We start from the raw sequence: 57671 nt of genomic DNA on the forward strand, positions 1-57671 counted from the left end.
AACCGTTTTTTTTTTTTTTGTGGTGGGCTGTTTTTTTTTTATATGAGACCGGCTCGGGCGGTTTCCCCCCCCCGGCGGGGGGGGCCCCCGCACGGGGGGGCACCCTCACCACCCGGCGCGCTGCCCTCCCCAGGCCCGCGCCGTTCCCCCCACCAGCACCCCAGCGCCGCTCCGGGCGCGTGAGCCGTCGGCAGGCTCACGGCCGGCGGTCCGGAAAGGAACATCCCATGGCCCTCATGCCCAGCCAGGAGGTCATCAACGTCCTCAACGCGTTGGGCATGCAATGGCCGCAGGCCAACGAGGACCAGCTGCGCGAGGCCGCGGACTACTACCGCCGGACGGGCGGGGACTTCGACCAGATCCAGGAAGAGTTCGTCAAGGTCTCCCAGGACATCAACGAGGGCTTCAGCGGCGCGACCGCCGAGTCGTTCCTGAACCTGGTCAACCGGATGTGCGCCGGGGAGAACCCGTACCTCGCCATGGTCGCGGCGCAGGCCGGACAGCTCGCGGAGAATGCTGACAAGACGGCCACCGACGTCGAGCACACCAAGTGGTCGGTCATCGGGCAGATCATCGCCATGATCGCGCAGATGGCGATCACGGCTTTCCTGAGCTGGTTCTTCGGCCCCGCCGTGATGCTCGGCATGAGCTTCGAGTACGCGATGGTCCGGGAGTTCGTCCTCCAGCTCCTGACCGCACTGGCGAAGTCCGTCCTGCTCCAGACGGCCATCGGCGCCGGCGTCGGCTTCCTCACCGACTTCACCATTCAGGAAGTCCAGATCGGCCAGCACCACCGCGACAGCCTGGACACGGATCTGCTCAAGCAGAGCGTCGTCGCCGGGGCGATAGGCGGCGCCATCGCCGCCCCCTTCGACCTGATCGGCCTCGGCATCGGCAAGGCGATCGGCAACGCCATCGGCAAGGGCACGAAGGGCGCGCTCACCTCCGAGCTGACCCATCTGGTCGGCGGCGAGGCGGCCAACAAGTTCGGCAAGGGCCTGCTGGGGGCGGGCTCCAAGGTGGCGCCCGGCATCGAGAAGGGCGCGGCGACGGCCGGCAAGGGCGCGGCGGCCACGGAGCACGGCCTGACCGGCCCGATGCTCGACAAGCTCACCAGCGGAGAGCGGGGCGCGCTCGCCAAGGACCTCGGCTCCCTGCTGAGCAACACCCAGGCGCAGTTCAGCCACGGGTTCGGTAAGGGCTTCAAGCCCGGTGAGGGCTTCGTCGGTGGGAAGGGCACCGTCGCCCAGGCGTTCACCGACAAGACCGAGGCGCTCTTCGAGAAGCACCTGGGCGGCAAGCTGTTCCCCGAGGGCGCGGCCGGGCACGTCGGCCAGGCCGGGAAGCTCGGCCGGGACTGGGGCGAAGCGCTCGTCACCCACTGGGAGAAGGGCGTCGGCAGCGAAGCCTTCCAGAACGGCCTCCAGGACGCCGTCAAGCCGTACGCCAAGGAGCTGGGCGCAGGCGGCGCGCAGCTCTTCGCCAAGGACGTCCCCGAGGCGCTGAACAACGCGCTCCGCGACCACCTGCACGGCAACTTCCTCTACAAGGCCGCGGGGTTCGGTACGGGCGTGACGCTGGACGGCGTCAACAACATGCTCTCCGACGGCGTCGTCACGTACATCTACGAGGGCAAGTTCGAGCTGAAGCCGCAGGCGTTCGTGGGCGGCGCGGTCCTCGGCGCGGCGGGACGCGGGCTGGGCGAGTACGTCATGCCGGCCGCGCAGCACGCCATCGGCGCCGGGTGGGACAAGCTGACGGGCGGCGGGGGAGGGCTGCCCTCGGGGACCACACCCAACGACACCTCGGGCGCCTGGAGCGGGTCGGACGACACCAAGCCGCTGCCGGCGGATGGTGTCTCGACGATCAGCACCACCGACACGGCCTCGACGTCGGGCAGCGGTGGCTCGGAGGAGGGCCAGGGCGGCTCCGGCTCCGCGGCGGTCCCCCCGTCGGCCGGTGCGTACCAGGTGCCCACCGAGAGCACCGAGCACCTGTCGGGGGCCGGCGGGCAGCAGACCGGCACCGGTCCGGCGAACGTATCCGTCGCCCCCGCCCAGGCGCCGCAGCCCCAGCTCCACACCGGCGACGCGCCCCGCAACCCCCGGGTCATGGACCTGGGCAATCAGCGGTCCGCGCCGCCCGCAGGCTCGGGTGGGCAGCCTCCCTCGGGCACACCGGGGACCACCCCGCAGCAGACCGGTGCCAAGGAGTCCGGGGCCGGTGGCTCGCGCGCGGGGCAGCCGGACGTCAAGCCGCCGGTCGCCTCCGCCACGGAGTCCACGTCGAAGACGTCGGTCACGTCGGCCACGTCCGACACCGCGGCCACGTCCGACACCTCCACCACCTCCACCACCTCCACCACGTCGACCACGTCCGACACCTCGACGACGACACCGGCCTCGGCCACGGAGCCGACGACGGTCACGGGGGCGACGGAGTCCGTCACCACCGCGTCCACGGAGCACACGCCCACCGGTGGGCAGGCCACGGAGCAGCACACCGGAGCCACGCACAGCACGCCGCCGCCCGGCGCCCCGCCGGCCGGCTTCCGGACCGAGAGCGGTACGGGAGGCAGCGAGGAGACGCCGCAGGCCACCGCGGAGCACCCCGGCACCTCCCCGCAGACGCCGCCGGTCACGGACACCCACGGGGCCCACTCCACCACGGGCCCGCACACCGCCACGGACGGCACGCACTCCGCCGCGGGCACCCCCGATCACCGCTCCGGGCCGTCGGCCGGCGACCTGGTCGACGCGCTGGAGCGGGCGCGCGACGGCTCCGGCGGCACGGGCGACGACGGGCAACTGCGTCCGATGACCCGCAGCGAACGTCAGGAGTGGGCCGAACTCCAGGTGCTGGAGGCCGCCCGGAACCTCAGGCCGCCGTACCGCCTCGACGAGGCGGCGATCCATGCCGAGTCCGAGGCGTACCTGACGGAGCTGCACGAGGCACTCGCCGGGCGGTTCCAGGTGTCGGCGGACGGGGGCGGCCACCTGGCGCCGCCGCCCTCCCACGTGCACGACGGGCCCGTCGAGGACGCGTCGGGACACAGTGGACAGGACGACGAGGGGACGCCCGTCACCCCGTCGGCCGGAGGCGGGCACGCCCCGTCGTCGCCCCCCGCCTGGGCCGCCCCCAAGGACTTCGACGCCCGCACGCAGCGGGCCGAGAAGACGTACAACCTCATGACGGCGCAGCGCCAGGCCGAACTCGCCCAGGCGCAGCGGGAAGCCGCCCGTGAGCAGCGCTTCGAGGACGGCTTCGACGCGTGGGCCGGGCAGCTGCTCGGCGAGGACGCCTCCCGCCCGCCCGGCGAGCAGCAGGTCCACGATCTCCTCGACTGGCACGAGCGGTCGCAGTACGGCGGCGCCGGGGAGCAGAAGGCGCTCGGCGACTGGGCCCGGCACCGGCTGGTGGACTCCGAGGAGCTCAACAGCCGGATCCTGTCGCGCGTGTACGAGGCGGAACAGCGCCGCGTCCGGCACCGCATCGCCGACGGCGGCCCCGACCACCTCGACACCCCGGAGGGACTGCGCGCCCATCTCGACCGGCAGTGGGTGACCGAGCACGCCCTGGAGCAGGCCGGCCGCTGGGCCGACGACGCCTTCGAGAAGTGGCGCGGCAGCCTCTCGCCGGAGCGGCGGGCGCAGCTGGACCTGCTCGAACCCGAGACCGTACGCCCGAAGGGTGCGGAGAGCGGCCAGGACGAGCCGCCGCAGCGCCGTACGCGGGGGGAACGCGCCCGTGACGAGGCCAAGCTGGCGTTCGAGCACCGGGCCCGCACCCTCGTCGCGGAGCAGTTCGGCCGGGAGCGGCTGACGGCGTCCCCGCAGCGCCTCGTCGACGCCGTCACGCTGGCGATGGACACCGAACTCTTCGGCCTGCACGACGTGTTCGGGCAGGCCCGGGCCGACCGGGCGCTCGCCCTCGACGCGGTCGACCGGCAGGCCCGCGCCGCTCTCGCCGACCTCAACGCCACCCGCCCGGAGCTGGAGAAGCTCTTCGGCGAGACGCTCCGGGACGCCACGCACCACGACGAGGCGCAGCACCGCTTCACCACGACGGTGAACGCGAGCGCCGTACGCGGCTACGGCACGACGGACGGCCGCGACGCGACGGCAGGAACGGTCGCCCCGTCGGAGAATCCGGACTCGCGGATCTCCGAGGGAGGCCGGGAGCGGCTGCGGCAGCAGTGGCTGGAGACCTACCGGCAAGACCGGCTCGACATCTTCGGCGACCCCGGCAGCGCCCGGCGCCACGGCGATCAGAACGAGCGGGAACAGCAGTGGCGGGACCGCCGCGCCGCCCGGGAGCAGGAGCTGCCGGACCTGGTCAAGCTCCAGATGGCCAAGGAGACGGCGGCGAAGGACGTCGTCGAGGCCGTGAAGGAGGCGGCGACCGGCACCTGGAAGCGGGCCCTGGAGGCGCTGAGCCCGGAGTTCCGGGAGCAGTTCCAGCTCGACCTGCGGGAGGCCGACGGGGCGGCGCAGCGCACCGCGATCCTCGCCCTCGGCAGCGAACTGCACCAGCGGCTGAACGCCTGGGCGCACGACCCGCACCGCGACCCCGACGGCGCGGACCAGCTGATCAGCGAGATGACCCGCCCCGAGGCGGTAGACCACCGGCTGGCGCTCTCCCTCGCGCGGAACGTGGCGGAGAACGCCGCCCGCCAGGAAGCCGCCCACCTGGCCCAGGTCCGGATGCCGGCCGCGCCGCGCGACGCCGTGGACCGCTTCGTCAACGAGCACGCCGACCGCGTCACGGCACAGTTCGACGCGCTGTTCCCCACCAAGAGCGAGCCGGTCGGCCAGGGCGGGGACGGGAGCGGCGACGTGTCCGTCCCGGACGGGAACGCACGGACGGAGGAGGCGGCGTCCCAGTCCGAGCAGTCTGCCCAGACCGAGCAGACTGCCCAGACCGAGCAGTCTGCACAGACCGAGCAGACTGCGCCTGGAGAGCAGTCCGAGCAGTCCGAGCAGTCCGAGCAGTCCGAGCAGTCCGGGCAGGCCGCGACGTCCGCGACCTCGTCCGAAACGCTGGCCACTTGGGAGGACGGCCTGGAGAGCCTGCGGGGCGAACTCCCGTACCGCTTCGGCTTCGAGCTGGGCGCCACCGCCGGGATGGACGGCTGGCTGAAGGACCTCCACGACTCCGCCGCCGGTCATGGCATCGGCAAGGACGACCTGGAGCGCCTCGAAGCCCGCGAGGAGTGGTTCACCACATACCAGGGGCTGTGGGGCCCCGACGATCTCAACGCCGAACACTGGCTCCGGCACCAGCGGGAGCACGGTACGGACCACGCCCCGGCGGCGGGCGACCGGACGGCCACTGGGCTCGGCGAGGGGGCCCTCGTCCGGCAGGGTGCTCACCACACCGACGAGCCGGCGGCGCCCGGCGACCGCACCTCCGTCCAGACCGAGTACGACGTCATGAAGCAGCGGCTCGACGCACTGCGGCAGACCGGCGGGCCGAAGGACGACGAGACGACCACCGCCGCCTCCGAGAACGTGCCCGCGCGCACCCTCTCCGAGGAACTGGACGCACGGCTGACGCAGTTCGCGGAGACCTCCGGCGCGAAGCAGGAGGACCAGCTGGGGGCGGTCAAGGGGGTGGGGGAGAAGTCTGTCCCGAAGCAGGTGGTGGGGGAGGAAGATGACACGAACCTGATTCCCTCCCACAGGGAGTCCGTGGCCGGATTGGCGACGGAGTCGCCGCTGAGCCGGCTCATCAGCCATCTCCACGACATTCAGACGAGGTTGTCCTCCGCCGAGGCACCGGTCGGGAAGTCCGACGCGAGTCTGCACTCCGAACTGTCCGAGGTGAGCACGGAGCTGCGGCAGGCGCTGACGACGGAGGAGAAGAGCCTGCTGGCGGGCTCGGCTTCGGTACTCCTGAGGAAGTCCGAGTTCTCGTATGCCCAGGAAAGCAAGCAAGGGGCCGAGGGCAAGTGGAGTCGGGTGCCGGAGCGGGGAAGGGCTGGTTCCTCGCGGGAGAATTCCTGGGAGAAGTTCCTGCGGGGGACCACTCCAGGTGAGGGGGTCACGGAGCGCCGGACAGTGCCGGAGGAAGCGGCTGCGGAGTCTTTCAAGGTGCATTTCAGCGCGGAGGAAGGTATCCGCGGACCGGCTGCCAGCAACATGGTTTACCAGGCCGGCTTCCGCTTGGCGCATCTGGCCATGGAAGCAAGGCAACGGGGAAAGGGCGCGAAGCTCCCCGTTGCCGAGATCTCCATCTTCGGCGACGGACCCCTGGCAAAGGCCGGTTCCGAAGGCGAGATGCACAGCGATAAGACGCTCGCCCAGACAATTGCTGGTGGCCTGGAGAAGGCCATCGATGAGGTGCTCGGGAGCAACGGCCAGGAAGGTGCCGCTTCATCTGTCAAGCGTGGCCTCACCATCGTTCAGATGGAAACGCCGCCATCCAAGGGAGAGTTCCGCGCCGAGATCTCCTTGCGTGCGTTCCGCGAGAACGATGGCTTCCTTAATTCGAATCATGAGCTGTGGTTGAAGACGGAGCGGACGGGCGAGTACGAGCAGGTAAAGTATCACCAAATTGATCACCGGAAGGTGACGTTCAGCGGTGAACTCCCTCACTACAGGGGCCGGATCTTTGCTCCCCCGGAGGAGGTCAGCGGGCTGAGCTGGACTTACTCGGGTCTCGATCTCAGCGGTCGCCGCTTCGTGCATCTCGCGGCGGATTCCGAGGGGGATGTAAAGGGGTCGAAGGATGTTCTGATGTGGGGCACGGTGCCGTGGAAGCCGTCGCGCCCCCTCTGGGTGGGTATTGCGCATGGACGTCCCGGCTGGAACTACCTGTCGACGACGCAGAACGGCGTAACTGTCGAATATCTGGGCACCGGTGATGATTATGCTCAGCTAGTCGGGCGCCGGAATAGTCTTGCGGACCTGGAGCAGATGGCATCCCTGCCGCCGCAGTTGCTTCTGATCATGTGCGGGGTAGGGGCTGACGTCCTGCACGGGACTGTCTTTGCGCAGGAAACTGCGGACGAGATCGGTCTGGAAGTGGTGGCGCCCACCACATTCATCAAGCAGATTCCGGAGCCCCAAGACTTCGAGGGGGCTTCCCTCGCGCTGGACGCAGAAGAGAGTACGGGAAAACCCGGCGAGCTCAAGGTGTTCCGGCCGCAGTTCTGGGAGAAGGCCGCACACCCGAAATTCCCGCGGCTCAGGAAGGACTTCGCCCAGCTGTCGAAATTGCTGGGCGGCGGCGTTCGGGAAGGCTCTGGCGGGTATGCGCCGGTGTGGCCGCAGGCGGGGCGTGATGCCCGGAGGGCCGCATCCTCCGACTGGTGGGGGCAGGTCGAGGAAACCGGGAGGGAGCTGCGCCGCCGACTGAAAAAGTATCTCCTCGCCGAACAGCTGGAGTACACGAAGATTAAGTGGGACGATAACCTCCCGGCCGCCAGGCGCGCCTCCACGAAGCCTGCCATGCGGCGTACCCGTGATCTGGCGGAGTGGGCCAGCGGGCAGCTTCATGACCTCGACGGGATGCTCGAATCCCTTCCCCGGGATCTCAGGGATGAAATCGGTTCTTCGCGGGTCGACTATCTCGCGAAGAAAATGCGGGCGGCGGCTAAGCGGATTGACAAGAGGATCCAGGACGAGTGGGACAAAACACTGGGAGATTCTCTTACGGACGCTCGTTCCTCTGCGGATCTGCGGAAATCCCTCGGCGAGGTGGGCGCTGACCTGAGCGCCCACCTGGAGGTGTTGGAGCTCGCTCAGTCGTCCGAGGGAGACTCTCTCCACGACGGCAGCGAGGCGCCCTTGGACGACTCCGGCAGCATCGTGGACCCCACCCTGGGCACCGAAAGCGACTTGGATTTCTACCTGAATTCCCTCCTGGGTACGGGCGGGCAGCCGTCGGGGCCCGCGCGGTGGGGCGCCGGCACCGGAGAGCCGCCGAATGATCTGCCCAGTACCCACCGGACCGAGCCTCCGTCCACGGACGCACCCCCCTCCGCAGCGAGTGGTTCCGGCGCGGTGGAGCACGTGCCCCGCTCCGCCGTCCGGGAGACCGAGCGCTTCCAGCTGGCCGCCGGCCCGCACTTCGACAACGCTCTGGTGGCGGTCGCGGTGACCGAGGAAAGCCTGCGGCTCGCATCTCTCCACGGTGCCGACACGCACCTCCACGGTGCCAACGCGTACCTGGTGGCAAAGGTCCCGGGCAGCGATTCCCCCGTGGAACTGCACGCCGTCAACCTCGACGGTACGGTCGTCTGGTTCGACCCCCTGGACGCCCACTTCAGCGCCGTCGAACCGCTCCCGCTCCTTCAGGCCAAGGGCGTCGAAGACATCGCCGTCGTCACCCTCGACGTCAACGGCGACGTGCTTGCGCCGTCGACAGAGCTGAGGAATCTCGGACCGGTCGGTTTCCCGGAGCTGTTGCCGCGGCTCTCTCCGGAAGAACTGAAGAGCCGTGCCGGTCTTCTGCCGGGCTCGCCATCCGACCTCCCCACGGGCCAACTGCACGGTACCCAGGCAAAGCTGCCCTCCTCGGGTGGACCGGCGCCAGAGCCCGACGCGAGTCCGCAGTCCATCCTCCGCGAGCCGGGCGCCCTCACCGAGGAGGACCGGCGGCGGAAGGTCAGCTTCGCGTCCGTGGAGGAGCAGTCGGCGGGTTCCGCACCGCAGAACCCGCAGCCGTCGCCGGACGCCGTACAGCAGCAGGCCGCTTCCTCGTCGGACGCCGTACAGCGGCAGACCCGGCCCCCGTCGGAGGCCGCGGGCTACACCGTGACCTTCGGCGGCAAGCACCTGGCGGGCCCCGGCGCGGAGTCCTACCTGCTCGACGAAGCCGCACCCGGCGGCCCCGGCTTCGCCAAGGCGCTGGCCTACGCGCTGGCACCGGTGCCCCCGGCCCGCTACCGGGCCCCGGGCGGCATCGGGCGGGTGGACGCGCTGGCCGAGATGCTGTCCGTAGCCCTCTCGGGTCCGCTGATCGACAAGGTGGAACTGCCCCGTCGACTCCTCACCGACGAAGAGTTGACCGCGGCGGGGATCGTCCTCGACGACACGGCCCGCGCCGCCTTCGACGCCGCGGGCCGCACACCCGACGCCCTCAAGAGCCTCCACCCCGACCAGTACCGGGCCCTGGCCCGGCAGGCGGTACTGAGCGACCACTGGGACGCCGAGCTGGCGAAGGTGGCCGCCGAGGCCGCCGCCCAGGAGCTGGACCTGCGCGTCACCGTCGTCTCCGAGGACGGCACCCCCCAGAGCGTGGGTGACACCTGGGCCACCGAAGTGGTCATCCGCTACGCGGACGGGAAGTTCCAGGGGGCGTCGCTGCCCTCGGACCGCCGCATCGAGCAGGTGATCCGGCGGCTGGAGGACGAGCGCGCCCGGCTCTTCAAGGAGCACGGCCGCACCGTCCCGGACACCGGCGACCGCATGTGGTACCCCGTCCCGGAGAGCGCCGGGACCGCCGCCCAGGCGGCCGGGACGCCCGAGCCCACCGGCACCACCAAGACGACCGGGACCACTGAGCAGAGCGACAGCACCGGCACCACCAAGACGACCGGGACCCCTGAGCAGAGCGACCGCACCGGCACCACCGACCCCGCCAAGACCTCCCCTTCCGAGAAGCCGCGCGCGCTGACCGCCGACGAGACCAGGGAGTGGCTGGAGCACCAGACCTCGGCGGAGAAGTACAGCGAGTACTCCCTCCTCCTGGAGGAGACCGACCGGCCGAAGCAGAGCCTGACCTACGACGACTGGCGGCGTGAGATCGTCGGGCGCCGCATGAACTACCTGCGCACCCTGCAGCGCGAGGTGGTGTTCGCGCCGAGGGACGAGGACGGCGCTCCGCCGAAGTCGGTACAGGACAGCGAGCTGGCCCCGCTGGAGATCGCGGTTCTCGACCACGACCGGCCCGTCCTCATCGAACATCCGCGCCCCGGTCCCTGGCCGGTCCGTCAGGGCGGCAAGGGCGGCGAGGACAACAAGGATGTCTTCGAGGGCGGCACCAGCCTGGAGCGGCACGTCTCGTCCGCCGGCGGCACGGCGATCACCTTGCGCGAGGCCGACAAGGTCGCCCGGCAGCTGGTCAACGGCCTGACGGACATCGGCTCCAAGGAGCGTGACCGTCTGCAGAAGGAACTGCTCAGCGTCATGCAGACCCGGCCGCACGCCCTGCTCGGGCACCCGGGCGGGGCGGACGCGAACAGCCTGACCTCGCTCGGTGGTGGTGTGCTCCTGCCGTACCGGAGCGCGGACGGCACCACCAAGGTCTTCGCGGTCAGCGCCGCCAACCACGGCTCGTACACCCGCTACGCGGACCTGGACACCGTCAAGGTCAAGAGCGGCACCGCCACCAGCAACAAGGGCGCCACCGTCGCCGTTCAGCCGTCCGCCCCGCAGTTCGGTGTGAACTCCGGTATGGCGCCGGGCACCGGGGTCGGTGCCATGGCCAACGTCGCGCTCTCCTTCGGCATCAACCAGACCACCCTCAGCACCACCCACTCCGTCACCACGTCCGGCAAGCACGGCACCGGCAACAGCGGCGGCTCGCACACCTACGTCAACGACGTGGACTTCGAGGCCCGGTCGTACGAGCTGGAAAACGGCGAGCTGAAGCCCATCGGCCGCGACCCGGTGAAGCTCTCCGTCGGGAGCGGCTTCGCATGGCGGGTGCCGGACGCCCAGACGGCGAAGGCACCTCGATCCGCGCCCGGGTTCCCGGACAGCTTCCCGCTGGGCGAAAAGGACTTCCCGGCCCTGGCGGCAGCCGACCACCTCGTCCTGCCGAAGGGCCTGCTCGACTGGGCCCTGAAGACCGCGCACGTGCACGCCCAGCTGACCGGGGAGATGCCGGCGCTGCGGGAGATCCTCCATCACTTCTCCACCCAGACGCTGCAGGAGAAGCTGATGTCCAGCCTCGGCGGCGGACGGCAGGAAGTGCTGGTCCACAACGCCGAGAACCGGGTCATCGGCCGCTTCGAGTACCACATCAAGGTCGCGGAGGAGACGCCTCTGGAGCTGGAGAAGACGGTCTCGGACAGTGAGCTGAAGGTCCAGAAGAGCACGGCGTTCGGCTCCGACCTGACCCACTCGTCCACCACGCAGGTCACGGCGGCCCTCACCGTCGGCCCGTCCGAGAACTCCGTGGTGCGGGGGCAGGCCGCCGGCACCGCCCAGGTGGGCACCGGGAAGACGTCCGCACTGACCCGGTCGGACAAGGCGCAGAACCAGTACGGGCTGACGGACAAGTCCGTGCACGGCCTCTACAAGGCCACGCTGTCGATGTCCGTCGACTTCACACCGGGCTACGTGCTGGCCGGCGCTTCGACCCCGAAGGAGCTCCGTCACCGGGGAGACCTGCTCCACCACGCTCTCGACGGTCAGGCGCTGTTGCGCCTGTCCCGGCAGGACGCCCGGATGATGGCCGGCTGGGACCCCGGACTGCGGATCGTTCCCCGTGACTCGTCCGCACTGGGCAACGGCGGGACGGGGAACCATCCGAACCTGGCCGGAACCGACGTCCACACCGCTCCGCAGCTGCCCCGTGGTTTCTCGATGGACACCACGCCCCGCCTGTCGGCGCTGGACACCACCGTCTACCGCAACGCCAGGGTCCGGACCCTGCCGCCCCCCCTCCGCCGCGCGCATAACAGCGTCCCTCTCCTGGACGCCCACCAGATCCGGAAAGTCAAGCAACGGTTGAGGGGGGAGCGGCGGGCGACCTACAGCGGCGATTCCCCCACGCCCCCGCGGACGGAGGCCGGGAGCGGCAGCTCCACGGACCGGCGGGCGCTGTCGGACCGCGTTCTGCAGAGCACCACCGAGGCGCTGCTGCACCACAAGGACCCGGAGGTCCGGGCGCTGGTCCACAAGAAGCGGACCACCGTCAGGAAGATGCGGCAGACCGCCTCGTCCGGTTTCCAGCTGGTGGCCTTCCGCATGAAGAAGGCCCTGGTACCGGACGCCACCGAGCCGAGCTACCCGACCCCCGGCTTCAACGTGCGCAAGCTGATGCGCAACCAGGAGCGGATTCTCTGGAACTCCTCCCCGACGCGGTTGGAGAGCATCCCCGACCGGCTCTTCACCGGCGGTCCCTACCAGCTCGACGGCAAGGTGGTCGACGGAGCGGGCGGCGACACCTTCGTCCTCAGCCGCACGCTGCACGGGCGCCGTTTCGAACTCCGGGTGACGAGGAAGGTGGAGCTGTCCGAGGGCCGCTACGTCGGCTATCTGCCGACCGTCTCCACCGGCGGCAGCCTGTCGGGCTCCCGCGGCTACTCCACGAGCACCGAATCCCAGCAGAGCTTCCAGGTGGGGTTCGGCGCCGATGTCGGCGTCAAGCCCGTCACGGGCACCAACCTGGTCATGACGGGTGGCACCGCCACCTACGCCCACTCCCAGCTCCGCAAGAGCGAGAGCGGCTGGGAGATGGGCACGGAGCTGGGTCTGTCGCCGGCCCAGGGGTCCGAGGTCTACACCTACAAGGCCACGATGACCGTCAAGGCCGAGCATCACGCCACGTCACGCTGGGCGCTGGCGATGCTCGTGGGGTCCCTCCTCGACATTCCTCCGCACCAGGTGGACCTGAGTAACCGGCAGGACGGCAACCTCATCGTCGAGGCGGAGGTGGACGTCTACCATCCGCGCGCGCTGACGCCCGCCCACACGCGCTCCGTGGAGCGGGTGCCCGAGCCGCCGCAGTCCCCGCCGGCCGCCGAGAACGTGCTGACGGGCCACAGCGCCCCCACGCCGCCCCCGCCGACGGGGCGGACGGTCACCACACTGCCGCCGGACCGGGTGAAGGACCGGCTCACCGCGCCCCGGCAGCACCACCCGCTGGAGTCCGTCGCCACGATGGCCGCCCGGCCACTCGTGCACTCCGAGGACCTCCTGACCGTCCTGCGCGGCGTGCTCGGCGAACTGTCCCCCCAGCTGAAGCGGAAGCTGGCGATCCCCGGCAGCCAGGAATCCCAGCAACTGGTCAAGCAGTTCGCGCACAGCATCCAGGTCGTCGAGGACAACGGGATGTACTTCCGCGGCCGGTTCTTCCGGCAGCGGGCACAGACCGAACTGCGGGTGGTGCCCCGCGACGCGTACGTCATCGACGTCCTCGACTCCGGGCTGGACTTCAAGCACGGCGTCCCCACCGCGCTGAGCGTCGGCAGCGGCACCTCGGTCACCAAGACGGTCAACGTCCAGGCGCAGCTGACCGGCGGCACCGCCTTCCAGGCCGGCGTGCCGGGCAGCACCCAGGTCTCCCAGAACTGGGGCGCCGTGTGGACGCTGTTCAACAGGGGCACCACCGCCGGCGTTTCCGTGTCGTTCAGCATCGGCAGCGGGTTCGGCGCGACGTATTCGGGCGCCAAGGCGCTCATCGGCTTCGGTGCCGTCGACGTCCTCGTGGCCGGGCAGAAGAAGTCGCTCCAGCCGTTCGCGTCGACCGACGCCGGGTACGGCGGTGTCACCGTGCAGGGCGACGCGGAGACCTTCGTCGTGCTGGACGACGCGAAGCGGCTGGGGCTGGTCACCAACGGCCTCGACGGCCTGCCGCAGCCCGATCTCTGGCTGCCGCCGTCGCCCACCTCCCCCTTCGTCTCCCTCCGCGGCGTGCTCGACGCCGGGCCCGCGCTCCAGGCGTTCGCCGAGGCCCTGGGCTCCCGAGCCGGCAAGGTGCTGCCGCAGACGTCCCTGGAGGGCGACGGCGGGCTCCACAGCCAGGTCGTCACCCTGATGACGCCGGACGCGCTCAACAGCGGTCTGCACTACCAGCTCGTCCGCGAGGGCCTCGCGTACGCCACCCACTCCGGTGAGCTGCGCGTCCAGCTGGTGCCCGGGAAGCTGACGTACCGCGGCACCCGGCACGACGTCACCGTCGACGAGGATCGCTCGGTCAGCCTCACCCAGGCCCGTACGGTCTCCCGGTCCGTCACCCAGAACGTCGGCTTCACCGGTACGCACACGGCCATGACGCAGCACAACGACGCGTCCGGCAAAATGCCCGCCGGGGCGGTGGGCATCGGCGCCCCCGTCACCGTCAACGTCGTCGCGACCACCACCCGCGCCCGCGTCACCTCACAGGCGATCAGCATCACCAACTCCCTGTCCGTGGACGGGATGTTCGCGGAGTACCAGGCCGCGTACGACATCCAGCTGACCTACACGGACGGCGACGGCAACGTCGTGCGGGTCCGCAGGCCCGCCGGATCGCTGACCCAGATGCACCCGGAATCGCTCCTGGTCCCGGCCCGCATCCCGGGCGGCGGGAACACGCCCACCACGCAGCCGGACACCTCCGCCGCACAGCCGGATCCGGTCACCTTGCAGCCGGTCACGGCCCCGGACAGCTCCACGCCCACGGACCACGCCGTCGTCACCGGGAGCGTCACGTCGCCGGCGGATTCCGTGAGCCGTACGAGCTCCTCCGCGCTGGGCACGCAGCTCGGCGCTCCCGTGGTGCCGGAGGTCTGGCAGGCGAAGAACAGCCCGCTGACCCAGGCGCTCGCCCACCGGGACGTGATCATCCTTGAGGGCGGCAGCGGCAAGGATCTGTACCAGCACGTCCTGGCAGCCCTGGACGTCGCCGCCGGCCAGGAGAGCCGCTTCACCCGGCCGCCGAAGAGCACCGGTGCCCAGGAGCAGAACCTCACCCACGTTCCCTCCCTCATGGGCGGCGGCAGCCTGACCAAGCTGACCACCGCCGCCACCCGGCAGCTGCACGAGCAGAACTCCTCCCGCGCCCTGCGCGAGATGCTCTCCCAGATGCTGGGCATCGACGGCTGGCAGCAGCCGCCGGTCCACGACGCCCATGCCGTGGGCGCCGCCCGCGGCATGATCACCCTGCACGCCCGCGCGGCCTCGGCGCGCCCGCAGATCCTCGGCGTCGTCGACGGTGTCACGCTCTCCACCGACAAGCGTGTCACCGACACGGTGCAGCAGAACGAGGGCTCCACGGTCAGCAGCAACGTCACCCCCGGCATCGTGCCGTCGTACAGCGCGCAGCCCGTCCCCCTCAACTCCCGTGCCACGGGCGTGGTCTCCGCCCAGGGCGACACCTCCACCGCGCAGCACGCCACCACCAACGCCTTCAACGCGTCGCTGGCCCCCAAGGCGGAACGCCGGGTCCTCATCGAGGTGCCGCTGGAGTTCCTGATCGACGCGGGCGTCACCAAGCAGGTGCTCAGGGAGGGCTTCGACCAGGTCGGCGACGCCCTCACCGCGAGCGCCCAGACGGTCGGCGACGCGTTCGCCAAGGCCGTCGAGAGTATCCGGACGAACGCCAAGGGCGACGAGACCGGCGACGCCGGCCGGGAACTGCTCGACCACATCGTCGAGAACACCAAGGGCTCGGCCACCGCCCTCTTCGCCGCCGAGGAGAGCGTCACCGCCCTCGTCCCCGAACGGGTCCTGCGCGAACTGGGCCTCCTCGACGACGCCCACTTCCCGACCGCCGTCACCGAGGCGTACGACACCGTCAAGGACCTCCGCGAGAAGATCACCGAGACGGCCGAGGAGTACCGGGAAGCGGTCGTCCGCGTCGAGCGGTGCATCGAGGGGCTGTACGAGATCATCGGCGAGGCGGACCGGGCGCGCAAGGACCACGACGGCGGCTCGCACCGCACCCCCGAGGAGCTGGCGAAGAGCTACCGCTCGGCGGAGAGCCGCCTGGTCGAGCAGAAGATCGAGCGGGCCGCGCTGCACGCCGAGACCGAGCGGTTGCTGCGCGAGCTGAACAAGGTGCGGCTGAGCGCGGAGGAACAGCTCGACTGGTACCAGAAGCACCCCAACGACCCGGACGCCGCCGGCAAGCCGACGCCCTACACCTGGGACAAGGAGGAGAAGGCCACCCGCCACCCGGTGAGGGCCGCCGGCGAGGAGGACCTGCCCGAACCGCCCACCTCGTGGTCCGCGCCGTACGACGACGCGACCGTCCGCGCGCTGGTCACCGGCGCCCGGTCCCACGGCGCGCTGTGGTCCGGCGGCGCCGTGCCGCCCGCCCACCTCGCCCTGCGCGAGGAGCTGACGGCGCATGCGCTGGCACAGGCGTGGGAGGAGAAGTCCGCCGAGCTGAAAAAGGCGCGGCAGGCCGTCGAGGACGCCACGGCCGGCGGGCAGGACACCGGCACCCTCCAGCACCTGGTGGAGCTGCGCCGCTCCCGACTGGCCTACCTCAAGGAGGCCCACGACCGGGCCACGGCGGCCGCCAAGAGCATCCGCGACGCCCTGGACACCAAGCGGAAGGAGGCGGCGGACGCCGGCGTTCTGGCGACGTCGCTCGCGCAGGACGACCCGGGGCGCGCCAAGGCGGAGGAGAAGGCCGCACTGCTCAAGGCGGAGGCCGGCCAACTGCTCAGCGGCGAACCGCTGAAGGGCACCGACGACCTGCCCGGCCGCGTCCTCACCGCGCAGCACGCACTGGCCGCCGCCCAGCGCGCCCACGACGCGGCACCCGCCGGCTCCGACGCCCGCCGTGCTGCCTCCGAGGAGATCGCCCAGCACCTGGACACGCTGAGCGACCTCACCGTGAAGCAGGCCGTTCTGGACTTCGCCACGGCGCAGCGGCCCTCGGTGTTCCCGGAGCCGCCGCTCGTCGAGGAGTACGCCAAGGAGCACGGCGACGCCGTACAGCGGGCCGTTGAGCACCTGGAGGAGCACGACAAGCCTCCGATGTTCACCGCGGGCGAGACCAAGGAATCCGGCTCCCCGACCACCTACACCGACCAGGACGGCACCGTCCACGACGTCCTGGACCCGCACGATCCCGGCAACCCGGACGCCACCGACGGCGAAGGGCTGATGCTCTCGTTCCACGAGGGCCTGAAGCACCTCGCCGCCCACGGCACGCAGCTGCCCGAACCGCTGCACGGCGGCACCCAGCAGGAGATCTCGCAGCACGTCCGGCGCCGGATGGCCGGCCAACTCCGCGAGGACGGCAGGCTAGAGCGGGACGGCAAGCCCGCGGGCGTGCTCGCGCCCACCCTGGAGAACACGTGGCTCCAGCTGGACCCCGGCCGGGACGTCTTCACCCAGGAAGACCTCGACCTGGCCGGAGTCGGCGCGCTGTCGGCGGCCCACACGAAGGAGTTCGCCCAGGACGGCGTCCTCCACACCAACATCCCGCTGCCCCACGGTGCCCGCGTCGAACTGCTCGCCCTCCAGATCGAGCGGCCCGCCCACTCCGACCTGCGCCGCTCCGGCACCAAGGACCGCGAGTACGCCGACCTCTACCTGGCCCCGCTGCTCCTCGCCCGTTCCTACAAGGTCGAGGTCCACGTCGTACGTCCCGGCGTACCGGTGGAGATCTTCCACCCCAACGGCCCGGACGGCGACCGTGACCCGTCGCTGCCCAAGGTCACGCTTCTGCTGGAGGACGACACCGTCAAGGCCCTCCTGCCGCGGCCTGCGGAGGACGGTGACACCACCGCCGGCACGCCGCAGACCACGGCCACCGAGCAGCCGGCGTCCGACACCGCGAAGTCCCCGGCACCGCCGAACGGCACGCAGCAGCTCTCCCGGCCGTCCGGCAGCACCGACAAGGGCAAGGCTCCGGCCGCTCCCAAGACGTTCGGCGGCACCCTGACGGAACGGGCCCCCGCCACCCCGCAGCGGAGCACTCCTCTGCCCGGCACGGCCCTGCCGGTGCCGAAGGACGGCTGGTGCCAGCTGTCCTCGCTCCTCGTCGGGGCCCCGGAACACGTCCGCCGGCAGCTCGAACGCTCCGGCCGCCTGGAGGGTGACCCCGAGGTGGATGCCCTGCTGCGCGACCCGCAGGCGCTCCGCGCGGCCGCCCTCGGCAGCCACGCGCAGGAATCGCCGTTCCGCCGCGCGGTACTTCTCATGCAGCGCCACGTCATGGACCTCCTCACCGAGGACGTCCGCACGATGTCGCCCCGGCTCGCGAGGGACTCGATGGTCCGCGGGCACCGGAGTTCGTCGGGCGCGGTGACCCGGGACGAACTGGCCGAACGCTTCCGGGACATCGATGAGTTGAAGACACTCCGCGAGTCCTGGCTGGACGCATGGGAGAAGAGCCTGGTCAACGGGCGCGAGCCCATGCCTCGCGAAATCGCGCACGAGTACGCGCAGAGCTCCTTCCCCGCACCGGCGGAGACCGGCGTCCGGCAGTTCCTCGACGCGCTGGAGGAGAACGCCCTCGGCCTCTTCTCCGACTACGCCTGGCAGCACGCCTCCGGCTGGACGGAAACGGAGTTCGCCGACCTGCGCGCCACCGTGGAAGCCTGGGACAGGGACTACGCCACACCCCACTCCGGTGAACTCCTCCTGCCGGTCCTGGCGGCGGCGTTCGACGCCCGCATCCACGTCAGCCGCCCCCACACCGACGACCTCGACGCACCGATCGGCCCGCTCACCGGCGCCCCCGTCGTCTTCCGCTACAACGGCACCAACCACTACGACGGCGACACGGGTGACGGGGCGTCGCCCGTCGTCTCCTCCGAGCAGGAGCAGCACCCCGAGCAGGAGCAGCACCCCGAGCAGGAGCAGCACACCGAACCGGAGCACACCCCCGGCACGCCCGGCCCCGACCCGCTCATCGACCCGGTCACGCCCACCGGCCCCACGGAGGTCACGCCGACGGAGCAACAGGTGGCGGAGGGCACCGAGGCGCCCGGCGATGGGCTGGGGAACGACATCTTCTCGGTGCTGACTCCGAAGGACAGCACAGCGGACGACACCGTTTCCACTCCTGCCGCCGAACCGGGCGAGGAGTCTGTCTCCGATACCGGGAGCACGCCGTCCGTCGGCGACCCGGAAGGCAACACGTCGACGGACGATCTCGCACGCCGTGCGATGCAGTTGCTGGAGAAGCTGGAGGAGGAGACCCTTCACCACCAGCTCGCGGCGGAGCAGTCCGCCGGTGAGCAGGTGGCGGGGGAGGAGTCTGCCCGGAATCACGCGGTGGCGGACGAGCCCGTCCAGCAGCAGGTGATCGGCAACGAGGCGAGCGGCAACGAGGCGAGCGGCGACGAGGCGAGCGGCGACAGGAAGCCCTCCATCCGCCGTCAGGTGACCGACGAGGACCTGCGGTCGGTTTCGCCGCTGCAGCAGTTCATCGATCAGCTCCACGCGCAGGGGGAGCAGGCCACCGGGGAACAGACCGACGGGCTGGTCCACGAGCAACAGCTCACCGAGGAACAGCTCACCGAGCAACAGACGGCCACGGAACAGCTCCCGCAGGTGACCGCGCCGCCCCAGGAGGAGCCGCCCGGCTACCGGCACCCCGCCTACTCCCGGGAGGAGGCCCGGCAACTGGCCCGGGAGATGAACCTGTCCCCGGCCGGCCTCCAGGACTTCAGCCGGTACGCGTGGTTCGACCCGCAGCAGATGATGCAGCTCCGGCGCGACCTGGGCGTGCGGGACATGGCGCACCTGGCGGAACTGAGCCGGTCCATCGGGCGGGTACCGACCGACATCCCCGCCCTCGCCGGGGAACTGGGCATGCCCGTCGCCAAGGACCTCTACCGGGTGGCGCGGGATCTGGGCGTCGACCCCCAGCATCTGGCCCACGCCTTCCCCCACTCGCTGAGCCGGGTGGACCAGAACGTGCCGTTCCGGACTGCGGAGCACTTCCGCGCCATGGTGGACCGTCAGTTGCGCCGCTTCGGCGCGCCCGTCATGACACGCGACGGGAGGGGTGTCGATCTCGACGCCGCGCGCTGGCTGCTGGAGTTCGCCCATCGCGAGGGGATGCCCTGGCCGGACGGTGACACGTCGATCCGCGACAGGGACCGCCGGATCGTCCACGGCACGATGCAGCACTTCCTCGACTACGCCAAGAGGGCCCTCGCGGCGCCGACGCTGGAGCAGGTCACGGAACACCTGCGTGCCGCGGAGCCCGACGAGACGCGCCTGCTGCTCATGGACTACTGGGACGCGGGCCAGGGCCTCACGCAGGACCTCCCGTCGTACGACGAGTCCGTCTCCGTCCCCGCCGGTACCCAAGGCGCCCGTGAGCGGCTCGTGCTGTCGGACTGGGAGATCGCGGACTGGGCCCGGCGCTGGGACATGGACCAGGCTTATCTCCGGTTGCAGATGCGGCACACGTGGTTCGACCCGCAGCGGCTGGAGCACCTGCGGAGCACCTTGGGCGTACAGGAGATCCGTAACCTGATCCGGCTCAGCCGGGTGAGCGGACGTGTGCCGACCGACATCCCCTCGCTCGCGTTCCGCCTCGGCATGCCCGTCGCCAAGGATCTCTACCGCGCGGCGCGTGATCTGGGTGTGGATCCCCGGCATCTCGTGCAGTTGTTCCCCGACCGGCTGAGCGCGCTGCGTCAGGACACCGGACCGCTGTCGCCGCGGCGCCCCCACGAGCGTCTGGTGCGCGACGTGGAGCGGGAGCTGTCCGCCCTCGGAGCCTCCGACCCCAAGCTCCGCAACTGGCTGTTCGGCCTCGCGGTGCAGGAGTCGCAGTTCTGGGAGACCGGACCGTCGGAGGAGTTGCCCCAGTCCTTCCAGGGATTCCTCCGCTTCGTCGGCGGCGAGGGGGACCTGCGCACGCTGTACGCGCTTCGCGAGTCGCGGGACGCCGTGGAGGCCCGGATCGCCGAGTGGCGGGAGACCTTCACCTATCCGGCTCCGTACGACGACCAGGCCGCCCCGAGGCACCTTGCCGAGGAGTTGGGGCTGACGGGCGAGGACGCGGACAACCTGGTGGAGCTGGCGGATGCACTGGGCGGCGTGCCGGTCGCGCTGCGCGAGGTCGCGGAGAAATTCGGCTTCACGGCTTCCCAGCTGCTGGCGCTCAGCGCGGAGCAGCGCGTGACGCTGGTCTCCGGCATCCTGAAGTGGCCGATGCTCCCGCTCGACGCGGAGGAGGCCGGACGGCGTCGGGCCGACCGGCGCTGGGCCCTCGAACAGGTCGAGAAGGCGCTGTTCTGGGAGGGGCCCGAGGGCGCGAAAGACGCGGCGCGGAAGGCTTCGGCACAGCAGCGGAAGGACGATTTCGACGCCCTTCCGCAGCAGTTGCGGGACCGGTTCACGGACGACCAGCGGGCGGCCTTCCTGGCGGGCGAGAGGGTAGAGCTGACGACGGAGCAGTCCCGCCTGATCGACGGCGCGCCGGGCACCGTCACGTCGTGGATCGGCACGGAGGAGCAGCGCCAGCAGCGTCTCGGGGGCGGCGCGTCCTGGGGCAACACCCCCGCTCCGGGACAGGTCTCCGGCCAGGCGAGCGGGTCCGGTGCGGGCGGCGCGTCGGGGTCGGGGAGCGGCGGGAGCGGGCAGCCGGGCGGCTTCCCGACCGGCGGTGTCATGGATGTGGACGAGTTCGACGGGCTGGTTGCCGCCGATGTGCTCGGCGAGAGCGTCCGGACGTACCTGGCGCACATGGACAACACCGACCGGGCCGACTGGACTCCGCAGGACCTGGAGCACGGTCAGGAGCTGCTGTCCGCCCTCCACCAGCCGATCGAGACCGGTGTCCTCGGCGAGGACCTGCGGTTGGGCCTCCTGCGTGTGCTGGAGCCGGAGGACGGAGCTCATGCCGATCGGCCGTCCGACGCGGCGCTGGCGGCGCTGCACCGGACGGTCGGGCAGTTGGACGGTGAACCGCCGTGGGCGAAGTCCGTCCGGTCACTGTTGCGCGACCTGAGGTGGTTCCTCCAGCCGAGTGGGGGCCGGCCGCTGCCGCCGATGGCGCAGGCCGCGCTGTCCGAGAAGGCGTGGAAGTGTGTGCTGCGTCTCCCCTCGTCCCAGGGGATGCCCTCCGCCGCGTCTTCCGGATACAGCCGGGAGACGGTGCTCGCGGCTGTGGTGGCGCTGGAGCAGGGGTTCCACCCCCGCGATACGGCATCGCCTTTCGCGGACGTGAGCGCGCGGCAGAATTGGCTGCAGGAGCTCGAACGGGTCGAGAGGGTCCTGAAGGAGGAGCGCTCTTCGGGCCGGCTGTCCGATTCCGAAAGCCAGTTGACGGACTTCCTGGCACGCGAATACCTGAGGCACCGTCAGCAATTGTGGGAGGAGCCGGCTCTCAGCTCGTTGTCCGGTGCCCTCCGGCGCCAGCTCACCGAGCGCCTGACCGCGATGCTCCGGCCGTGGCTGGAATCCCGCCCCTACGTGCAAGCAGCCCCATCCGACGACGACATGTCGATGTCCGGGGCCTCCACGTCCTCCGGTGACGCCGAGATGTCCGAGGACCTGGACGGCGGCTTCGACGGTGCGTCACACAGCCCGGGCGAGGCGCAGGAGCCGGACGACCTCGCGGGCAGCGAGGACACGCAGTCGGACTCGTCCGAGAGCGGCGAACTGGACAATGAACACAGGGAGATGGAGCAGCGTCTCTTCCCGCATGCCCTGACGTTCTCGTCGGCGGGGGAGGGCGTCGACTTCGGGACCAGCCACTGGAATGCCCACATCGAGACATTGGACACCCATCTGGATGAAGTGTTGCTGGACTATACGAGCGACCCCGGGGACTCCCCGGTCCGCTGGCTGCCCTACACGCCGACGAGCAAGGAACTCAACGCGCTCGCCTACGACCTGAAAGCCGGCGACGGCACCCTCACCCGCTTCCTCCGCGTCGTACGCGAGTACCACTGCATCAACCCGGACGAACACTACGACGACATCCTGGCCGACGGGACCCCGATCGACGGGGTCGTGATCGGCGGTGAAGCGACGCCGATGTCGGGCCTCGACTTCCTCGAGGAGGCCCTGGCCGCAACCGAACGGCACATGCGGGCTCTGGACGAGGCCCTCGGAACGCACCCTGTCCCCCGCCCCCTGGTCGTGGTCAAGGGAGTGGAGGCGGACTACTTCCCCGACGCCAGCCAGGTGACGCCGGGGCTGATCCTGCACGAGGTCCGCTACGTGTCGACCTCCCTCGGCCGGATCGCCGAGGAATTCCAGGGCCGGCCCTACCACCTGCATCTGCTGGTGCCCGAGGGCGCGCCGGCGCTCTACCTCGGCGACGTCGCCCTCCAGGGAGACGCCGAGCGGGAACTGCTGCTCGCAGGCGGCTTCGACTGGGAAGTCACCCATGTCCACACCGGCGAACTCGACGAGCAGACCCATGTCTACGGCCGGATCATCAGCCGTCCCCACAACGGCGTCTGGACACAGGACCGGCTTGCTCCGGCCCCGCCCCCGCAGGTACCGGCGGAGAGGGACGTCTCCCTGGAGGACAGGCGGTGGGCCGCCGGCCTCCTGCGCGGACCACTGGTCTTCAACTCCCCTCGGATGCAGGAGGCCGTGGGGGGCGTACTGATGGACATCGCCCGCCGCCGCGGGGAGTTCCCCGCGGATGACGGCGGTGAGGCAGCGCGGCAGGAGGCTGATCGGCAGCTGAGCGCCCTAGGGATCACCCTCAGGCCGGGGCTGCCCGGCGGCCAGGACAGGCCCATGCCCACGACCGCAGGATTCTCCGGGGCGAGCGGTTCCGGCTCCGGCGGCACCCCGGTGACGGGGCAGGGGCAGACGGAGGCGGCGGAGTCGCAGCCGTCGACGTCACCGGCCGGTGCCGCGACCGTGCGGCAGGAAGTTCTGTCGCAGACGGCACCTCGGCCGGCCCGCACCCCCGACGAACTCATCTACGCGACAAAGGCCCTGTTCCGCCGGTGGGAGAAGCGGCCCGACGACACCGCCGTGCCGCAGGCATGGCAGGAGGAAGGCTGGCACCTCCTGGCCGAGCTGGAGCAGCTGGACCGGAACGGCGCGGTGAGCCCGGCGCTCCGCGCTGAGGCGGCCACACGGCGGAAGGCGCTGCTGGAGGCGCTCCTGCCGGCCACGGACGAACTGCCCGAGGGCATTCGGCCCTGGGCCCAGAGCCCGGTCGAAACGCCCGCCGAGGGGGACACGTTCGCGCACGGGGACAGGACTGTCCGGAACGACGAGCCCCAGCCGGACACGGATCAGCTGAAGCTGACGTGGGTGAAGCACCTGGTGGCCGTGGCCACCCTCGTCCGGGACGGTCACTCCGCCTGGCTGCCGGAGGCACGGCACATGCGCGAGGTGCTGTGGCGCCCGTATGCGTCCGCCACGCCCGAGGGGCACGCCCTTTTCGCGCCCGAGCAGCATGCCTATCTGGCCCGGCTCCTCAACGAGGCGCTGCACGCGGCGGCTTCCGCGCCCGTCGAGGACACCACGCGGACTGTGACGGAGCACGACCCCGCCGACGAGGACGGCGCCGGGAACCACGACCAGGCCGGAGCCGGGCACAACGGCGGCCCGGGCGGTGATCAGGACGCCGCCGCGGTCGTCCACGAAGAAGGCGCGCTGACCGAATCCGACACGGAACCGCATGGTTCCGCACCGTTCGACGACATCTACGCGACGCTGACCGGTGCGAGCGAGACCGCCTCGGGCCCGAGCGGCACCGGCGGCGAGCCGGCGCCCGGTCCCCAGGGGCTCTCCGAAACGAAGAAGGAGAAGGCACCGGCCGTCCCGCAGCCCTCGGAGGCCGACGCCACCGACCGGACCGCCGGTAGCACGGGCGATGACCACACCCCGGTCTCGGAAGACATGCAGTGGGCAATGGGCCTGCTGCGGGGTGGCACGGTGCTCTCCGATCCCGGCAGCACGCCGAGCCCGGAGCAGCGGGAGATGCGGCAGGTGGCCGCCGAACTCGCCGCGAAGAGGGGCACGTTCGACTCGGTCGAGGACGCCAGGGAGGCCGCCGATCAGCTGCTGGTGCAGCACGGGCTACCCGTCTCCGGCACCGGCCTGTACGGCGGCGCCCCGTCGTCGTCCCACCCGGACGGGCGGCTGAGCCCGGACCCGTACGGGCCGGGCGCGTCGGGCGCCGTCACGTCGTCCCAGGACGGCGCACCGCGGTCGCGTATGGGCGGAGCCCTCACTCCCACCGGGGAGTTCGGCGGCGGCTACTTCGACGACCAGGTCGAGACCGGCAGGGGCGGAGCGCTCACCCCGACCGGGGAGTTCGGTGGCGGCTACTTCGACGACCACGTCGAGAGCGGCAGCGAGGACGGCTACGCGTCGGACGACGACTATGCGCCGTACGACAATCGCGCGCGCTACGACGAGCAGGTGCGGTACGGGCACTACGCGTCGGACGACGAGTCCGTGCGGTACGGCCAGGACGTGTCGGATGACGACCAGCCGCCGCAGGGCCCCGCCCCGGCGGATGACGAGACGGTGCGCTGGCTGGCCGAGGTCTGGATGCTGAGCGTCCCGGACCTGACCGGGCTGGCGCACCAGCTCGGCATCGAGCCGAACGAGCTGGACGTCCTCGACCCGGAGGGCCTCCTCCCCGCCCGGGCGGGGGCCACGACGGTGGAAGCACTCGCCACTGCGGTGCGTGACGGACTGGCCCGGGCCGGCTACGAGCCGCAGGACCTCGGCCTCCTCACCGACCAGGGCCTGTTGCTCAGCGTCGCCGACCTCGCCGCGTTCCGGAACCATCTCGTGTCTCAGGGACGGTCCGTGGCCGGTCTGCGCGATGCCGGGCCCGCCGAGTTCGGCCGGCAGGTCCGGGACTGGTGGCCCAACCGTGGTACCGCCCTCGCGGAAGCAACCCCGCAGGACCACGAGGCGTCCGGCCCCGACGCGCCTCCCCTGGAGGAAGAACCGCAGCACACTCCGAACGCCTCTGACGACAGCGAACGGGAGCCGGAGCCGACCGCTCCGCGGGACGTGGCTCCCCAGGACGTGACGGAGACGGCTCCGGAGCCGATCCTCTCGATGGACTGGATCTGGAACGAGCTGCTGCCCCGGCCCGAGGAACGCGACGCCGAAACGGTCATCGACGACGTCGAGGACACCGCGGGCGGCATGGTGCCGACGGCCGGTACCGGCGCCCCCCCGCCCGCCTACGACGAGGTCTTCGAGCTGCCGGAGGACACCCGCAACCCCCTTCCGGGGCAGGAGGACGTCGCGCCTCGGCTCGCGTCCGCACTGGTCGACGAACACGGCGACATGCTCGCGGACTTCACGACGGAGCAGGTCCTGCGGCTGGGCACCCTGCACGGCATGCTGGACGTCCCGATGGACGACCTCGTCGCCCTGGTCCGGAAGACGGAGGAAGTCCCGGATCCGGAGGCCCTTCAGGAATCGCTGGACGTCCTCGGGCTGAACGATGCCCCGCACTCCCTCTACCAGGTGCTCCGGCGCTTCCCTGCGCGGCTGGACAGGCTCCACTCGCTCGCCGCGCCGGACGAGCTGAGGAGTCTCTTCCAGCCGCTGACCCAGGAGGAGGGGCAGGGCGGATACGACCACGCGGTGCAGCGGGTCGTCGACGCGCTCACCGAACTGGACCAACTGCCGTTCCAGCAAGGGGAGATCTCGGGCATCCACTGGTCTCTCCGGCCCGGTCTGCCGGACGTCGAAAGGGAAGAACAGGCGGCCTTCTCGCACTTCTGCGACGTGTTCGGCCTCCCGGAAACCGCTGAGTACGGACGGCTGCTCAAGGACGTCGCCGCCCTGACCGGTGCCCGCGGGCCGCAGGACCGCGCCTGGCTGTACCGGGCCCTGTCCGACCCCGCGTTCACGGGTCCCGGCGGCGGCGCCGAGCGGGCGTGGACGGGACGGTGGCTGTCGCCGCCGCACGTGATCTCGCTGATGGGCTGGCGTCCGTTCGACGAACTGCGGAACATGCACTTCGCGGACTTCCTGGCCACGATCGACGGGACGGCGGCGGCCCGGGGCGGCGACGTTCAGCACGAGATCGAGGTGGCCCCGGGCGGCATCGCGGCCATGACGAGGCTGGAGGACTGGGCCGCCTACAACGCGGGTCGGCGCGGCAACGCCGGGGGCGACCGCAGCGTCGAGGAGTACACCCGGCTGGCCTCCCACGGCGTCACGCTCGGCGCCATGGCCGACTACGTTCACCAGACCGGTGCGGACAGCGACCTGATGCACGCGCTCTACGAGTACAGCGCGGACGAGGGACGGTCCGTGGTGGACGATGTCCGCACGTTGGGCGAGGAGCTGCACGTCGACCCTGCGTCGGCCCTCAACCTGCTGTACGTCGCCGACGAGGTCGGCCTGCACGGCGAGCAGCGGAGCCTGCTCCGCGTGCTCCGGGGCGATCTGCTGGCCCAGGCGGAGAGGGGCGCAAACCTCCTCCGCTGGCATGCGCAGCGCTTCGAGAGTCTGCTGGAGCAGAACGGCGTCAACGTCCTCGATCTGCTCATGCGTGGCGGCCCCGAAGCTGCCTACGTGACGTCGCTGTTCACCACGCTCCATACATGGGGCGCCGGAACCGAGGAACTTCCCGGTCTCGCAGCGTATGTGACGCGGGACGCGCAGGCGTCCGGCCTGATGCCCGTGAGCTATGACGAGGCGACGCCCGCGCAGCGCCGTGCGCTGTGGGAATACGCCGCCGAGCACCGCGACGACCTGAGGACGGTCGTCTCCGCGTGGCGCTCCCAGGCACTGGGGCTGGACCGGAAGCGGTTCAGCGAGCTGAACAACAAGGACCGTCACCCGTGGTTCGACGGTCAGGAACTGGTGGGCCTCGCCCGCAACCTCGGCCTGCCGGGCGAGTCGGTGCCCCACCTGGTGGACCTGGCCGAGCAGCTCAAGGCCGTGCCGCACACACTGCGGGCCCCGGGCCTGACGGGCGACGCGGCGGCGCACCTCGTGGCGCTGGCCAAGGTGCTGGGCGGCGTGCCGCACGCGCTGAACGAGGCCGCGGCACACCACGGGGTCGCTCCGCAGGAGTTGCTGACCGACCCGGGGACGCGCGCGCACGTGGCGTGGTCGTATCTGCGCTGGCCGGTGGCGATCACGCGGGGCGACACGTACCTCCTGCGCGCGCGGGAGGCCAGGGACGCCGTGCAGCAGGCCCTGTTCATGGACGGGCCGGATGCCGCGCGTGAGCTGGCGGAGCATTTGACCCGGGCGGAGCGGGAGCGGGAGTTCGCGGAGTTGCCGCGGGAGTTGCGGGAGGCGCTGACGCCGGAGCAGCGGGCATCCTTCGAGGCGGGGCAGCCGGTCGTGCTCACGGAGCGGCAGTACGGCGCGCTGCCGGACTCGGCGCAGGCGTACGTGCGGGGGTGGCCCGCGGTTCTGGTGTCGCGGATTCCGGCGGAGCGTGGTGGGTTGTCGGGTGGTATGCCGAAGGACCGGGTTCGGCGGCGGAACACTGGTGGGAGTGTGGCGGGTCCGTCCGGGGCGCGGCGGGTTGGGCAGTCGTCGTCGGGGGCGGGCAGTGGGCCGGTGGTGTCCGGTGTGGTGGAGGAGGCGCTGCGTTCGTCGCGACGGGGACCCAAGGGGTTTGCGGAGTTGGCGTCGCGCTCGTTGGCTGAGGTGCAGGGTGTGCGTGAGCGGGAGACGTATGCGCAGGCGATCAGTGCGTACCTGGCCGTGTATGACGGTCAGACTCCGCCCGTGTCACCTGCGTTGTACGAGGGATTCACGACGTATCTCCAGCAACTGGGGCCGGAGGTTCTTCGGAGGCTGAGGCCGAACGACCGGGCGACGGATGAAGATGCGGTGGACGGTATTCGCTCGGCTGCCAACGACATCTACCAGCGTTACGTGCTGGACAGGAATGCGGCGGACGGCGGTGACGGGAGTCCGGTGGCGGGCTCCTCGTGGGTGCAGGCGTCGGGTTCGTCCGTGGAGCCGTCGGTGTCGTCCGCGATGGTCGCCGACGAGCCCGCGGGGATGGCGGCCTGGTCCTCGAAGCGGTCCGGCCGGGGAGGTGAACTGGCGGAGGATCACCCGTTTGTCATGGCGATGAACGAGTGGCTGGACAGTCTGGGACTCAGCCCTTCAAGCCGACGCAATTACACGACCAAGTTGGAGAAAATTTGGCGCGATGCTCCGGGAGGGGCACGTGAGATGCGGAGCGCCGAAGGTCATCCTTTGGCGGCCTTCGGCGAGCATCTGGAACGGACCTTGGGCGCCCTTTCCGACCCTGCTTCCAAGTCCGTGGCGCGTCGCTTTTCGGATCACTTGAAGAGCCGGGGCGTGACGGTCACCGATGCGCCCATGGAAACGGCAACGGACGAGGTCGGTACCGCACCCGGTGCCACCGCCTCGCGGACCGGTTTCTCTGCCGTTGATCAACTAGGCGGGCGGGTGTCCTCGCTCAGTGATTTGGACGATCTTCTCGAACAATGGTATTCCGCGGGCCCGCTGGCCGAGATTCTCCGGGCTTGGCGGGACGACCTGATAAGGGCGACGGGTGAGAAATTGGAGAAGAAGGGGACGGCGAAGCAGAAGAAAGTTGTGAGGAATCACCTCGCCGAGGAGGTGCGGGAATTTCTCCTGTGGGAGAAGTATGTGGTCGGGGACAACCCAGTCGAGAACAGTCGGAAACTTCTTGATGTGAAGGTCCTGCCATTCGATGATGATGGGTACGAGAAATACCTCCTTGAGGTTTCTGGAGCGGAGGAGGTCAATGAAAATATCCGGCGAAGGAAGCGACTGGCTGGCCGTTTCCTGAAGTTCCGCGACGAATACCTCAACCCGGAGAGCGGCAGCGGTCCGCACGCCTCGCAACAGTCTGTCTGGGAAGGTGAGCTGGCGGAGGATCACCCGTTTGTCACGGCGGTGAACGAGTGGCTGGACAGCCTGGAACTCAGCCCTTCAAGCCGACACAAATATATGATCAGGTTGGAGAAACTTTGGCGTGCTGCTCCGGAGCAGGTTCGTGAGGCGCGGAGCGCCGAAGGTCATCTTTTGGCGGCCTTCGGCGAGTATCTGAAAGGGATGTTGGACGAGCTTTCCATCCCTGTTTACAAGTCCGTGGCGCGTGGCTTTTCGGCTTACCTGAAGAGCTGGAGCACCGCGGATGGGCAGCCCTCTGGCGACGCTCCGGCCGAGGGGCGGACTGACGTACTGGAAGTCGGCCGGCCCGTGACGGTCACCGATGTGCTGTCGGAAATCGAGAGTGTCGTGGGGGATCTGATGTCAGTGGATCCCGACACGCTTGCTGCCGACGATCTTCCGTTCTGGCAGTCGCTCGTCGAAAGGGCGGAAGACCTCCTGAAGGGCATCTGCGATCAGGGGATGCTCGGTGATCTTCCTGAGGGTGAGCGAGGCCAATGGGCGGAAGAACTGGAGGCCGCGCTGGAGCCGTGGACTGCGCTGCAGCCCGACGCGCCTACCGTTCGTAGCCTGCTGGAGGAAATGGCGCAGGCGCACGGTTCCCCGGACCACCCGTTCGTGGCGGAAGTCAGGAAATGGCTGGTGTGGTCGGGGCTGCGCCCCAAGATGGGTGTGCGCTACGCCGACTGGATCCGGAACTGGTGGCGGGAGGCGCACAGTGCGGTGGTCGGCACAGGTGCCACGCCCCAGGAAGAGAAGGAGGCGATGCTGGGCCATCTGAAGGACGCATTGGGGGCGGGAGAAGGCGCGGGCGCGAGTCGTGAAGCCGGCCTTTCCGGATGGCGACGGATAGCCGCAACTTCCCTTCTGACGTACTTGGACAAGCCTGAGCGCCGGCAACTGGGCACCGGTGTGTGGGCCTCCTCGCTGTTCGATCTGGACAACCTTATCGAGCAGCGGTATGCCACGGGCCCGCTGGCCGAGATTCTGCAGGCTTGGCGGGAAGACCTGATAAAGACGACGGATGAGAAAGTGGCGAGGAAGGAGGCAGAGAGGGAGAAGGGAAGTGTCAAGGAACACGCCGCCATGCAGGTGCGGTATTTTCTCCTGTGGGAGAAGTATGTGGTGGGGGGCAACCCGGCCGAGAGCAGTCGGAAACTTCTGGACGTGAAGGTCCTGCCGTCCAAGGACAAGGAGTACAGGAAATATCTCCTTGAGGTCTTTGGGTCGGAGGAAGTCGACTTTGAGTCGGAGGAGGTCAACAAAGATACGCTCCGCCGCAGGCAGCAATTGGCCAACCATTTCCTGAAGTTCCGCGACGCATACCTCAGGAGTCATCCGGGGTTGCTGGGTGGTCAGCCGGAGTCTTCGGGTGGTGGCAGGCCGGCGGTGACGCAGTGGCCGTCCGAAGCTGCGGTGGTCTCGGGTGGCGCGGCGGTCTCGGCTGGAACCGGCCTGGAGGGCGGCAGTGGTCCGGACGCTTCGGGAGGGGGGCCGCTCGGCGAGGCGATCGAGCCGGTGCTGGAAGACACGCCGATGCCGTTGGCGGACGGGGAGTCGGGGGCAGCTCATGACCCGCTCGGGGACTATTTCCGTGAGCTGATGGGGGAGGCATCGGAGAACGCGCCGATGAACGCGCCGATGTCTCTGGGGGAGGAGCAGGCGTCCGGGGGCCTGCAGGAGGTTGTCGATGGTGGTCTCTCCTGGGATGACTTCGTGTGGGACGGCGGTTCCAGTGGCGCGATGCAGGGTGTGGAGGAGCAGGCGTCCGGGGGCCTGCAGGAGGTTCTCGATGGTGGTCTCACTTGGGATGACTTCGTGTGGAACGACGGTTCCGGTGGTGCGATGGAGGGTGTGGAGCAGCAGGCGCCGGGGGGTCCGGCGGGCGGTGGAGCTGATGCGCCTCCGGGTTTGTGGGACAGCCCCTATGCCGTCCTGCGGGGGGCGTTGCCTGCGGGGTTGGCGGAGGCGGAGCGGGCGGGGACGTTTGATTTGGGTGAGGCGCTGACGCGTTGGCTGGGTGATGCTCAGACGCGCGGGGCGGCTCAGGACTTGATCCGTGGTGCGGGCCCTGTTGGCGATGTGTTCCGGGAGCTCGTCGCGGAGAAGGCCGGCACGTTCGATGTGCATGACGGAGCGGCGTACCTGTGGATGGACGGGATCGAGGAGGCTGCTTATTCCCTCGGTTCCCGGGTTGTCCTGGAGCCGTGGTCGGTGTTGTCGCCGCAGTCGGGTGATGCACCGTCGCCGGGGCATGTCGGTGTGTGTGTCAACCATGCGGGCGGGCGGCGCATCCCGGTGGGCTGGGAGGGCTCCGGGGGCGAGTCGGGGGTGGTGTTGCTTCCGCAGTCGCCGGAGTTCGTGGTCGTCGTGGACGAGATGGTGTATGGGCGCAGGTGGCTCCAGCTGGAACCGGTCGGGCCTGAGGCGCCCGAGCAGGGGTTCCTGGACTTCCTGAACTTCCTGGACGATGACGGCCCCTTCTCGGGTGGGGCGAGCGGCACGGGGCTCGGATTCCCCGGTGGTGGTTCGGGCGGCCCGCAGCCGTCCGGCGGCTCCGTACCGAACCCGCCGCATGTGAGCTCGCAGCCTCCGGCGCCTGGTGGGCAGGGCTTTCCGCAGGGCGGTATGCAGGGTCAGGTCCCGGGCGGGCGGGGAGCTTTCGGTGCAGCGGGGCAGAGTTTCGGTTTGGGGACTGAGGGCTCGCAGGTGCTGTTCGGTGCCGAGCTCGCGGAGCTTGCCGGGTTGGCGGCGGGGTATCTGTCGTGGCCGATGGCGATCGGGGGCGATGCGTGGGCGCGGTATCAGGAGGCCCGGGAGTTGGTGGAGCAGGCGTTGCTCGACCATGGGCCGGATGCCGCGCGTGAGCTGGCAGAGCACTTGACTCGGGCGGAGCGGGAGCGGGAGTTCGCGGAGTTGCCGCAGGAGCTGCGGGAGGTGCTGATGCCAGAGCAGCGGGAGGCGTTCCTGGCGGGGCTTCGGGTGATGCTTGGGGAGGGGCAGTTCCACGCGTTGTCGGATGAATGGGCGAGGGCGCGGGTGCCTGGGCTGCCGGCCACGCTGGTGTCGCGGATTCCGGCGGAGCGTGGTGGGTTGTCGGGTGGTATGCCGAAGGACCGGGTTCGGCGGCGGAACACTGGTGGGAGTGTGGCGGGTTCGTCCGGGTCGCGGCGGGTTGGGCAGTCGTCGTCGGGGGCGGGCAGTGGGCCGGTGGTGTCCGGTGTGGTGGAGGAGGCGCTGCGTTCGTTGCGTCGGGCTCCCCAGGGGTTTGCGGAGGTGGCGTCGCGCTCGTTGGCTGAGGTGCAGGGGGTGCGTGAGCGGGAGACGTATGCGCAGGCGATCAGTGCGTACCTGGCCGTGTATGACGGTCACACTCCGCCCGTGTCGCCTGCGTTGTACGAGGGATTCACGACGTATCTCCAGCAACTGGGGCCGGAGGTTCTTCGGAGGCTGAGGCCGAACGACCGGGCGACGGATGAAGATGCGGTGGACGGTATTCGCTCGGCTGCCAACGACATCTACCAGCGTTACGTGCTGGACAGGAATGCGGCGGACGGTCGTGACGGGGGTCCGGTGGCGGGCTCCTCGTGGGTGCAGGCGTCGGGTTCGTCCGTGGAGCCGTCGGTGTCGTCCGCGGGGGCCTCTGCCGGGTCTTCTTCGCGGTCGGTTCCTGTTTCCGGGCCGTTTCGTAGCGTTGGCGAGGTCGTCGGTGCGGCGGAGGAGTTTGTGCGGGGGTGGGAGCAGCGTTCCGCCGACCAGGAGTTGACGCGGGCCCGGCTGGAGGAGGGCTGGGAAATCCTCGCCGGTCTGCCGTGGGAGGAGAACGAGGGGCTGCATGAGCGGCTTGTGCGGGCGTTGACGGAGGGGGAGGACGCGGTCGGCGGGGTCAAGCCGGACAGTTCGCTGCCGTTCGGGGGCGAGGCGCCGGGTGAGTCGGTTGACCGGTCATTGGACGGCCCTGTGGTGCAGGGCTGGTTCGACTGGACGCGGAGGCTGGAGGAGTACGTCTCGAAGATGGAGAAGGCGGCGCGCGAGGGGGGTGTGCATCCGGCGAAGGTTCCGTTCGTGCGCCGCTACCGGCGTGACGTGTGGCATCCCGAGGCCCGTCACCGCTTGTTCGGCGAGGAGGTGCTGGTGACCCGGCGCCTCAACCGGGTGCTGAAATTCGTCGCCGACGAGCCCGCGAGGGTGGCCGACGGGCCCGCGAGGGGTGTGGCCCGGTCCTCGAAGCGGTCCGGCCGGGGAAGTGAGCTGGCGGAGGACCACCCCTTTGTCACGGAGGTGAATGAGTGGTTGAACAGCCTGAAAATCAGTCCTTCAAGCCGACCGATCTATAAGACCAAGTTGGAGAAACTTTGGCGTGATGCTCCGGGAGAGGCGCGTGAGGTGCGGAGCGCCGACGGTCATCCTTTGGCGGCCTTCGGCGAGCATCTGGAACGGAACTTGGACGATCTTTCCGACCCTAATTCCAAGTCCTTGGCGCGTCGCTTTTTGGCTCACTTGAAGAGCTGGGACGCCGTGGATGTGCAGCCTTCTGGTGACGCTCCGGCCGAGGGGCGGGATAACGCATTGGAAACCGGCCAGCCGGTGACGGTCACCGATGTGCTGTCGGAAATCGAGAGTGTCGTGGGGGGGCTGATGGCAGTGGATCCCAACACGCTCGCCGCCGGCGATCTCCTGTTCTGGAAGTCGCTCGTCGAAAGGGCGGAAGACCTCCTGAAGGGCATCCGCGATCAGGGTGTGCTTGGTGATCTTCCTGAGGGGGAGCGAGGCCAATGGGCGGCAGGACTGGAGGCCGCGCTGGCGCCGTGGATGGCGCGGCAGCCCGACGCGCCCGCCGTTCGTCGCCTGCTGGAGGAAATGGCGCAGGCGCATGGTTCCCCGGGCCACCCGTTCGTGGCGGAAGTCAGGAAATGGCTGGTGTGGTCGGGGTTGAGCCCTAGGGCGAGTGTGGTCTACGCCGCCAAAATCCGAGGCTGGTGGCAGCAGGCGCACCGTGAGGTGGCCGGAACATGTGCCACGCTCCAGGAGGAGATGGAGGCGATGGTGCGCCATCTGCAGGGCGCAGTGCGGCCGGGAGAAGGCGCGGGCGCGAGCCGTGAAGCCGTCCTTCCCTCATGGCAGCGGGAAGGCGCAAGTGCCCTTCTGACGTACTTGATCAAGTCTGGGAACCGGCAGCTGGGCGCCGGAGGGCGGGCCCCCTCGGTGAACGAACTGGACAACCTTCTCGAGCAACGGTATGCCACGGGCCCGCTGGCCGAGATCCTGCGGGCTTGGCGGGACGACCTGATAAAGACGACCGATGAGAAATTGAAGGCGAAGGAGGCGGTGAGGGAAAAGCGTAAGGTCAGGGGTTACGCCTTCGACAAGGTGCGGCAATTTCTCCTGTGGGAGAAGTATGTGGTGGGGGGCGACCCAGCCGAAAATAGCCGGAAACTTCTGGACGTGAAGGTCCTGCCGACCAAGGATAACGAGTATAAGAAATACCTCCTTGAGGTTTTTGGAGCGGAGGGGGTCACTGAAAATGCGCTCCTCAACAGGCAGAAGGCGGCCAACAGTTTCATGAGGTTCCGCGACAATTACCTCAAGAGTCATCCGGGGTTGCTGGGTGGCCAGCCGGAGTCTTCGGGTGGTGGCAGGCCGGCGGTGACGCAGCGGCCGTCCGGAGCCACGGCGGTCTCGGGTGGCCCGGCAGCATCGGACGGAACCGGTCCGGAGGGCGGCAGTGGTCCGGACGCTTCGGGAGGGGGGCCGCTCGGCGAGGCGATCGAGCCGGTGCTGGAAGACACGCCGATGCCGTTGGCGGACGGCGAGTCCGGGGCTGCTCATGACCCGCTCGGGGACTATCTCCGTGAGCTGATGGGGGAGGCATCGGAGAACGCGCCGATGAACGCACCGATGCCTCTGGGGGAGGAGCAGGCGTCCGGGGGCCTGCAGGAGGTTCTCGATGGTGGTCTCACTTGGGATGACTTCGTGTGGGACGGCGGTTCCGGTGAGGCGATGCAGGGTGTGGAGCAGCAGACGCCGGGGGGTCCGGAAGGCGGCGGAGCTGAAGCGCTTCCGGCTAGGTGGGACAGCCCCCATGCCGTACTGCGGGAGGTGCTGCCCGCGGGGTTGGCGGAGGCGGAGCGGGTGGGGACGTTTGATTTGGGTGAGGCGCTGACGCGTTGGCTGGGCGATGCTCAGACGCATGCGACGGCTCAGGGCCTGATCCGTGGTGCGGGCCCTGTCGGTGATGCGTTCCGGGAGCTCGTCGAGGGGAAGGCTGGCACCTTCGACGTGCATCAGGGACCGGCGTACCTGTGGACGGATGGGATCAAGGAGTCCGCTTATTCCCTCGGTTCCCGGGTTGTCCTGGAGCCGTGGTCGGTGTTGTCGCCGCAGTCAGGTGATGCACCGTCGCCGGGGCATGTCGGTGTGTGTGTCAACAATGCGGGCGGGCGGCGAATCCCGGTGGGCCGGGAGGGCTCCGGGGGCGAGTTCTCCGCGGGGGTGGTGTTGCTTCCGCAGTCGCCGGAGTTCGTGGTCGTCATGGACACGATGGTGGATGGCCGCAGGTGGCTCCAACTGGAACCGGTCGGGCCCGAGGTGCCCCAGCCGGAGTCCCTGGGCTTCCTGGACTTCTTGGACGATGACGGCCCCTTCTCGGGTGGGGCGGGCGGCACGGGGCTCGGGTTCCCCGGTGGTGGTTCGGGCGGCCCGCAGCCGTCCGGCGGTCCCGTACCGAACCTGCCGCAGTCGAACGCGTCGTGGCCGAACGCGTCGTGGCCGGTGAACGACGCGCAGGGCTCCCACGGCGGACCGGTGCGCCGGGCGGCTGCCGCCGCGCCCGCCACGGCCGGGGGAGCGCCGTACGGAACGGCGTCCGGGGGCACCGGGAACACGCACGGCGGGGGACAGCCGACGGAGGACGCGCCGAGCGAGCTGGGCGGCACCCCGCCGACCGGCACCCCGCCCACCGGCACCCCGCCCCTCCCCGGCACACTGTCGCAGACCGCCTTCCCGCTGGACCCCGCGCTCGACCCCCGGCTCACCGCCGAGGAGTGGGCCGCCGGTGACCTGAACCGCTCCCAGCGGGCGCTGCGGCTGCTGCGCTCGTACTACGTGACGTGGGAGCAGTCGCTGTTGCCGGAGTCCCGGAGGACGCCGCACCCGCTGCTCGACGGCGGGCCGCAGGACTCGTACCACCTGCGCAAGCAGAAGCTGGACACGTTCCTCGGCGAACACCTGCTGCTGATCGAGGCGTTGGGGGAGGGGGATCACGCGGCGGGAGTGAGCCGCTTCATGGCGGTGACGGTGGAGCCGTGGGCCGACATCCCCGATGACGTCAGCGCGCAGACCGACGGAACCGCAGGCACCACGTCCGCCCCGCCGCAGCCCCACGCCACCGCGTCGGTCACGGACGCCGTCGGCGCGGTGCCCGACGTGATGCATGAGGTGCGCCACGACGGCTCCTGGAGCACCGGCACCCTGCGCCGGCTGACCGGGCCGTGGCCCGACCTGCGGCGGGCGCTGCTGCCCGGCGCGGACGGCACCCCCGGTCCGACGGATTCGCTCAGGGTGCATGCCGAGCGGAAGGTGCGGCAGTTCCTGCGCCTGGCCTGGGAGACCGGTCCCGGCTCCGACCGGATCGTGCCGGTGGCGACCCTGGTCAAGGCGCTGCTGCTCAGCGGCCTGCCGATGTCCGGCGATCACGGGCCGATGACATACCCCGACGACGAGGTGTTCCGGCGCCACCGCACCCTGTTCGACGGGGACGACGACGTCCTCAAGGCCATGGAGGTCAGCAAGGCCCGCGACCGCGTCCACGAGTATTTTGAGGGAGCCCTCACCGCGGAGGAGGTCTTCGACGCCCTGGCGGGGGCGGCGGCCCGGCTCACCGCCCCCGAGGCGCCGACGGCCTCCACGGTGCAGAAGCTGTTCGGTGAGGTGCTCCAGTTCCTCCAGGCCGAGGAGTCGGTCCCCTACGTGGCGGGCGAGGGGCCCACAGGAGCGACGATAGCCCCGCAGGGCCCGTTGTTCGTCTACCGCACCGCCGAGAACGACAGCCACCGGTCGCTGGCGCGGATGGGCGGCACTCCGTCACTGTTCCGGTACGAGGGCGTGCGCCACGACCGGTTCACCCGCCTCGCCGAACTGTTCACGACGCCCGAGCGTGTCCGCGAGGAGTACGCCCGCACCCTCACCCGCGAGCGGCAGGCCGTGACCGACTGGCGCAACGGCTGGCTGCTCGCCGACGATCCGCTGCACCGCATCAGCCGGACGGATCCTCACCTCACCGAGCTGGACCACGGCTACTTCGACATGCTCCGGGCGCAGCACCGCGCCACGACCCAGGAGACCCGCGAACTCTGGGACTTCCTCCACCGGGTGGCGGGCGACGAACCGTCCCCCGGGGGAATCACCGACGCGGCCCGGGAGCTGTTCGCGGTGCATGCGCTGGTCAGGGGGAAGGCCCTGCCCGACTTCCGGCAGGATCTCGCCGACCGGACGCTGCCCGCGGTGATCACCGCCGCCGTCGCCGCCGCCGGTCTGCGCAGGCTGGACGAGTACACCGGCGTGGCACGGCAGCGTATGACCTCCGCCGGGCTTCCGTATACGGTCGGGCACGAGCTCGATCTCGGCCTCACGTTCGGCACGGTGGGTGACGCGCCGTCCGGTGCGGGCAATGTCGAGATCGTCTACGAAGCGTTCACGTCCGTCACGACCGCGCGGCTCTTCCCGGACAATCCGGCAGCCCCGGTGATCTTCCGGCCCGGCACCCGGGGCGTCGTCACCGCCGTCGAGAGCGCGCCGGAGCTGAGCACACCGGGGGCCTACGGCTACCGCGTGCGCGTCGTCCCGATGGGGAAGCAGATCGGACCACCGGTCGAGGTGCACCCGCCGACCGAGAAGTTCAAGGACTGGATCGAATGGCTCGGCCCCGTGCCGTTCCAGCGGTTCCAGGCCCGGCGCTACGAGCTGGGTGACGGGACGGTACTGGCCCGGCTGGTCACGTTCATCCACCTGCGTCCCCATGACGGGGTGACGCCCGAGAAGACGGACGAGATCAAGGACCTGGCCGCCAGGGTCGTCCGTGTGTACCACAACGTGGGGCACCGCTTTCCCAACGGTGACCTGGTGGAGTTCGCGGTGGAGTTCACCGACGACGCGGACCGCTGCCACCACGTGGTCGATCTGCTGCCGGGGGCCGGCGGGGCGGACAGCGCCACGTGGTACGTCACGACCCTCACGCTGGTCCTTCTCCACGAGCTGAGCCATCTCTTCGGCGGTGAGGACTGGTATCAGGAGGGCTGGCCGCGTCCGCTGGACGAAGACGGTTCGGTGATGTCCGCGCAGTACACCGACGAGCGGGGGGAGATCCGGCTCAACGGCGATCTGCCGATTGCCTTCGGCTCCGAGGTCCGCAATCAGCGGTGGCTGCCGCACGACCTGTCGATGCTCTGGTCGTCCATCGAGCGGGCACAGCTCGCCACCGGTGACGTGCCGGGCGAGGGCGGCACCACGAAGGGCTGGACGGACTCCTTGAAGGCATCCTTGAAGAACGCCTTGACGGGCGAAGAGAGGGTGCCGGTGGGTGAGCTGCTGCTCTCACCGGACGAGGTGCGGGCCGCGGCGGGTGATGTCCCGAAGCCCCTGCCGTCCGCCCTCGACCAGGTCACCGTCCCGGAGGAGGTGCGTCACAAGGTGCTGTGGGGCGATCCCGGCGCCAACCGGCCGGGTCGACTGGCGCCGCGCAACCACTCCACCTTCCGCGAACCCCCGAAGCGCAGTGTCGGTGCGATGCTGCCCAACTACACCTACCTCGCGTCGTTCCCGGGCCTTGCGACGCCCCTCAAGGACGGCACCGCGCACCACACCACGGCCGGCGACCTCGCGGAGCCCCCGGCCAAGCCGGACGAGCCGGTGCTGATGTTCCCCGACACCATGACCGAGGACGAGGTCGTGTACGCGGCTCGCCAGGCGTTTCTCGACTGGCGCCGGCGGGGCGGCACCCTGGACGTGGCCACCGGCCGGGCTGAGTTCGACGGGATCTACCAGGGGCTGCGCATCCGCGGTGTCCTCGACGGCACCGGCCAGATCCTCGACTTCGCCCCGCACGAGGAGCAGACCCACCCCGAGTCCGGCAAGCTGCTCCAGGCACCGCTCTTCCGTAACCAACTGCCCGAGCCCGCTCCTGAGGGCCCGCCGCGCATCACCCGCACCACGGAACGCGTGATCCTCTACGGCGACCGGCTCAACGGCGTCGGCGGCTACCACGCCTTCCACCCGCAGACCCAGGAGAACTGGGGCGTCCATTACCGTGTGTCCTCGAAATCCTTCGCCGAGAACGGGGTCCGGTTCGCGAGCGTGCGTCTGCTGGACCCCACGGTGTCGCCGTTCTCGGAGGCCAGCCGCGACCTCGACAACTGGCGCCCTGCCCTTGACAGCCAACACGCCCGCCACCTGGTCTTCCCGGCGAACTGGACGGCGGACACCCTCTGGGGGGCCCTCAATATCGCCCACGGAGCGGCCCTGGAAAGCGGCCGCTTCGTCTGGCCCGGCGCGGACGACAACGGCGAGCTCCGGGCCGGCTACCTGTGGACCGGCGAGGGCCACGGCGTCCGTATCCAGGGCTACGTCCTCCAGGGACGGCACGTGTGGGCCCGCCCCGCCCCGGCACAGCCCAGGGGCGCGTGGAACCGCTGGAACGAGCAGGAAGTTGTCGCGAGTACCGGCGGGCACGAGCGGAATTTGCGCATACGGAGCGGTGGGGAGAAACGCTTCGAGGTGTCGTACGTCGCCCTCAAGGATGGCGACCTGGGCCTGCGGCTGGTACGGAAGGTCACGGCGCCGTCGCCCCTGACACCCGAGCAGGCGCAGGACCTTGAGTCGCTCCGGCAGAGGATTCAGGAATGCATCGACACGGAGTACAACTCCCTCAACCGCTTTGACAGGCTGCCGCTGATCCGCTTCGACCTGGAATTCCGGCAGCCGGACGCCGATGAGCGGGGCGTGACGCCGGCCGACCGGTTCTTCTCGGAGGCCGGGGGCAGAACCGACGCACAACGGGCGGAGATGTGGCTGGGGATCACACCGGATCCCCGCGCCGTCTTCTCCCTTCTCTTCGCGGCACAAGCGGCCCTCCCGATGCCGGAACCCGGGGAATGGTTCCCCGAGACGGCCGCCCCGCAAGTGGCGGCTCTGCTCGACGCCCTCACACCGCGCGGCATCCTTCAGGACAGCGAGGCCAAGCCGCTGCTCCGGGCCTACGACGCAGCGCGGACGGCGCCCCACGCCACCGTGCAGAGCACCGTCGAGGAACTGCTCGCCCGGGTCCGTGCGAATTTCCGGGACGAGGCGTGGGCGCGGGAAAGGACGGAATACCGCCCGCCGGAGATCACGGAAGAGCAACTGCGGCTGCTCGCCTTCCGCAAGGCCAAGCAGAGCCTGGCCGGCAACCTGTACAAGAACGTCCACACCATGCAGCTGCCGGGCCACCCCGACACGGAATTGCAGGTCGAGACCGCATCGGACGGCATCATCCGCGACTACCGGCTGCAACCGGCCCCGGGCGCTCGCGCTTCCTGGTCGCTCGCCGGGCTCGCCGACCCGTCGGGCATCACGGGCGGCGGCGCCGCGACACCCGGTCCCGGGAACGGGCCGGCGACCGCCCCGGGCGGCCAGGGCTCCACTGTCCTGCCGAACGAGCCCTCCGTGCCGCCGCACGGCGCCTCCGACGACGTCCGCACGGACGGCGACGCCCTCTGGGACAGCGACGAGGAGGTGGACTTTGCGCAGTACGTGAACCGTGGCCCGGAGGACGCAGGCGGCAGCGCCGTACCTCCGAGGGCACAGGCGCCCGGCGGAGACGGGGCCGCGGCACCGCAGGTGCCGTTCGGTGAGGAAGACGTACGGCGGTTCGCGCAGGCGTCGGGGTATCTGCGGTGGCCGATGCCCGCCATGGGCGGTGCCGGGTCGTCGCGGCGTCGGCGGGCCAGGAGGGACGCGCTGGCGGCGGTGGAGAAGGCATTGTTCCTCAAGGGGCCGGAGGCTGCGCGTGAGCGTGTGGCGGAGCTGTCCCGGCGGGAGCGGGCGGCGGAGTTCGACGGGTTGCCGCAGGCTCTGCGGGACCACCTGTCGAAGGCGCAGCGGGAGCAGTACCTGCGGGGGTATCAGGTAACGCTCCATGCAGAGCAGTTGGCGCTCCTGACGCCTGCGCAGGTGGACTCGCTGACGACGGGGCTGCCGCACGCCCTCAGCCCGTGGATCCGCGCGGAGGACGAGCGCGCCGCTCTGTACGGAGGGGCGCCGGATCGAGGGGGCCGGCGGCGCACGGGGAGCGCCGCGCAGGGGCCGTCCACGTCGCGGCAGGGAACGGACCCGGGACGCGCTCGGGAGCCGGGGCCGTACGCGCGGGCGTCGGCTGCCCTGGACGCCATGGACATCATGAACGTCGAGCCCTCGCCCGGGCCGATGGGCTTCGAGCAGTTCCCCGGGCCGATGGGCTTCGAGCCGCTGCCCGGGCCACATGACGGCCCTTCCCCGCAGCAGTTCGGTTCCGCCGCGCTCTGGGACGGCGACCCCGGCACCCTGGAGGACTTCCTCCAGGACACGGGGGTTTACGAGGAACAGCAGCAGGCGCTGCTGCCCGCCCGCGAGAACACCCCTGCCTCTGTCCCGGAAGACATGGTGCAGCACTACCTTCTGGTCGCGGACCTCCTCGGATGGCCCGCCGAAATGCGGACCGCCCACGAAGAGCAGCTGCCGGACGGCGAAGTGGTCCGCCGTACCCAGCTGTTCAACGACGCGCTGCAGCGGGTGGGCCACGTGTACGAGGCCGCGGGGCCGACGGCCGCCGCGGAGGCGGCGCGACAGCTGACCACGCGTGCGTACGAGGACGGGGAAGCGTGGATCGGCACGAGCGACGAGCGTGCGGCTCGCCGGTCCCGTAGCCGTACACCGGGTACGGGGACACCCGGGTCGGTGAGGAGCGGCGGTGTCCGTCCCCCCGCGGGGACACGGGCCACGACGGCGGACGGCTCCCAGGGGCTCACGGAGGCATCGTCGCCGAGGCGTGGGCGGCCCACACCGACGCGACGGGAGGACGTCTACCCGCCCGGGCAGGCAAGGCAAAGGCGCGCGGCGTCCGGACAGGCAGGGCAGAAGCGCGCGGCGTCCGGAAGGAGCCGGTTCCGGCTGGACGGGCCGGTACCGCGGGAGGCGCAGCCGTCGGCCCCGACGGAGCAGAGCTTTGCGATGTTCTCCCGCACCTCCGTCCCGGTACCGCAGGTGCCCGGGGAGCAGCCCCAGGGGTGGCCCGTCACCGCGCACGACATGGTCCTCGGCCTCCAGGCCCTGGAAAAGGAGTCCCTCGCCAGGGCGGTCACCGGATGCTTCGACGATCCGGACGTCAGGCCGCCGAAGGTCAGAAGCAAGATGTCGGGGATCAAGCTCTGGCTCGCCTACGTCGAATCACTGGGGGTGGACCCGTTGGGAGGGCTCCACCGTCCGGAGGAGGACGAGGGGTTCGCCCGGTTCCTTGAGCGATATCAGGCCGGGGACGGAAAATCGGCCAGGCCGCTCGGCCGGTACAAGGCCGGAGCGGCGGCCCTCTACACCTACCTCGCCAAACACCCCGAACTGCTCCGCAGCACGGATACGCAGGCGACGGAGGAGCCGCCGCACGGCGCGGAGGCGGACGACGCACTGAGCGAGGTCCCGACCGAGGCGCTGCGGAGCGGCCTTCACGACCTCTCCGGGGACATGCCCGGGGAGCTGATGGCGGCGGACACTCTCCACACGGCCCTGACCGCGTCGCATCCGCATGCCGCACAGGCCCATCTGTGGCTGGACGACGCGGTGGCCGGACGGTACGGCCCGGGGAGCAGCATCACGTGGGACGGAGCGTTCACCGCGTACCGGGAGCTGCCGCCGCACGGCCGGGGGACACACCTGTGGCTCCATGTCCGTTCCCCGGAGCCTTCGGCGCACTCCGCCGAGGTGACGGTCCCCACCGGTACCCGTTTCGAGGTCCTGGCAGAGGAGTTCGCGCCGGACGGAACCAGGCGACTGGTGCTCGTCGCGGAGGACCTGTGGGGAGAACCGGACGGCGATCTGCTGGTCGGCGGCGGAGGCCGGCAGCCCACCCCCGGCACCGTTCCGGACAATCTGCTACAGGTCTACTCCGAGGCGTCGGACCTGCTGGGCTGGCCACCGCAGTGGGGTGGCGACGACGAGTCCCTGCGCCGCTGGCAGTTGACGAACGACGCGGTGGACACCGTCAGCGCCGTCCTGCTCTCCGGCGACCGGGATGTCGCCCTGGCGAAGGCCCGAGCCCTGTCGGAGTGGGCCCGGAACGCGGGGGAGACCTGGATCGACGATGCGCCTCAGGCACCGCCTGCCACGGACATCGACCCGTTCGCCGTGCTCGGTGAGCCGTCCGTCGCCACCTCCTACGCCGGCAGCCTGGCGGGTGTCACCAGGCTCCCCTACGCCGCCGCCGGAGAGCCGGGCGTGCGCATCGAGGTGCCGGTCGGTTACGGGTGGCTGGCGACACGGCAGCTGCTCAACGACCTGCAGCCCCCGCACAGTCCGGGGAACCCGGAAGCCCGCCGGGTGCACGACTGGCTGTCCGCCTACCGGGACGCGCAGACGCGGGAGTCGCTGGCCCAGTCCCTCCACGTCTGGTGCCGGCACGTCCGCATGGCGGGCACGGGGGGAGGCAATGCGCTGCTGTCCCCCTCGGCAGACGTTGTCGCGTCCTTCGGGCCCAAGGTGGCGCAGGAGGCGCAGCGGGGTGTCCGGGGGGAGCAGCGGGCGCGCAGGTGGATTTCGGCGGCACGGGGCTTCTACCAGAGTCTCGGGACCGAAGGCGCGGCCACGGTGCAGGCCCTCGCGGGCCTGTACGCCGGAGCAACGGAGGAACCGTCCACCGGTTCCCGCCAGTTGGCCACGACGACGGCACCGGGCGGCGTACACCAGGAGAGCGCGGGCGGGCCCCCTGCCGCCGCCGGTCCCGCGCTGGCCGCCCGGCTCGACGCCATCCGGCCGCGGGACGCTCACCTGGCCGAGGTGATCACCGGCTACCTGCTCCGACGGGACCTGCTGCCCGGTGTCCGGTGGAACCTGACGGATGGTCTGTTCACCTGGCTCGACTACGCGGAACGTGAGGGCCTCGACCCGCTGGCGGCCCGGTACGAACCCGGGACGCACCGGGGCTTCGAGCGGTACCTTGCCGAGCTGCTGGTGCCGCAGACCGCGGGGCTGCTGGCGGTGAGCCAACAGAACCGCAAGCGCGCCGGCGCACAGCTCTTCTACGACTACCTGACCCACCATCCGGAGCTGCTCAGGGAAGCCCCTGCGCCGCGGTCGTCCGAGCCTGCTCCCGGAACGGAACGTCAGCGGTAGGCGGGCCGGCGGGGCGCGCCGCAGCCTCGCCGGCCGCCCCGCTCGCCCCGGGAACGGCCGACCACGCCCGCCCCGCCCCGTCCCACGGAACGATCACGCCCTTCACCGGCCGTGCGGACTCTGCCACGCTGTGCGCGGCGTCCGACTGCCCGCGTGCCGGCACCGTCCGTACCGGCCATCCCCCGTACAGGAGCCCGAACCCATGAAGCGCGCCGTTACCCTGTCCGCCCTGGCCGTCCTGCTCGCCGCCACCGCCGCCGCGCCGTCCGCGGCCACGCCCGCCCCGGCGCCCAGCGCGGCGCCGACCGCGGCGGGTGCGCATCGGCCGCAACCGTCGGCCCGCTCGCTCCTGGACACCGTCCCGCGCCGCGGTGTGCTGCGTGTCTGTACCACCGGCGACTACCGCCCCTACACCTACCGCGACCCCGGGACGGGCGCGTACTCCGGCGTCGACCTCGACATGGCGAAGGACCTGGCGGCGAGCCTGGACGCCACGCCCCGTTATGTCGCGAGCACTTGGGCGTCGCTCGTCGGGGACCTCGCCGAGGGGCGGTGCGACATCGCCATGGGCGGCGTCTCCATCACGCTGCCGCGCGCCCGCGCCGTGGCGTTCAGCGAGCCCACCCGCCGCGACGGCAAGACGCCGGTCGTCCGCTGCGCGGACAAGGAGAAGTACGGCACGCTGGAGCAGATCGACCGGCCGGAGACGCGGGTGGTCGTCAACCCCGGGGGGACGAACGAGGAGTTCGCGCGGGCGCACCTGAAGCGGGCCAAGGTCACCGTCCATCCGGACAACACCACGATCTTCGACGAGATCATCGCCGGGCGCGCCGATGTGATGATGACCGATGCCGGGGAGACGCTCTACCAGGCCAGGATCCACCCCGAGCTGTGCGCGCTCCACCCGGACAAGCCGTTCACCTTCTCCGAGAAGGCGTACGCCCTGCCGCGCGGCGACGCCGAGTTCACCGCGTACGTCGACCAGTGGGTCCATCTGGCGAAGAACGACGGGACGTACCAGAAGTACGAGGACGCCTGGATGAAGTGACGCGTGGAGGAAGGGGAGGGTACGGAGGGTGACGGTCCGTCCCTCCTCTTTTGCTGTTTTCCCGCCAGCCGCCCGCCCCTGGGCTACGCTCCCGGGCCGGAGCCACCGCCGTCGGGCCGGTGCCGGACCCCATGAACCGGTACAGATCGCAGGTAACGGATACTTGGTCGGTTGGGGCCGGCGTTCCGCGAACGGTGTGCGGCGGCCACCCGACAGAGCGTGACAATCGGCGGAAGGGCAAGACCTCGTGGCAAGGGTTCGAAGAGGCGTACGCGTCATGGGCGCCGTGCTGGCGGCGGTGCTCGGCGCCTCCCTCGCGGGGTGCAGCAGTACCGGAGGCAAGCGTGCCGAGGACGCGCGGGCGGCGCAGGCCGCCGGCGGCCGGGCGGCGGTGAACACCCCCAGGTGGACCTTTGCGATGGTCACCCACTCCGGAGACGGCGACACCTTCTGGGACATCGTCCAGAACGGTGCGCAGCAGGCCGCGGCGAAGGACAACATCAAGTTCGTCTACGGCCACGACAAGGAGGCCCAGCGGCAGAGCCAGCTGGTGCAGTCCTACATCGACCAGAAGGTCGACGGGCTGATCGTCACGCTCGCCAAGCCCGACGCCATGAAGGACGTCGTGGCCAAGGCCGAGAAGGCCGGTATCCCGGTGATCACGGTGAACTCCGGTGCCGAGGATTCGAAGAAGTCCGGCGCGCTCAGCCACATCGGGCAGGACGAGACGGTCGCCGGTGAGGCGGTCGGCGAGGAGCTGAACCGCCGCGGTCACAAGAAGGCCCTCTGCGTCCTGCACGAGCAGGGCAACGTCGGCCACGAGCAGCGCTGCGACGGCACGAAGAAGACCTTCAAGGGCGATCTGGAGAAGCTGTACGTCGAGGGCACCAACATGCCCGACGTGCAGTCGTCCATCGAGTCCAAGCTCCAGGCCGACCCGTCCATCGATGCGGTCGTCACCCTCGGCGCGCCGTTCGCGCCCACCGCCGTCAAGGCCAAGGAGCAGGCCGGGAGCAAGGCCGAGATCGACACCTTCGACCTCAACGCGCAGGTCGCGAGCGGCATCGAGGACGGCTCCCTCGGCTTCGCCGTCGACCAGCAGCCCTACCTCCAGGGGTACCAGGCCGTCGACCTGCTGTGGCTGTACAAGTACAACGCCGACATGCTCGGCGGCGGCAAGCCCGTGCTCACCGGACCGCAGGTGATCACCAAGAAGGACGCTGCGGCCCTCCAGGAGTACACGAAGCGGGGCACCCGATGAGCCCGGCCGGAAGCGGCGCGCCGCCACAGCTCGCGGTCGCGGCGTCCGGCGACGAACGGCTGCTGCGCCGCTCGCCGGTGCACCGCCTGATGGGCCGCCCCGAACTGGGCTCGGTCGTCGGCGCCCTCGCCGTCTTCGTCTTCTTCGCCTGCGTCGCCGAACCCTTCCTGCGGGCCGCCAGTCTCTCCACCGTCCTGTACGCGTCGTCGACGATCGGCATCATGGCCGTCCCCGTCGCGCTGCTGATGATCGGCGGGGAGTTCGACCTGTCCGCCGGGGTGATGGTGGTCAGCTCGGCGCTGATCTCGTCGATGTTCAGCTACCGGATGACCGCCAACACCTGGGTCGGCGTCGGGGTGTCGCTGCTGGTCACCCTGGCCATCGGGTTCTTCAACGGCTTTCTGCTGACCCGTACGAAGCTGCCCAGCTTCATCATCACGCTCGGCACGTTCTTCATGCTGACCGGCCTCAACCTCGGCTTCACCAAGCTGATCAGCGGCACCGTCTCCACGAAGACCATCGCCGACATGGAGGGCTTCGACTCCGCCCGCGCCGTCTTCGCCTCGCACCTGACACTCGGCGGCGTCGACATCCAGGTCACCATCCTGTGGTGGATCGTGCTGGTCGCCGTCGCCACCTGGGTCCTGCTGCGCACCCGCGTCGGCAACTGGATCTTCGCGGTGGGCGGCGGCGACGACGCGGCGCGCGCGGTCGGCGTCCCGGTCGTCAAGACCAAGATCGGCCTGTACATGGGCGTCGCCCTCGCCGCCTGGATCTCCGGCCAGCACCTGCTGTTCTCTTACGACGCGATCCAGTCCGGCGACGGCGTCGGCAACGAGTTCCTGTACATCATCGCGGCGGTCGTCGGCGGCTGTCTGATGACCGGCGGCTACGGCTCGGCGATCGGCTCCGCCGTCGGCGCGTTCATCTTCGGCATGACCAGCAAGGGCATCGTCTACGCGCAGTGGAACCCGGACTGGTTCAAGTTCTTCCTCGGGGCGATGCTGCTGCTCGCCACACTGCTGAACGCATGGGTGCGCAAACGGGCGGAGGAGAAGGCATGACGGCCCTGGTCGAGCTGGCCGACGTCAGCAAGTTCTACGGCAACGTCAAGGCGCTGGAAGGCGTCTCGCTGGAGGTGCACGCAGGGGAGATCACCTGCGTGCTCGGCGACAACGGCGCCGGGAAGTCCACCCTCATCAAGATCATCGCGGGGCTGCACCAGCACGACGCGGGCAGCTTCACCGTCGACGGGGACGAGACCCGCCTGGTCAACCCGCGCGACGCCCTCGACCGCGGCATCGCCACCGTCTACCAGGACCTCGCCGTCGTCCCGCTGATGCCGGTGTGGCGCAATTTCTTCCTCGGCTCCGAGCCGACCACGGGCCGCGGCCCGTTCCGCCGCCTGGACGCGCGCACCATGCGCGAGACCACCCGCAGCGAACTGCTGCGGATGGGCATCGACCTGCGCGACGTCGACCAGCCCATCGGCACCCTCTCCGGCGGCGAGCGGCAGTGCGTCGCCATCGCCCGCGCCGTCTACTTCGGCGCCAAGGTCCTCGTCCTCGACGAGCCGACGGCGGCGCTCGGCGTCAAGCAGTCCGGCGTCGTCCTGAAGTACGTCGCGGCCGCCCGGGACGCCGGGCTCGGCGTGGTGTTGATCACCCACAACCCGCACCACGCCTACCTCGTCGGCGACCGCTTCGTCCTCCTCAAGCGCGGTGCGATGGCCGGCAGCCACGCCCGGTCGGAGATCTCGCTGGAGGAGCTGACCCGCCAAATGGCAGGCGGCAGCGAGCTGGAGCAGCTCAGCCACGAGCTGGCCCGCGAGGCGACCCCGGAATTCCCCGGCGGCCACCGCCCCGGCTGAGCCCGCCCGGGGGCGCGCGGCGCTTGCGCCCGCGTCTCCACACCGCGATGCGCCGGACCTGGCCGGTGATGCACAATCGCACCAAACCCGTGCACCCCGGGGCTCCCGACGACCGGAAGGCCCGCGCACCGCAGCCCCGGCGGAACCCCCGCCCGCACACCGAGGCCGCACCGGCCTCCCGAGACCCGCAGGGACGAGACGACTCTTGCGCGCACACAGCCGACCGGGCCACCACCGCAGCCACGGCGAGGTGGGCCGATGAGTACGTACCGTGAACGCGTCCCCCGGGGGCCCGCCCGAGCGACCGTGCTGCGCACCGCCGGGACCCGTGCGCGCCGCTCGCACCTGACCGCGCCGCGCGTCCCGACCGTCGGGATCGACATCGGCGGCACCAAGGTCATGGCGGGCGTCGTCGACGCCGACGGCGCGATCCTGGAGCAGGTCCGCACCGAGACGCCGGACAAGTCCAAGAGCCCGAAGGTCGTCGAGGACACCATCACCGAGCTGGTCCTCGACCTCTCCGACCGGCACGATGTGCACGCGGTGGGCATCGGCGCCGCCGGATGGGTCGACGCGGACCGCTCCAACGTCCTCTTCGCCCCGCATCTGAACTGGCGCAACGAACCGCTCCGCGACCGCCTCGCGGGCCGCCTCGCCGTCCCCGTCATGGTCGACAACGACGCCAACGCCGCCGCCTGGGCGGAGTGGCGGTTCGGCGCCGGACGCGGTGAGGACCACCTCGTCATGATCACGCTGGGCACCGGCATCGGCGGCGCCATCCTGGAGGACGGCCAGGTCAAACGCGGTAAGTACGGGGTGGCCGGGGAGTTCGGCCATATGCAGGTGGTGCCCGGCGGCCACCGCTGCCCGTGCGGCAACCGCGGCTGCTGGGAGCAGTACAGCTCCGGCAACGCCCTGGTCCGCGAGGCCAGGGAACTGGCCGCCGCCGACTCCCCGGTCGCGTACAACATCATCGAGCGGGTCAAGGGCAACGTCCCCGAGATCACCGGGCCGCTCATCACGGAGCTGGCGCGGGAGGGCGACGCGATGTGCGTCGAGCTGCTTGCCGAGATCGGCCAGTGGCTCGGCGTCGGCATCGCCAACCTCGCCGCCGCCCTCGACCCGTCCTGCTTCGTCATCGGCGGGGGCGTCAGCGCCGCCGACGACCTGCTGATCGGCCCCGCCACGGACGCCTTCCGCCGCACCCTCACCGGCCGCGGCTACCGCCCCGAGGCGCGGATCGTCAAGGCGCAGCTGGGGCCCGAGGCAGGGATGGTCGGCGCCGCGGACCTCGCCCGGCTGGTCGCCCGCCGCTTCCGGCGCGCCAACCGACGCCGGGTGGAGCGGTACGAACGCTACGAACGGACCGGCCGCCGATGACCACCCAGGACCTCACGGGCGCCGCCGCCCAGCCGCCCGCCGCCGCGCCCGAGCGCGAGACGCCCCGCCGCTGGCTGATGGCCGTGATCGTCTTCCTGCTGATCGCCCTCCCCGCGGGCTACATCGTCATCTCCGCGGAGCAGAGCCGCGACAGCGGTGGGACGAAGGACGCCGAGGCCGCCGCGACGGGCCTGACCAACGCCTTCCCGTCCAAGGTGCAGCAGCGGATCTACAACGTCCCGGTGCCGGTCGGCTCGACGCCCGTCTACTACTACGAGACGAACTCCTGGGACACCAGCTCGCTCTACGTCCAGTTCCGGACCAACGGCACGGGCCTGGCCCACTATCTGAAGGCGATCGGCACCAGCACCGACGCGCTCAAGAAGGGCGAGGTCACCATCACGCCCCGGCAGGCGGCGCAGGTCGGCTGGGACTTCACCGGCGACGGCCAGTTCGCGGGGCTCAGCGAACACCGCCCGAAGCCGCAGCCCTCGCAGCAGATCACGGTGAGCTTCGACGAGCCGGGGCATCCGGTGGTGCGTACGGTGTCGACCGTCGCGTTCTGAGCAGCGGCGGGTTCCGCGGACCGTTCCGTTCCGGGACGACCGTGCGCCGGCTGCCCGTGGCGTTCGAGATCAAGGCGTTCGAGAGCAAGGGCCGCGAGCAGGAGGAGGCCACCGCGCTGCTGCTGGGCCGGGTCAGCTACGGAACGTGTTCGACGTGGTGCGGTGACGCGCCCGCTCAGCGGGAGTCCGGTCCGTCCTTCGGGGACGGCGCCGGGGCGGTGACGGGGGAGTCGTGGTGCTGCTGATTCTCGGTGCGGAGGCCGTCCGCCAGGGTCAGCATGCCTTCGGTGAAGGTGTTGACCTGCTTGGCCCGCACCTCCCGTAGCGCCGACTGCGCGGCGGCGACCGCCGTGACGACGCTGTCCTCCAGCGACTGCGGGTCGTCCGGGTCGATGACCGAGGGGTCCACCCGCAGCGAGGTCAGCGTCCCGTCGGAGTCCACCTTCGCGATGACCAGACCGCCGCGCGCGTGCCCGGTCATCTCGCTGTCCTTCAGCCCGCCCAGGGCGGACAGGTTCCCCTGAAGGTCGCGCATCCGCTGGGTGAGCGCGGCGATGTCGAAGGACGGGCTGTCGGACATGGGCGGGGCTCCTTGGGAGTGCGGGAAGGGCGCGGACGGGCCGCACGGCGGCACGACGGCACGGCGGCGCGCGGGCGCATCGCGGCCAGAGGCAGGGAGACGGCACCGGTCCACGGCCATCCTGCGGCCCGGGCCGGTGCCTGCACAGGTCCCTGTTCTGGGGATCTCCGTCCCGGGCACGGCGGCGGAGTTCCCGGGCGGGGCCGGGGCGCCCCCTGCGGAGCGCCCCGGACCGCCGGCTACTGCGCCGACTCGCAGTTCTCGACGAACAGGTTCGCCGGGTGGGAACTGCCCGTCATCCTGGCGACCAACTCGGGGCCGGTGCGGTGCCACAGCACGCTGTCGCCCAGGCGCGCGAAGCCGTACTCCGTGAGCATCCCGGAGGTCAGCACCGCCCCGTTGGTCTCGACGAGCACCAGGTCCGCGCCGGGGTCCAACTCGCTGGAAGCGGCGAGCGCCGCGGCCCGCCGCAGCAGCGCCAGGACGATGTTCGGGGCGTTGGGGTCGTCCCAGAACACCGCCCCGCTCAGGTGCAGGACACGCGGTGGCTGCCCGCCGCCCTGTCCGCCCGTCGCGAGCAGGGGCGCCACAGGGTTCTCCGCCGTCAGCGCCTCGGTGTCCAAGGCGCCGATCCGGTAGCGGATCTGGCCGAGCGCCGGGCCGGTACGCGTCGTTGAGCCCGAGGGGGCCCACTCGGTGACCTGGAGCCGTCCGCGGACCAGCTCCTGGTCGTCGACGAGCGGCACCAGGGGAGCGGTGACGGCCGGGGCGGTGTCCTGGCCGGCGACAGGTGTGTGCGCCGGCGCGGCGCCCAGGTTGGCGAGCGGCAGCGGCGCCGGCGCCGGGAGGCTCGGCGCCTGCTCCGCCGCGGGCTCCTGGCCCTGTGGTGCCGGAGCCGACAGGGTCTGTGGTGCCGGTGCCGACAGGGTCTGTGGTGCCGGTGCCGACAGGGTCTGCGGTGCCGGTGCCGACAGGGTCTGCGGCGTCGGAGCCGACAGGGTTTGCGGCGCCGGTGCCGTCGCCTGCGGCGCGGCTGCCTGTGTCGCCTGCGGCGCGATCGTCCCTGGCGGCGACGCCTGGGCGTTGTGCGGCAGGAGCAGCTGGAATTCCGCCACCGGCGGCACCACGAACTGCTCCGGCCCCGGCACGGTGATCGTGACCTGGAGCGAGGTGTCCTCGCCGCCGCGGTTCATCCCCTCATCGATCCAGGACCTGACGGTGTGCGGTGTGTCCTGGGGCAGGCCGGTGTGCTGCCCGTCGGTGAGCGTCACGGATGCGCCGGCGAGGAATGCGGTGCGCTGTTCGTCGGTGAGCAGGTTCCGCACCTGCTCGGGGAGGGCGGCGAGGTCCTCCTCGCGCTGTGCCAGTGACACGGCCGCCGCCGTCTCGCGCGCCGCCGTCAGACCCTCCAGGAAGAGCGACATCTCCACCTGCCGGACCGCAGCGCCCAGCTTCGCCCGGCGTCGGCCGGACTCCTCATCGGTGCCGGAGATCTCGGAGGACCACTCCAGGATCCCGGAGGCGAGCTCGAACCGCTTTCCTGTGCCGCCCGCCAGCAGTTCCTGCGGAGTGAGGCTGTAGAACTCCGCGACCTCGGCCAGTGCGTAGGGCACGTCGCCCAGCGCCTGGGTCATGGTCACGAGGTGTGCTGCCGCCTGGCCGGTCAGGCCCAGGGTGAGCAGGGTGCGGGGGATGGACCTCATTTGCTCGGCGAGGTCCACCAGGTGGGGCCGCGACTCCTGGGAGAGGTCGAGGTCGCGGGCGAGGCGCACCAGCTCCCGGACGTGGAACCACGGGTGCCGGCGCACGTCACTGAGCGCGGCGAACCGATTCCGGCTCAGTCCCAGTTGCCGGGCGCGCCAGGTGGCGATGGTCGGGATGAGAGCGTCGTCGTTCCTGTTGGCGGTGGCGTACCTCCACAGCCTGCGGCGCTCCTGGAACGTCATCCGGTCGTAGCTGTCGCTCGCCAGGAGGGGCGTTCGCCTCCCCGTCTGTGTCACGTATTCCGCGAGAGTGGGAAGCTCCTCGATCCCCACGCCCCAGGTGCGGAGCGTGGTGAGCAGCAGGACGACGAAAGTGCGTTCACTTCGACTGAAGTCGGCCAGCTTCTGGATATTGACACCGTGCTGCTCCAGCAGCGGTTCGAAGTGCTCACGCCTCCAGTCGAGGAGGGTGTCGCCCTGTTCCGCGAGGTCCTGGAGGTGGCCCCCGAACACCCGGATCAGGTCGCGCTGGTCGCCTTGCAGGTCGAGGGTGTCGGCGATGCCCACGAGGTTGAACGCCACGGCCGGGGCGACGTGCAGGTGTTCGGCGAGTGCGCTGACCTCGTCCACCACGGGACGTTCGACGCTCGCGCTGTACTCGTAGAGGGCGTTGATCAGGTCGCTGTGCGCGCCGGACCTGTGGACGTAGTCGGCGATGTCCACGAGCGCGATGCCGTTGTCGGCAAGACGCTGATACTGCTCGACCTCTCGGTCGCCCCCGGCGCCGTCGGTGCGGCCTGCCCGGAAGGCGACCTCATCCCCCATCGTCTCCATGAGCGCGTGCCCGCCGGGGGCCAGCACGAACTCGTCCCGGATGTTGACCCCCCTCATGGTTTCCGTAAGGGCCGCGGTGATGTCGATCTGTTCGAGGAAGTCGAGGAAGTCCCTGTTGCGCATCTCGTCGAACGGGTGCCCGGCCATCAGGATGGACAGGTGCACCGGCGAGAGCCATGGTCCGGTCCACTCCCGTTCGGCGGCGTTGCCGGGGCCGGTGAACGCGGGGTCGGACAGGGCCCGGAACAGCCAGGCACGGTCCTGCGGTGCGTAGGCCCTCGTCACGGTGGCGAAATCCTTGAGCAGCCGCTCGTAGTACGCGGTGACCGGGAGGCCGAAGACGCGGAGGAAGTGCTCGATGGCGGCCTGTTCGTCGTCCAGCAGCCCTGGCTGTACCGACCAGTGGATGCCGGAGAGGCTTCCCTGTTGGGCCGGGGCTTGGGCGAGTTCGCCGAGTGCGGCGACGATCTGCTGCACCTCCGGGCCGGACGTCTGGATCTGCCGGTGGACCAGTGGGGCGAACAGCTCCCTCAGCACCTGCGGTTCGGCGAGGGAGTGGAGTGCGTCCAGCCGCATCGGGAAGCGGCCGAGTACCTGGTAGAGAGCGCGGGGGTTGTCGCTCAGCCCGAGGGCGTCGAGCGATTCCTGGAGGGCTTCGGGGGCCGGGACTTCGCCCGTGGTGCGGACGAAGCGGATGAGGCGGACGAGGTCGCCGATCCGGATGTCCAGCATGTCGTGCAGGGTGCCCAGGCGCAGGACCTGCCCGGCGGTGAAGCCCCTGAGCACGTCGCGGTGTTCTTGGCGCAGGGTGGACGCGACCGCGTCGACGACCGGCAGCGGCGTGAGGTCGTCCAGCGCCGGGCCGATCCAGGACACGACGGTGCCCGGCGCGCCCTCGGGAAGACCGGTGCGCTGCGCTCCGGTCAGTTCCACCTGCCCGCCCGCCAGGAATGCGGCGCGCTGCTCGGTGGTGAGCTGGTTCTGCACCTGCTGGGGGAGGGCGGCGAGGTCTTCCGCGCGCTGGTGGTGCGACGCGGCTGCCGCCGCCTCCTCCGCTGCTGCCATGCCGTCGAGGAACAGTGTCCTCTCCACCTGGCTGACCGCGTGGCCCAGCCCCGCCCGGCGACGGGCGGTCTCGGCGTAGTCATGGGGGACGAAGACCGAGGGCCACCACAGGACCTGGGAGACCAGCCAAGCCCGCTCCTGCTCGTCGGCCGCCACCAGCTCCTGCGGGGTGAGGCCGTAAGCCTTCGCGACCTGGGTCAACGCCCGCGGGGTGCCGCGCAACGCCTGGGCCAGGGTCACGAGGTGTGCTGCATCCTGGCCGGTCAGGCCCAGGTCGAGCAGGTCGTCCGGCACGGTGCGGAGCTGTTCGGCGAGGTCGACCAGGTGGGGTACCGACTCTTGGGGCAGGTCGAGGACGCGGGCGAGGGCCACCAGATTCCGGGCGTGGAACCAGGGGTGGCGGGCCGTGTCGTTGAGTGCGTCGAACCGTTCCCGGGTCAGCCCCAGCTCCCGCCTCAGTTCCCGGGCGCCGTGCCACGCGGCGACGGCAGGGATGAGAGGTTCGAGGTGCGCGGCGGCGTACTGCCACAGTGCGCGGCGCTGTTCGGGTGTTGCCGCGTCGTAGTTGTTCTCCGGCAGCTCGGGTGCCTGCGGGTCCTGTGTCGCCAGGTATGCGACGAGTTCCGGGAGTTCCTCGATGCGGGCGCCCCAGATGTGGAGCGCGGTGAGCAGTGAGGTGATGGCGGAGGCTTCCGTTCCGCCGTGCCTGATCAGCTCCGGGACGCTGATGCCGTGCTGTCCCAGCAGCGCTCCGAGGTCCCGGCCCCTCCAGTGAAGGAGGGGCTCGCCGTGCTCCGCGCGGTCTTGGAAGTAGCCCCCGAACACGTAGAGCAGGTTGCGCTGTTCGCCTTCCAGGCCGATGAGGTTGGCGACGTGCAGAAGGCTGAGCGCCGACATCGGGGCGACGTGCAGCCCTTCGGCGAGCGCGTGGACGTCGTCCGTGTGGCGTTGTGTGCGGTGGGCTTCTGTGCCGATCCAGGGCGTGAGGGTGAGGGGTGCGTCCTGGGGCAGGCCGGTGCGCTGCTCGTCGGTGAGCGTCACCGGTTCGCCGGTGAGGAAGGTGGTGCGCTGGTCTTCGGTGAGCAGGTCCTGCACCTGCGGGGGGAGGGCGTTGAGGTCTTCCTCTCGCTGTGCCCGTGACGCGGCTTCCGCCGCCGTGCGTGCGGCCTCGGGGCCTTCCAGGAGGAGTGTCTTCGCCACCTGGTCGACCGCGGTGCTCAGGCTCGTCCCGTGGCGGACGGCCTCGGCGTCGGCACCGTGGATCGAGGGCCACTTCAGGATCTGCAATGCCAGCCAGATGTGTTCCTGCGCGCCGGCCGCCACCAGCTCCTGCGGAGTCGCGCGGTACACCGCCGCGACCTGGGGCAGTGCGTGCGGCACGGACGTCAGCTGCTCGGCGAGGGCGACCAGGTGGGGCCGCGCCTCTTGAGGCAGGTTGAGCTGGTGGGCGAGGTGCACCAGTTCCCGGGCGCTGAACCAGGGCTCTGCGTTGTTGAGGTCGTTGAACCGTTCCTGGGTCAGTCCCAGTTCCTGGGTGCGCCAGGCGGCGACGGCCGGGGTGAGGGTGTCGTGGTGTGCGGCGGCGTACTGCCACAGTGCGCGGCGCTGTGCGGGTGTTGCCGCGTGGTAGCTGTTCTCCGGCAGCTCGGGTGCCTGTGGGTCCTGCGTCGTCAGGTATGCGACGAGTGCCGGGAGTTCCTTGATGCCGGCGTCCCATGTCTGGAGCGCGGTGAGCAGGGAGAAGACGTGGGTGGCTTCGGCTGCGTCGGGGATGAGCAGGGCTTGGACGTCGATGCCGTGCTGTGCCAGGAGCGCTCCGAGGTCCCGGTCCCTCCAGCGGAGGGTGTCGTCGTCCTGCGCCACGACGTCCTGGAGATAGTCCCCGAACACGTCGAGCAGGGCGTGATGTTCGTCTTCCAGGCCGAGGAGGTGGGCGACGTGCAGAAGGCTGAGCGCCGACATCGGGGCGACGTGCAGCTCTTCGGTGAGGGTGCGGACGTTGTCCGTGTGGCGCTGCGTGCGGTGGGCTTCTGTGCCGATCCAGGGGGTGAGGGTGTGGGGTGCGTTCTGGGGCAGGCCGGCGCGCTGCTCGTCGGTGAGCGTCACCGGTTCGCCCGTGAGGAAAGTGGTGTGCTGCTCTTCGGTGAGCAGGTCCTGGATGCTCTGCGGCAGGGCTGCGAGGTCTTCTGCGCGCTGTGCCTGTGAGGCGGCTTCCGCCGCCGTGCGTGCGGCTTCGGGGCCTTCCAGGAGGAGTGTCTTCGCCACCTGGTCGACCGCGTTGCTCAGGCCCGTCCGGTGGCGGACGGCCTCGGCGTCGGCACCGTGGATCGAGGGCCACTTCAGGATCTGGAACGCCAGCCAGATACGTCCCCGTGCGCCGGCCGCCATCAACTCCTGCGGAGTCGTGCGGTGGATCTCCGCGACCCGGGGCAGCGCGTGAGGAACACCGCCCAGTACCTGGGCCGTGGTCACGAGGTGTGCTGCATCCTGGCCGGTCAGGCCCAAGGCGCGCAGTGCGTGG

General features: G+C 70.5%; 10 protein-coding genes (1 of these 10 running past the window's edge). 8 read left to right on the forward strand and 2 right to left on the reverse strand.

Features of this window, described 5'->3' with window-relative positions; all coding sequences use genetic code 11:
- The first annotated feature begins 227 nt into the window (after nt 1-227).
- The 8 genes from ACFWWQ_RS00165 to ACFWWQ_RS00200 all read left to right on the forward strand — a co-directional run bounded on the left by ACFWWQ_RS00165 (nt 228) and on the right by ACFWWQ_RS00200 (nt 51213).
- Complete coding sequence (locus tag ACFWWQ_RS00165; protein WP_384587529.1) at nt 228-44843, forward strand: hypothetical protein; 44616 nt, start codon at nt 228-230, stop codon at nt 44841-44843.
- 202 nt (nt 44844-45045) lie between these two features.
- Nucleotides 45046-45891 (forward strand): transporter substrate-binding domain-containing protein, encoded by an 846-nt coding sequence (locus tag ACFWWQ_RS00170; RefSeq protein WP_384587533.1) that lies wholly within the window; start codon nt 45046-45048, stop codon nt 45889-45891.
- 277 nt (nt 45892-46168) lie between these two features.
- Entirely contained in the window at nt 46169-47152 is a 984-nt protein-coding gene (locus ACFWWQ_RS00175) for a sugar ABC transporter substrate-binding protein (protein WP_384587536.1), read from the forward strand.
- Nucleotides 47149-48216, forward strand: a complete 1068-nt coding sequence (locus ACFWWQ_RS00180) for an ABC transporter permease (protein ID WP_384587539.1) — start codon at nt 47149-47151, stop codon at nt 48214-48216. Before ACFWWQ_RS00175 ends, ACFWWQ_RS00180 begins: the two co-directional genes overlap by 4 nt.
- Nucleotides 48213-49022 carry an ATP-binding cassette domain-containing protein gene (locus tag ACFWWQ_RS00185; RefSeq protein WP_384587542.1) on the forward strand — a complete coding sequence of 270 codons (810 nt, stop codon included), beginning with the start codon at nt 48213-48215 and terminating at the stop codon, nt 49020-49022. Before ACFWWQ_RS00180 ends, ACFWWQ_RS00185 begins: the two co-directional genes overlap by 4 nt.
- Nucleotides 49023-49280: 258 nt before the next feature.
- A complete protein-coding gene (locus ACFWWQ_RS00190) occupies nt 49281-50402 on the forward strand; it encodes an ROK family glucokinase (protein ID WP_384587545.1) in 1122 nt (373 codons plus the stop codon).
- Nucleotides 50399-50968, forward strand: a complete 570-nt coding sequence (locus ACFWWQ_RS00195; protein WP_384587548.1) for a hypothetical protein — start codon at nt 50399-50401, stop codon at nt 50966-50968. Before ACFWWQ_RS00190 ends, ACFWWQ_RS00195 begins: the two co-directional genes overlap by 4 nt.
- A 41-nt stretch (nt 50969-51009) precedes the next feature.
- Nucleotides 51010-51213, forward strand: a complete 204-nt coding sequence (locus ACFWWQ_RS00200) for a hypothetical protein (RefSeq protein WP_384587551.1) — start codon at nt 51010-51012, stop codon at nt 51211-51213.
- Here ACFWWQ_RS00200 and ACFWWQ_RS00205 read toward each other — a convergent pair.
- Nucleotides 51144-51548 (reverse strand): YbaB/EbfC family nucleoid-associated protein, encoded by a 405-nt coding sequence (locus ACFWWQ_RS00205; protein ID WP_384587554.1) that lies wholly within the window; start codon nt 51546-51548, stop codon nt 51144-51146. The genes ACFWWQ_RS00200 and ACFWWQ_RS00205 overlap by 70 nt on opposite strands.
- Before the next feature lie 239 nt (nt 51549-51787).
- Nucleotides 51788-57671, reverse strand: partial view of a protein-glutamine glutaminase family protein gene (locus ACFWWQ_RS00210; protein ID WP_384587557.1) — the 3' end only. It continues 55514 nt past the right edge of the window; 5884 of the gene's 61398 nt are visible here — the last part of the coding sequence; its start codon lies off the right edge, out of view — the gene reads right to left on this strand; its stop codon occupies nt 51788-51790.

Source organism: Streptomyces sp. NPDC059080 (assembly GCF_042739975.1).
In the GTDB taxonomy this organism is placed as follows: Bacteria; Actinomycetota; Actinomycetes; order Streptomycetales; family Streptomycetaceae; genus Streptomyces; species Streptomyces benahoarensis.

Bases quoted from the DNA above. Each gene is read 5' to 3' on its own strand.
- ACFWWQ_RS00195 (WP_384587548.1), top strand. From the start codon at position 50,399: ATGACCACCCAGGACCTCACGGGCGCCGCCGCCCAGCCGCCCGCCGCC.
- ACFWWQ_RS00205 (WP_384587554.1), bottom strand. From the start codon at position 51,548: ATGTCCGACAGCCCGTCCTTCGACATCGCCGCGCTCACCCAGCGGATG.
- ACFWWQ_RS00180 (WP_384587539.1), top strand. From the start codon at position 47,149: ATGAGCCCGGCCGGAAGCGGCGCGCCGCCACAGCTCGCGGTCGCGGCG.
- ACFWWQ_RS00185 (WP_384587542.1), top strand. From the start codon at position 48,213: ATGACGGCCCTGGTCGAGCTGGCCGACGTCAGCAAGTTCTACGGCAAC.
- ACFWWQ_RS00170 (WP_384587533.1), top strand. From the start codon at position 45,046: ATGAAGCGCGCCGTTACCCTGTCCGCCCTGGCCGTCCTGCTCGCCGCC.
- ACFWWQ_RS00190 (WP_384587545.1), top strand. From the start codon at position 49,281: ATGAGTACGTACCGTGAACGCGTCCCCCGGGGGCCCGCCCGAGCGACC.
- ACFWWQ_RS00175 (WP_384587536.1), top strand. From the start codon at position 46,169: ATGGGCGCCGTGCTGGCGGCGGTGCTCGGCGCCTCCCTCGCGGGGTGC.
- ACFWWQ_RS00165 (WP_384587529.1), top strand. From the start codon at position 228: ATGGCCCTCATGCCCAGCCAGGAGGTCATCAACGTCCTCAACGCGTTG.